53 protein-coding genes, 1 tRNA gene and 1 pseudogene (2 of these 55 running past the window's edge) are annotated in these 55,510 nt (G+C 70.6%); 19 read left to right on the forward strand and 36 right to left on the reverse strand.

What is annotated here, in order from left to right; genetic code table 11:
* Window positions 1-606: the 5' portion of an alpha/beta hydrolase-fold protein gene (locus tag ACGFIO_RS31950; protein ID WP_392831795.1), read on the reverse strand. 531 nt of this gene lie to the left of the window's left edge; 606 of the gene's 1,137 nt are visible here — the first part of the coding sequence; its start codon is at window positions 604-606; its stop codon lies off the left edge, out of view.
* Between the two features lie 202 nt (window positions 607-808).
* Between ACGFIO_RS31950 and ACGFIO_RS31955 the strand changes: the two genes are divergently transcribed.
* A complete protein-coding gene (locus tag ACGFIO_RS31955; protein ID WP_392831797.1) occupies window positions 809-1,777 on the forward strand; it encodes a phosphotransferase family protein in 969 nt (322 codons plus the stop codon).
* An 8-nt stretch (window positions 1,778-1,785) separates the two neighbouring features.
* Here ACGFIO_RS31955 and ACGFIO_RS31960 read toward each other — a convergent pair whose 3' ends face one another.
* The gene (locus ACGFIO_RS31960) at window positions 1,786-2,421 is read right to left on the reverse strand and encodes a hypothetical protein (RefSeq protein WP_392831800.1); all 636 of its coding nucleotides are present in this window, start codon (window positions 2,419-2,421) and stop codon (window positions 1,786-1,788) included.
* Complete coding sequence (locus ACGFIO_RS31965) at window positions 2,408-2,923, reverse strand: SigE family RNA polymerase sigma factor (protein WP_392831802.1); 516 nt, start codon at window positions 2,921-2,923, stop codon at window positions 2,408-2,410. Before ACGFIO_RS31965 ends, ACGFIO_RS31960 begins: the two co-directional genes overlap by 14 nt.
* A gap of 115 nt (window positions 2,924-3,038) precedes the next feature.
* Between ACGFIO_RS31965 and ACGFIO_RS31970 the strand changes: the two genes are divergently transcribed.
* Window positions 3,039-3,539 (forward strand): SRPBCC family protein, encoded by a 501-nt coding sequence (locus ACGFIO_RS31970; RefSeq protein WP_392831803.1) that lies wholly within the window; start codon window positions 3,039-3,041, stop codon window positions 3,537-3,539.
* A 49-nt stretch (window positions 3,540-3,588) separates the two neighbouring features.
* Here ACGFIO_RS31970 and ACGFIO_RS31975 read toward each other — a convergent pair whose 3' ends face one another.
* Window positions 3,589-4,395 (reverse strand): S-methyl-5'-thioadenosine phosphorylase, encoded by an 807-nt coding sequence (locus tag ACGFIO_RS31975; protein ID WP_392831806.1) that lies wholly within the window; start codon window positions 4,393-4,395, stop codon window positions 3,589-3,591.
* 149 nt (window positions 4,396-4,544) lie between these two features.
* Here ACGFIO_RS31975 and ACGFIO_RS31980 point away from each other — a divergent pair, with 149 nt between their 5' ends.
* The 3 genes from ACGFIO_RS31980 to ACGFIO_RS31990 all read left to right on the forward strand — a co-directional run bounded on the left by ACGFIO_RS31980 (window position 4,545) and on the right by ACGFIO_RS31990 (window position 6,363).
* Window positions 4,545-5,102, forward strand: coding sequence for a YqgE/AlgH family protein (locus ACGFIO_RS31980; protein WP_392831807.1), 558 nt, complete (start codon window positions 4,545-4,547; stop codon window positions 5,100-5,102).
* 71 nt (window positions 5,103-5,173) lie between these two features.
* Window positions 5,174-5,246 (forward strand) — tRNA-Ala (locus ACGFIO_RS31985).
* A 328-nt stretch (window positions 5,247-5,574) separates the two neighbouring features.
* Entirely contained in the window at window positions 5,575-6,363 is a 789-nt protein-coding gene (locus ACGFIO_RS31990; protein WP_392831809.1) for a flavodoxin, read from the forward strand.
* A gap of 167 nt (window positions 6,364-6,530) precedes the next feature.
* Here the strand turns inward: ACGFIO_RS31990 and ACGFIO_RS31995 are convergent, their stop codons facing one another.
* Complete coding sequence (locus ACGFIO_RS31995; protein WP_392831812.1) at window positions 6,531-7,409, reverse strand: helix-turn-helix transcriptional regulator; 879 nt, start codon at window positions 7,407-7,409, stop codon at window positions 6,531-6,533.
* 148 nt (window positions 7,410-7,557) lie between these two features.
* Between ACGFIO_RS31995 and ACGFIO_RS32000 the strand changes: the two genes are divergently transcribed.
* The gene (locus ACGFIO_RS32000; protein ID WP_392831814.1) at window positions 7,558-8,445 is read left to right on the forward strand and encodes an aldo/keto reductase; all 888 of its coding nucleotides are present in this window, start codon (window positions 7,558-7,560) and stop codon (window positions 8,443-8,445) included.
* A 32-nt stretch (window positions 8,446-8,477) separates the two neighbouring features.
* A complete protein-coding gene (locus ACGFIO_RS32005) occupies window positions 8,478-9,461 on the forward strand; it encodes an aldo/keto reductase (RefSeq protein ID WP_392831817.1) in 984 nt (327 codons plus the stop codon).
* A 163-nt stretch (window positions 9,462-9,624) separates the two neighbouring features.
* Here ACGFIO_RS32005 and ACGFIO_RS32010 read toward each other — a convergent pair whose 3' ends face one another.
* From ACGFIO_RS32010 to ACGFIO_RS32020, 3 genes are all read right to left on the reverse strand, one after another.
* Window positions 9,625-10,755, reverse strand: coding sequence for a hypothetical protein (locus ACGFIO_RS32010; protein WP_392831820.1), 1,131 nt, complete (start codon window positions 10,753-10,755; stop codon window positions 9,625-9,627).
* Window positions 10,691-11,284, reverse strand: a complete 594-nt coding sequence (locus ACGFIO_RS32015; RefSeq protein WP_392831822.1) for a SigE family RNA polymerase sigma factor — start codon at window positions 11,282-11,284, stop codon at window positions 10,691-10,693. Before ACGFIO_RS32015 ends, ACGFIO_RS32010 begins: the two co-directional genes overlap by 65 nt.
* Before the next feature lie 428 nt (window positions 11,285-11,712).
* Window positions 11,713-12,153 (reverse strand): MarR family winged helix-turn-helix transcriptional regulator, encoded by a 441-nt coding sequence (locus ACGFIO_RS32020; RefSeq protein WP_392831824.1) that lies wholly within the window; start codon window positions 12,151-12,153, stop codon window positions 11,713-11,715.
* Between the two features lie 367 nt (window positions 12,154-12,520).
* On the opposite strand from ACGFIO_RS32020, the gene ACGFIO_RS32025 reads away from it, so the two are divergent.
* Entirely contained in the window at window positions 12,521-14,503 is a 1,983-nt protein-coding gene (locus ACGFIO_RS32025) for an AAA family ATPase (protein ID WP_392831827.1), read from the forward strand.
* 83 nt (window positions 14,504-14,586) lie between these two features.
* On the opposite strand, the gene ACGFIO_RS32030 is transcribed toward ACGFIO_RS32025, so the two are convergent.
* Window positions 14,587-14,961 (reverse strand): hypothetical protein, encoded by a 375-nt coding sequence (locus ACGFIO_RS32030; protein ID WP_392831830.1) that lies wholly within the window; start codon window positions 14,959-14,961, stop codon window positions 14,587-14,589.
* A 398-nt stretch (window positions 14,962-15,359) separates the two neighbouring features.
* Between ACGFIO_RS32030 and ACGFIO_RS32035 the strand changes: the two genes are divergently transcribed.
* Complete coding sequence (locus tag ACGFIO_RS32035; protein WP_392831833.1) at window positions 15,360-16,643, forward strand: hypothetical protein; 1,284 nt, start codon at window positions 15,360-15,362, stop codon at window positions 16,641-16,643.
* Between the two features lie 40 nt (window positions 16,644-16,683).
* On the opposite strand, the pseudogene ACGFIO_RS32040 reads toward ACGFIO_RS32035, so the two are convergent.
* A pseudogene (locus tag ACGFIO_RS32040) lies at window positions 16,684-17,830 on the reverse strand (serine hydrolase domain-containing protein).
* A gap of 51 nt (window positions 17,831-17,881) precedes the next feature.
* Between ACGFIO_RS32040 and ACGFIO_RS32045 the strand changes: the two are divergent.
* A complete protein-coding gene (locus tag ACGFIO_RS32045; RefSeq protein WP_392831836.1) occupies window positions 17,882-18,277 on the forward strand; it encodes a MerR family transcriptional regulator in 396 nt (131 codons plus the stop codon).
* Here ACGFIO_RS32045 and ACGFIO_RS32050 read toward each other — a convergent pair.
* Together ACGFIO_RS32050 and ACGFIO_RS32055 are read right to left on the reverse strand one after the other, a co-directional pair.
* Entirely contained in the window at window positions 18,272-18,667 is a 396-nt protein-coding gene (locus tag ACGFIO_RS32050; RefSeq protein ID WP_392831838.1) for a DUF1304 family protein, read from the reverse strand. The two genes, ACGFIO_RS32045 and ACGFIO_RS32050, sit on opposite strands and share 6 nt — an antisense overlap.
* Window positions 18,664-19,116 (reverse strand): SRPBCC domain-containing protein, encoded by a 453-nt coding sequence (locus tag ACGFIO_RS32055; protein ID WP_392831841.1) that lies wholly within the window; start codon window positions 19,114-19,116, stop codon window positions 18,664-18,666. Before ACGFIO_RS32055 ends, ACGFIO_RS32050 begins: the two co-directional genes overlap by 4 nt.
* A gap of 62 nt (window positions 19,117-19,178) precedes the next feature.
* Between ACGFIO_RS32055 and ACGFIO_RS32060 the strand changes: the two genes are divergently transcribed.
* Window positions 19,179-19,814 carry a TetR/AcrR family transcriptional regulator gene (locus ACGFIO_RS32060; protein WP_392831843.1) on the forward strand — a complete coding sequence of 212 codons (636 nt, stop codon included), beginning with the start codon at window positions 19,179-19,181 and terminating at the stop codon, window positions 19,812-19,814.
* Between the two features lie 42 nt (window positions 19,815-19,856).
* On the opposite strand, the gene ACGFIO_RS32065 is transcribed toward ACGFIO_RS32060, so the two are convergent.
* The 3 genes from ACGFIO_RS32065 to ACGFIO_RS32075 all read right to left on the reverse strand — a co-directional run bounded on the left by ACGFIO_RS32065 (window position 19,857) and on the right by ACGFIO_RS32075 (window position 23,848).
* Window positions 19,857-20,810 (reverse strand): helix-turn-helix domain-containing protein, encoded by a 954-nt coding sequence (locus ACGFIO_RS32065; RefSeq protein WP_392831845.1) that lies wholly within the window; start codon window positions 20,808-20,810, stop codon window positions 19,857-19,859.
* Between the two features lie 10 nt (window positions 20,811-20,820).
* Window positions 20,821-21,783, reverse strand: a complete 963-nt coding sequence (locus tag ACGFIO_RS32070; RefSeq protein WP_392831848.1) for an alpha/beta hydrolase — start codon at window positions 21,781-21,783, stop codon at window positions 20,821-20,823.
* A gap of 115 nt (window positions 21,784-21,898) precedes the next feature.
* The gene (locus tag ACGFIO_RS32075; protein ID WP_392831850.1) at window positions 21,899-23,848 is read right to left on the reverse strand and encodes a putative bifunctional diguanylate cyclase/phosphodiesterase; all 1,950 of its coding nucleotides are present in this window, start codon (window positions 23,846-23,848) and stop codon (window positions 21,899-21,901) included.
* A 201-nt stretch (window positions 23,849-24,049) separates the two neighbouring features.
* On the opposite strand from ACGFIO_RS32075, the gene ACGFIO_RS32080 reads away from it, so the two are divergent.
* Entirely contained in the window at window positions 24,050-25,060 is a 1,011-nt protein-coding gene (locus ACGFIO_RS32080; RefSeq protein WP_392831853.1) for a sugar ABC transporter substrate-binding protein, read from the forward strand.
* Between the two features lie 6 nt (window positions 25,061-25,066).
* Here the strand turns inward: ACGFIO_RS32080 and ACGFIO_RS32085 are convergent, their stop codons facing one another.
* Window positions 25,067-26,341 carry an ABC transporter substrate-binding protein gene (locus ACGFIO_RS32085; protein WP_392831856.1) on the reverse strand — a complete coding sequence of 425 codons (1,275 nt, stop codon included), beginning with the start codon at window positions 26,339-26,341 and terminating at the stop codon, window positions 25,067-25,069.
* Between the two features lie 142 nt (window positions 26,342-26,483).
* On the opposite strand from ACGFIO_RS32085, the gene ACGFIO_RS32090 reads away from it, so the two are divergent.
* Both ACGFIO_RS32090 and ACGFIO_RS32095 read left to right on the forward strand, forming a co-directional pair.
* Window positions 26,484-27,392 carry an ABC transporter ATP-binding protein gene (locus ACGFIO_RS32090; RefSeq protein WP_392831859.1) on the forward strand — a complete coding sequence of 303 codons (909 nt, stop codon included), beginning with the start codon at window positions 26,484-26,486 and terminating at the stop codon, window positions 27,390-27,392.
* A gap of 12 nt (window positions 27,393-27,404) precedes the next feature.
* Window positions 27,405-28,145 (forward strand): ABC transporter permease, encoded by a 741-nt coding sequence (locus ACGFIO_RS32095; RefSeq protein ID WP_392831862.1) that lies wholly within the window; start codon window positions 27,405-27,407, stop codon window positions 28,143-28,145.
* A 5-nt stretch (window positions 28,146-28,150) separates the two neighbouring features.
* On the opposite strand, the gene ACGFIO_RS32100 is transcribed toward ACGFIO_RS32095, so the two are convergent.
* Together ACGFIO_RS32100 and ACGFIO_RS32105 are read right to left on the reverse strand one after the other, a co-directional pair.
* Window positions 28,151-30,004 carry a ricin-type beta-trefoil lectin domain protein gene (locus tag ACGFIO_RS32100; protein ID WP_392831864.1) on the reverse strand — a complete coding sequence of 618 codons (1,854 nt, stop codon included), beginning with the start codon at window positions 30,002-30,004 and terminating at the stop codon, window positions 28,151-28,153.
* Between the two features lie 220 nt (window positions 30,005-30,224).
* Window positions 30,225-30,779, reverse strand: a complete 555-nt coding sequence (locus ACGFIO_RS32105) for a nuclease (protein WP_392831866.1) — start codon at window positions 30,777-30,779, stop codon at window positions 30,225-30,227.
* Window positions 30,780-30,876: 97 nt separating this feature from the next.
* Here ACGFIO_RS32105 and ACGFIO_RS32110 point away from each other — a divergent pair, with 97 nt between their 5' ends.
* Together ACGFIO_RS32110 and ACGFIO_RS32115 are read left to right on the forward strand one after the other, a co-directional pair.
* Window positions 30,877-31,767 (forward strand): LLM class flavin-dependent oxidoreductase, encoded by an 891-nt coding sequence (locus tag ACGFIO_RS32110; protein ID WP_392831868.1) that lies wholly within the window; start codon window positions 30,877-30,879, stop codon window positions 31,765-31,767.
* A gap of 110 nt (window positions 31,768-31,877) precedes the next feature.
* Entirely contained in the window at window positions 31,878-32,624 is a 747-nt protein-coding gene (locus ACGFIO_RS32115; RefSeq protein ID WP_392831871.1) for an SDR family NAD(P)-dependent oxidoreductase, read from the forward strand.
* A gap of 4 nt (window positions 32,625-32,628) precedes the next feature.
* Here ACGFIO_RS32115 and ACGFIO_RS32120 read toward each other — a convergent pair whose 3' ends face one another.
* Window positions 32,629-33,501 (reverse strand): cupin domain-containing protein, encoded by an 873-nt coding sequence (locus ACGFIO_RS32120; RefSeq protein WP_392831873.1) that lies wholly within the window; start codon window positions 33,499-33,501, stop codon window positions 32,629-32,631.
* A gap of 71 nt (window positions 33,502-33,572) precedes the next feature.
* A complete protein-coding gene (locus ACGFIO_RS32125; protein ID WP_392831875.1) occupies window positions 33,573-34,226 on the reverse strand; it encodes a GntR family transcriptional regulator in 654 nt (217 codons plus the stop codon).
* 59 nt (window positions 34,227-34,285) lie between these two features.
* Here ACGFIO_RS32125 and ACGFIO_RS32130 point away from each other — a divergent pair, with 59 nt between their 5' ends.
* Complete coding sequence (locus ACGFIO_RS32130; protein ID WP_392831877.1) at window positions 34,286-35,623, forward strand: PQQ-binding-like beta-propeller repeat protein; 1,338 nt, start codon at window positions 34,286-34,288, stop codon at window positions 35,621-35,623.
* Between the two features lie 130 nt (window positions 35,624-35,753).
* On the opposite strand, the gene ACGFIO_RS32135 is transcribed toward ACGFIO_RS32130, so the two are convergent.
* From ACGFIO_RS32135 to ACGFIO_RS32195, 13 genes are all read right to left on the reverse strand, one after another.
* A complete protein-coding gene (locus ACGFIO_RS32135) occupies window positions 35,754-35,960 on the reverse strand; it encodes a hypothetical protein (protein ID WP_392831880.1) in 207 nt (68 codons plus the stop codon).
* Window positions 35,957-37,456: a ricin-type beta-trefoil lectin domain protein gene (locus ACGFIO_RS32140; RefSeq protein ID WP_392831881.1), complete on the reverse strand. Its 1,500-nt coding sequence runs from the start codon at window positions 37,454-37,456 to the stop codon at window positions 35,957-35,959. The genes ACGFIO_RS32135 and ACGFIO_RS32140 overlap by 4 nt, the downstream gene beginning before the upstream one ends.
* Entirely contained in the window at window positions 37,453-38,097 is a 645-nt protein-coding gene (locus tag ACGFIO_RS32145) for a prepilin-type N-terminal cleavage/methylation domain-containing protein (protein WP_392831883.1), read from the reverse strand. Before ACGFIO_RS32145 ends, ACGFIO_RS32140 begins: the two co-directional genes overlap by 4 nt.
* On the reverse strand, window positions 38,097-39,815 hold the full coding sequence (locus ACGFIO_RS32150; protein WP_392831886.1) for a putative Ig domain-containing protein: 1,719 nt from the start codon (window positions 39,813-39,815) through the stop codon (window positions 38,097-38,099). Before ACGFIO_RS32150 ends, ACGFIO_RS32145 begins: the two co-directional genes overlap by 1 nt.
* 106 nt (window positions 39,816-39,921) lie before the next feature.
* On the reverse strand, window positions 39,922-40,521 hold the full coding sequence (pilO, locus tag ACGFIO_RS32155; protein WP_392831889.1) for a type 4a pilus biogenesis protein PilO: 600 nt from the start codon (window positions 40,519-40,521) through the stop codon (window positions 39,922-39,924).
* The gene (locus ACGFIO_RS32160; protein WP_392831892.1) at window positions 40,521-41,237 is read right to left on the reverse strand and encodes a PilN domain-containing protein; all 717 of its coding nucleotides are present in this window, start codon (window positions 41,235-41,237) and stop codon (window positions 40,521-40,523) included. The genes pilO and ACGFIO_RS32160 overlap by 1 nt, the downstream gene beginning before the upstream one ends.
* Window positions 41,237-42,262 (reverse strand): type IV pilus assembly protein PilM, encoded by a 1,026-nt coding sequence (gene pilM, locus ACGFIO_RS32165; protein WP_392831894.1) that lies wholly within the window; start codon window positions 42,260-42,262, stop codon window positions 41,237-41,239. The genes ACGFIO_RS32160 and pilM overlap by 1 nt, the downstream gene beginning before the upstream one ends.
* Before the next feature lie 22 nt (window positions 42,263-42,284).
* On the reverse strand, window positions 42,285-43,073 hold the full coding sequence (locus ACGFIO_RS32170; protein WP_392831897.1) for a prepilin peptidase: 789 nt from the start codon (window positions 43,071-43,073) through the stop codon (window positions 42,285-42,287).
* Between the two features lie 40 nt (window positions 43,074-43,113).
* Entirely contained in the window at window positions 43,114-43,614 is a 501-nt protein-coding gene (locus ACGFIO_RS32175) for a type II secretion system protein (RefSeq protein WP_392831900.1), read from the reverse strand.
* Window positions 43,615-43,722: 108 nt separating this feature from the next.
* Window positions 43,723-44,955, reverse strand: a complete 1,233-nt coding sequence (locus ACGFIO_RS32180) for a type II secretion system F family protein (RefSeq protein ID WP_392831902.1) — start codon at window positions 44,953-44,955, stop codon at window positions 43,723-43,725.
* A gap of 5 nt (window positions 44,956-44,960) precedes the next feature.
* Entirely contained in the window at window positions 44,961-46,097 is a 1,137-nt protein-coding gene (locus ACGFIO_RS32185) for a type IV pilus twitching motility protein PilT (RefSeq protein WP_392832043.1), read from the reverse strand.
* A 119-nt stretch (window positions 46,098-46,216) separates the two neighbouring features.
* Window positions 46,217-47,884, reverse strand: coding sequence for a GspE/PulE family protein (locus ACGFIO_RS32190; protein ID WP_392831905.1), 1,668 nt, complete (start codon window positions 47,882-47,884; stop codon window positions 46,217-46,219).
* Window positions 47,885-48,000: 116 nt separating this feature from the next.
* Window positions 48,001-48,966, reverse strand: coding sequence for a GlxA family transcriptional regulator (locus ACGFIO_RS32195; RefSeq protein ID WP_392831908.1), 966 nt, complete (start codon window positions 48,964-48,966; stop codon window positions 48,001-48,003).
* Between the two features lie 19 nt (window positions 48,967-48,985).
* Between ACGFIO_RS32195 and ACGFIO_RS32200 the strand changes: the two genes are divergently transcribed.
* Window positions 48,986-50,326: an MFS transporter gene (locus ACGFIO_RS32200; RefSeq protein ID WP_392832045.1), complete on the forward strand. Its 1,341-nt coding sequence runs from the start codon at window positions 48,986-48,988 to the stop codon at window positions 50,324-50,326.
* A gap of 254 nt (window positions 50,327-50,580) precedes the next feature.
* On the opposite strand, the gene ACGFIO_RS32205 is transcribed toward ACGFIO_RS32200, so the two are convergent.
* Both ACGFIO_RS32205 and ACGFIO_RS32210 read right to left on the reverse strand, forming a co-directional pair.
* Window positions 50,581-51,150: a GNAT family N-acetyltransferase gene (locus tag ACGFIO_RS32205; protein WP_392831911.1), complete on the reverse strand. Its 570-nt coding sequence runs from the start codon at window positions 51,148-51,150 to the stop codon at window positions 50,581-50,583.
* A 1-nt stretch (window position 51,151) separates the two neighbouring features.
* Window positions 51,152-51,469 carry an STAS domain-containing protein gene (locus ACGFIO_RS32210; RefSeq protein WP_392831914.1) on the reverse strand — a complete coding sequence of 106 codons (318 nt, stop codon included), beginning with the start codon at window positions 51,467-51,469 and terminating at the stop codon, window positions 51,152-51,154.
* Window positions 51,470-51,523: 54 nt separating this feature from the next.
* Here ACGFIO_RS32210 and fxsT point away from each other — a divergent pair, with 54 nt between their 5' ends.
* Complete coding sequence (fxsT, locus tag ACGFIO_RS32215) at window positions 51,524-53,941, forward strand: FxSxx-COOH system tetratricopeptide repeat protein (RefSeq protein WP_392831917.1); 2,418 nt, start codon at window positions 51,524-51,526, stop codon at window positions 53,939-53,941.
* Here the strand turns inward: fxsT and ACGFIO_RS32220 are convergent.
* On the reverse strand, window positions 53,927-55,510 hold the 3' portion of the coding sequence (locus ACGFIO_RS32220; RefSeq protein WP_392831919.1) for a putative bifunctional diguanylate cyclase/phosphodiesterase. 84 nt of this gene lie beyond the right edge of the window; the window shows 1,584 of its 1,668 coding nt (coding positions 85-1,668); the start codon falls outside the window, past its right edge; it ends in the stop codon at window positions 53,927-53,929. The two genes, fxsT and ACGFIO_RS32220, sit on opposite strands and share 15 nt — an antisense overlap.

The raw sequence follows: 55,510 nt of genomic DNA on the forward strand, positions 1-55,510 counted from the left end.
GATCAGATTGTCCAGGACGGTCGGCATGTCCATCACCGTCTGCGCCAGCCAGCCGTCGAACGCGACCAGGGTGGGCAGGCCGGCCGACGTGACGCCGTGCGGGCGGTAGACGGTCACCGGGAGCCCGGTGCTGGGCAGCACCTCGGTCGCGATCGTCCCGGCGGTCACGTCGTTCCGGGGCGTCGTCCACGGCGACCGCGGGGCGTCCGGCAGCTCCAGGACCGACAGGTAGCTGTCCACGTCGGTGGGATCGTACGGATCGGCGGCGAACTGCAGCACCCGCGGATTGCCGGGGTCGAGGTGCGAAGGACCCCGATAGCTGAGTACGGACGGCGCCTGGAGGTGGCCGTCGTGCGTGAGGCAGTAGATCGTCCGCAGGTCGCGGGCGAGAACCTGGGAGCCGTGCCACAGGTTGGTGCCGGGGACGCGCTCGAGGTCGACGTCGATGTTCCACCACGCCCGGGTGCTCGCCGCCTCGCCCCGCCACAGGAACGTCACCAGGACGTTCTCGTCGTCCCAGGGCTCGACGAGCGGACTTTCGGCCGGAAACCGGCCCGGGTCCTCGAGCAGGCGGGCGAGCAGCGGGCTGCGTAGCGCATCGGACAAGAGTTCCCTCGCAAACGAAAGGTGATCAAGCCGCAACGGAGGGTTCCACAAGGGACCACTCTCGGTCAACCCATCGTTACCGTCGAAACTTAATGGCCCTCTAAGCAACGTTCGGGCCCGGCTACGATCACGTACGTCTGAGACTCGGGCGGGCCGCGGTTCGGTGGGATGGGCGCGGCCCGCCCGTTACGATCTCGCTTCCATGGAGAGCATCACGAAGAACCGGCAGCCGGCCGGGACGCTGCGGGCCATGGCGGCCAAGGCGTTCGGGGCGGCCCAGGTGCCCGACGGCGACGACTGGGTGTCGGAGCTGGGACACGGCTGGTTCAACGTGGCATACCGGATGCGGCTGCGGGACGGGCGCGAGGCGGTTCTCAAGGTCGCGCCGCCGCCCGGCGTCGAGGTCATGACCTATGAGCGCGGCGCGATGGCCACCGAACTGGCCGCCCTCGACCTGATCCGGGCGCAGACCTCGGTGCCGGTGCCCGAGGTGTACTTCGCCGACCGGAGCCGCGAGCTGTGCGACGCCGACTGGTTCATGATGGAGTTCGTCGACGCCGACAACTACGGCATGATCCGCGACACCCTGCCGGCCCCGGCGCAGACCGGCTACGACGAGGCGCTGGGGGCGGTCACCCGGCAACTCAACGAGATCCGCGGTCCGTGGTTCGGCCGGCTCGACGGCCCCGGCGTACCCACCTGGCGGTTGTTCTTCCTCGAGATGATCGAGAACCTGCTGGGTGACGGGCAGCGGCGCGAGGTCGATCTCGGATTTTCGTACGCCGAGATCCGCGCCGTGACAACGGCCGAGGCGGACTGTCTCGACGAGGTGACCGAGCCGCGCTTCGTCGAGTGGGACCTCTTCCCCAACAACGTGATGATCCGCGACGGCCGGATCGCGAGCATCATCGACCACGAACGGGCCTACTACGGCGACCCGCTGATCGAGGCCGTGTTCATCGGCACGTCCCAGCCCGCCTTCGGCGATCCGGCGGCCTACCTGCGCGGCTACGACAAGGCGACGCTGACCGCGGGCGAGCAGCGCCGGCGGCGGCTCTACAACGTGCACCTCGGCCTGGTCCTGGTCATCGAGTGCGCGTACCGAGGCTTCACCGGCGACCACGTCGACTGGGCCCGCGCCCGCCTCGCCGAAGCGATGCGGGCGCGCTGACCGACGGCTCAGTGCTCGTTGATCCACTCCAGCAGGGCGAACAACTCGTTGTCGCTCGGCCCGTGCGGCAGGGCGGTGGGGGTGTCGCTCTTGCGGTCGTACGGGTCGCAGGTCATGAAGTACTGGCTGGTCCGGTACGTCCATTTGAAGAAGCGCGCCGTGCCTTCGCCGGACGGCTCCTCGGACGCCGTCACCCTGACACCGCCGCGCAGCACCCAGCTCGTCGGCTTCCCCGACGTCGGGTAGGTGCCCGGCAGCCTCTTGCTGTCCGGCGTGTGCCGGCTCAGCTCGCACCGGGCCTGGAAACGGGTCTCGGCCGGGAACCCGAGATAGGTGAAGCCGCGGGTGAACACGCCCGGCTCCGCCTCCCGCTCGGCGGTGATCTCGAAGAGCTGGTCGATGGCCACGACGTCGGTGGTCACGGCCGTGGACGGGCGCGGTCCGGCCGGTACGGCCCGCGGGCCGCCGCCGAACTGGAACAGCACGGCCGCGACGCCGGCCAGCGCGAGCACCCCGCCGGTGGCGAACAGGCGGCGCCGGGTACGCAGGCGCTTGCCCTGCCGGAGCATCAGCTCCGACGACAGGCCCGGGGTGTCCGTGGCCAGGTCGTTCAGGGCGGTACGGAGATCGTCAACGGTCGGCATGTGCACCCTCCTTCTCCGGTTCGGCCGCGACACGCAGCTTGCGCAGCGCCTTGTGGCAGGTCGACTTGACCGCGCCCACGCTGATCCCGAGCAGGTCGGCGACCTCGCGTTCGGGGCGGTCGTCCAGGTAGCGGAGAACCACGACGGTCCGCTCCCGGGTGGTCAGCCGGCTGAGCAGGTCACGCAAGACCTGCCGGTTCTCGAACGCGCCGATCGGGTCGGGCGCGCCGCGTTCGGGCAGCGTCGGCGACGAGGGCTCCTCGTGCCGGCGGTGGGCCCGTCGCCACCAGTCGGTGACGGCGTTGGTGACGGCCCGGAGCAGATAGCCGTACGGATCATCGTGCTCGATCCGGTGCCACCGCGGATAGGCCCGGGTGAGCACCGTCTGCACGATGTCCCGGGCCTGCTCCGGATGCCCGCACAACAACTCGGCGTGCGCGACCAGCCGCCCCGACCGAGCCGCCACGAACGCGGCGAAGGACTCGTCAGTTCCGGTCATCATGCCCCTCCAGACGTGACGACCCCGGCAAAGGTTGCCGTTGCCTCGCGCCCGCCGCGCCAGGGTACGTACTCGCAGGGAACTGTCTGACCTGCGGCGGCTGCTCGAAGCTCGACCCATGCTGATCAACCGGAACGACGTCACAGTCCCGATCACCGTCTTCGCCCGCACCTCGGCCGCGCCCGATCACGCCTTCCGGGTCGTGGCGCCGATCGATCTGACGACCGTGTTCAAGGCCGACCGGTTCTTCCCGGGCATCACGAGTGTGTCCGGGAAGAACGGCACCTGGGACCACCCCGGTGTGTCGCGGCACCCGCGCTTCGACGACGGGAGCACCGTGAACGAGCAGCTCACCGAGTATGTGGCGGGGCACGGGTTCGCGTACGAGCTCACGGGTTTCACCAACGCGCTGAAAAACCTCGCGGCGGGGGTACGCGGTGAGTTCTCTTTCCTCCCCGACGGCGGCGGCACGCTGATCCGATGGACCTACGAGTTCAAGCCGCTGCCCGGGCGGCGGCTGGTCATCGCTGGTCCGTTCACGCCGCTGTGGCGGCGGTACATGCGGGCCGGGTTGGACCGGATGGTCGCCGCGACCGAGGCCGCTAACCCAAAGGAGTGATCCAAAACACGTGGCCGGTCAGCCGGAACGCGAGGGGAGTTTTGTCCGGTTACGGGAGGTCGAACGGGAGTTTGATGCCTTCCAGGGCTCGTCCGCACGGGCACGAACGCTCGGCCGGCAGCCCGGTCACCGCGTCCAGCAGCACGTCACGCAGCCGGGCGGTGTTGTCGGCGAACACCTTGAACACCTCGTCCTGAGTCACCCCGTGATCGCCCTCGACCCCCGCGTCCAAGTCGGTGACCAGGGCGATCGCCGTGTAACAGAGGGCCAGCTCGCGGGCCAGCACCGCCTCCGGATGCCCGGTCATGTTGACGATCGTGCCGCCGATCGACGAAAACCAGCGCGACTCGGCCCGCGTCGAGAACCGCGGCCCCTCCACCACCACCATCGTCCCGCCGTCGACCGCGTGCACCGGCGCCGCGGCGGCCAGCACCGCCGCCCGCCCGTCCGGGCAGTACGGGTCCGCGAACGACACGTGCACAGCACCGGAATCGAAGTAGGTCTGCGCACGTCCGCTCGTACGGTCGATCAGTTGATCAGGAACCACGAACGTGCCGGGGCCCAGCTCCGGCCGCAACCCACCGACCGCGCAGGGAGCCACCACCTGGCGCACGCCGAGCGACCGCAGCGCCCACAGATTGGCGCGGTAAGGAATCTGATGCGGCGGAAACCGGTGATCACGCCCGTGCCGGGGCAGGAACGCGACACTCCGGCCGCCCACCTCGGCCACCGTGATCCGGTCGGACGGCGCACCGTAGGGCGTGGACACCTCCACCTCGTGAGCGTCGTCGAGCAGTGCGTAAAGGCCGGATCCGCCGATCACGCCGATCTCTGCCGCTGCGGGTGGATGGTTCATGCGCAGACCTTATCGGTGGCCGACGGCAGCGGCTATCGTGCGTTGCATGGCGTTGCTCTCAGACACTCCGCCTCCGGCCGCGCGTGACGTGGCGGGTGCGCCATGGAGGCATCGTGTATAGCGAGGGACAGCGGATCGGAGGTCGGTCGATGGAGTCGATGACCGGTCAGTTACTGGTTGCGACTCCGACGCTCAAAGATCCCAACTTCGACCGTACGGTCGTGTTGCTCGTCGCCCACGAAACCGGCGGCGCCCTCGGCGTGGTCCTCAACCGGGCCACCGAGGTCCCCGTCTCCGACGTGCTCGGCGGCTGGGGCGAGCTGGCCGGCGACCCCGCGGTCCTCTTTGAGGGCGGCCCCGTCCAGCCCGAGTCGGCCATCTGTCTGGCCCGCACCCGCCCCGAAGTGAAGAAACGGGTGTCCGGCTTCCACCAGGTCGCGGGCGCGCTGGGCACCGTCGACCTGTCCGCCGACCCCGACCGGCTACGCGACAGCGTCGCCGGCATCCGCGTCTTCGCCGGCTACTCCGGCTGGTCGCCCGGCCAGCTGGAAGACGAGATCAGCTCCGGCTCCTGGTTCGTCTTCGACGCCCTGCCCGGCGACCCCTTCGTCACCCGCCCCGACGACCTCTGGGCCATGGTCCTCCGCCGCCAAGGCGACATCCTCGCCGCCGTGGCCCACTTCCCACCCGACCCGAGCCTCAACTGAGCCCCCTGTGCCATGCCGCCCGGCGAGGTGTGTACTATTTCGGAGTGCCCAGGGAGACCCGGGCGCGGTGAGGGGCTGTGGCGCAGCTGGTAGCGCACCACACTGGCAGTGTGGGGGTCAGGGGTTCGAGTCCCCTCAGCTCCACGACATGGCATTCACGGAGAATGTCCATTTCGTGCTGCTCGCGATGCGTCGTTTGAGCTGCGGAAACGTCTGATTCGGCCGAGGTCGAGTCCTGGCAGTCTGAGGCTGCCGTGGTTGTCGGCTTGGCAACCCCTTACGCCTGGGGCCACGATCATTCGGCGGTCGGCTCTAAGGGCGGAATCTCCGCCGACGCGGCCGGTCCAGTTCTTTTCCTTCGGCTTCGACTTTGTGCTTGCGCGGTCCATCCCGTCGCGGGCTGCCTGAGCTGTGGAGTCCTGGGTAAAGGGGTAAAGACAGTGACTCCCTCTCGCCCTCGACGGTTCCTAGCGTGGGCGTCGTGGAAAACCGAATTGAGTTTCCCGACCTCGAGATGACGCCGGGGCGCGTATCGGACAGGGCCGGGCGATCCGGTTCCCGCGTGGGGGTTGTGACCATGCGCCGGCGCCGGGCGGTCCTGCGGGGCATCCTGCTCGGTTCGGCCGGCGCGGTGCTCAGCGCGTGCACCGGTTCGCCGGACGCTGAGCCGGCGGCGGATACCGCAGCATCGGAGAGCGCCCCGCGCAGTGCCCCGGTTTCCGCGGGGCCAGCCGGCCGCAAGGTGCTGCTGGCCTACTTCTCCCGGGCCGGCGAGAACTACTTCAATGGCGGTCGTCGCCGTCTGACAGTGGGTAACACCGAGGTCGTGGCCGGAATGATCAGCATGCTCATAGGCTGCGACGTGCACCGTATCGAGGCCGCCGACCCCTATCCGGACGATTACGAGCCGACGGTCGCCCGCAACGTGCGGGAACAGAACGAGAACGCGCGACCGAACATCGCGAATCCGCTGACCTCGATCGAGCGCCACGACACCATTTTGCTGGGCAGTCCGATCTGGAACGTGCGTGCACCGATGATCATGACGACGCTAGCCGAGGGCCTTGACTGGGCCGGCAAGACGATCCACCCGCTCACCACGTACGCGATGAGCGGTTTGGGAACCACCGAGCGCGACTACGCCGCGTCCTGCACTGGGGCGAAGCTTGGCGAGGGCCTCGCCGTGCGCGGCGAGGAGGTTGCCGGCGCCCAGCCCGACGTTGAGGCGTGGCTGCGCCGCATCGGCCTGTTGACCCGCTGACGCCCTCGCATCACCGGAGGACACCATGAGCACTACACCGCAACCCTCGACCGCGCAGCGGCTCGTGGGTCACATCGCGCCGAAGCTCGCTGAGCTGACCGACGAGGTCCTATTCGGCGATGTCTGGGCTCGATCCGAATGGCGCGCCTCCTGAGTCGCCCGTTCGGTCAGTCCCGCGCCGGCGCGGTGACGGCTTCCTGGGTCGCGGCCCAGCTGGCGAGCAGCTCGAGGCCGTCGCCGGAGGGGGTGCCAGGCTGGGCGGAGTAGGTCACTACGGTCAGGGTGTCGTCGCCGGTCAGTTCGAGCCCTTCGAAGTCCAGGTCGAGTTCGCCGATGGCGGGGTGGCGGAAGCGTTTGGTGCCGTGGCGGTGTACGTAGACGTCCTGGGCGGCCCACCAGCCCCGGAACGGCTCGCTGCGCATCGACAGTTCGCCGATGAGGTTCATCAGCTGCTGATCATCGGGGTTACGAGCCGCGGCGATGCGCAGCGCGGCGACCGCTGAGCGGGCCACTCGCGCCCATTCGGGGTAGAACGCCTGCGCGTGCGGGTTGAGGAAGGTGAACCGCATCGAGTTCACCGGCAGGTTGGTCGCGCCGGCGAACATGGGCGCGTACAGGGCCATGCCGAGCGGGTTCGCGGCGAGGATGTCGAAGCGGTGGTTGCGCAGGAACGCGGGCACCGTGGTCATCGAGTCCAGCACACGGCGGATCGCGGGCCGGATCTCGGGTGCCTTGTCCCGGCGGGCGCGGGCACGCGCCGGGGTGGGCCCGGCGGCGCGGGCGAGGTGGTGCAGGTGGGCGGTCTCGGTGTCGTCGAGCCGCAGCGCGCGGGCGATGGCTTCCAGGACGCTGTCGGACGCGCCGGACAGGTTGCCGCGTTCCAAGCGGGTGTAGTACTCGACGCTGACCCCGGCAAGGGCGGCGACCTCACCGCGGCGCAGCCCGGCGACGCGGCGGCTGCCGTACGCGGGGATACCGGCCTGCTCGGGGCTGACCTTCGCCCGGCGTGAGGTGAGGAACGCTCGCACCTCGTCACGGTTGTCCATAGGCCCAGGTTAGGTGCCTTGCCCGGCTGGAGGGGGTCCCTGCCGGTACCCCTTTCAGAAGGAGCTCCCGAAAGCCCGAGCACCGAGGTTTGCTGGTCTCGGGCCGGGCATCCGCCTGCTTCCCCGCAACTGAAAGGAAACGCTTCCCATGTCCGCACCTTCGCAGCTGACACTCGACAACGGCGTCACGCTCCCCGCGATCGGTTTCGGTGTTTTCCAGACCCCGCCGGACGAGACCCGCGACGCCGTCACCGCGGCCCTGTCGGCGGGCTACCGGCATATCGACACCGCCGCCGCCTACGGCAACGAACGAGAGGTCGGCGAGGCCATCGCCAAATCCGGCGTCGAGCGCTCTCAGGTGTTCATCGAGACCAAGATCTGGATCAGCGATTACGGGTATGACCAGACCCTGCACGGCTTCGACAAGAGTGCGGCCAAGCTGGGCGTCGACCAGATCGACCTGCTCATCCTGCACCAGGCCCTGCCGTCGGAGTTCGACAAGACCCTGAACGCCTACCGCGCGCTCGAGAAGCTGCTGGCCGACGGTAAGGTCCGCGCGATCGGCGTCAGCAACTTCATGGTCGACCACCTTTCCCGGCTGCTGGACGCGGCGACGGTCGTGCCGGTGGTCAACCAAATCGAGATCCACCCCTATTTCCAGCAGCGTGAGGTGCAGGCGTTCGGCGCGCAGCACGACATCCTGTCGCAGGCGTGGTCGCCGATCGGCGGGATCACGTTCTACCGCGATGGCGAACACACCAGCACCCTGCAAGACCCGACCATCGGGGAGATCGCTAAGGCGCACGGCAGGTCCCCGGCCCAGGTGATGCTGCGCTGGCACGTGCAGCAAGGCCGCTCGGCCATTCCGAAGTCGACCAAGCCGGCCCGGATCGCCGAGAACTTCGACGTGTTCGACTTCGAGCTCACCGGCGAACAGCTCGCCGCGATCGACGCCCTGGACACCGGCAAGCGCGGCGGGCCCGAGCCGGAAGCCATCACCCTCGAGAACTTCGGCCGCGAGATCCCCGAAGCCTGACCCATCTTTTCTGCGGAGGGAGAGCAAACACCATGCGAACCGCGAAACTCGGCCAACTCGAAGTCGGCCGGATCGGCCTGGGCGCGATGGGCATGTCGCACGGCTACAGCGGTGCCGGCAGCGACGAGGCCGAATCGATCCGCACCATCCACCGGGCCATCGACCTCGGAGTCACCCTGCTCGACACCGCCGAGGTCTACGGCCCGTACATCAACGAAGAACTCGTCGGCAAAGCGCTACAAGGCCGCCGGGACCGGGTCGTCCTGGCGACCAAGTTCGGGCTGATTTCGCACGCCGGCCGAGGCGCCGGCAAGCCCGACAGCAGCCCCGACAGCATCCGCAGTGCGGTCGACGGCTCCCTCAAACGGCTCGGCACCGACCGCATCGACCTGTACTACCAGCACCGGGTCGACCCGAACACCCCGATCGAGGACACCATGGGCGCCCTCGCCGGCCTCGTCCGGCAAGGCAAGATCCGCTACGTCGGTCTGTCCGAAGCCTGGGTCGACACGATTCGCCGCGCCCACGCCGTACACCCGATCACCGCCCTGCAGTCGGAATACTCGCTGTGGACCCGCGACCAGGAGCAGATCCGGCCGGTGCTGCGCGAGTTGGGTATCGGCCTGGTCGCATACTCCCCGCTCGGCCGGGGATTCCTCACCGGCGCCCTGCGCACCCCCGCCGACGTCGAGAAGCTCGACGACAGCGACTTCCGCAAACACCACCCGCGCTTCACCGGCGAGAACTTCCGGCGCAACGTCCGCCTCGCCGACCAGGTCCAGGCCGTCGCCGACCAGGTCGGCGCAACGTCCGGACAAGTCGCCCTGGCATGGCTACTGGCCAAAGGCAACGACATCGTGCCCATCCCCGGTACCAAACGGGTCACCCGGGTCGAGGAAAACGCGGCCGCGGACACCGTCACCCTTACGCCCGAACAGGTCGCCACCCTCGACGCGCTGCCCGTGGCCGAGGGCGGCCATCACACCGAGGAACAGATGCGGATGATCGAGCGGTGAACTGGACCGGCTGTTCTTTCGTCGGCCCGAACCGCCCGGCCGAAGGATTGTCGCCGCGAGCACGGCAACGTGGCCCGCATTCCGACCTGAAGGCGAGAACACCCCGCGGGCTCGCCGGGAAGGCGGGACCGCGGGGTGCTCGTACATCACCGGGTGTTGAACGTTAGAAGTCGACCTTGGCCCAGGTGGTCTGGTTGGTCAGGTCGCGCAGCTGCAAGCCCTCTGCGAGCTGCCTGAGTTCACCGTCCGACAGGCCGGCGCCGTTGGCGTGCAGGTCGATCCGGTAGTCGCCGTGGATGATCGTGCAACTGCCCCGGCCGGCCGTGCAGTGGAGCCCCTCCTTGTCGGTGAAGTCGGCCTTGCCCGGCTCCAGGCCCTTCATCACCGTGATCTGGACGTGGCCGGGAAGGACCTCGTCGACGCGGGTGGCGGGATCGGGCACCGGGCCCTTGTGCAGGAAGACCTCCGAGATGGTCTCCCTGGTGTCGGGCGCCACCTGTCGCACCGCCACGGCCTGCCAGCCCTCGGGGAGGAACTTCGGGCTGTAGGGAACCTTCAGGTCGTGCCGGGCCGCCGTGGCCAGACCGGCAGCGATCCGGACCGCCTGATCGCGGGGCAGGTCGGGTCCGCCGTAGTTGGGGACGAGCGTGGCCCAGGCGCCGTCGGCGTACTGCCATGCCAGGGCGGCCTTGGTGGTCTTCTTCGACGCGTCGACCGGTGACGTGTAGGTCCAGTCGCGGCCCATGGCCGGCCGGCCGTCCACGGTCGCCGGGTACTGGTCGCCGATGGTCAGGGTCGCATTGCCGGCGCCGCCGAACATGGCCGTGTCGTACACGTCCTTGTCGTAGACGGTGACCGTCGCGACCTCCAGCGGGAACTTCGACCCGCCACCCAGCGTCGTGCCGTCGTGATAGACCGGCAGTTCCACGTACCCGTCGGTGACTTCGGTCGCGGGGCCGACGCGGAAGGCTCCGGCCCGGTACGGGCTGAGACCGGTGCTGAAGTCGACCTTCTTCACCGGCAGCGCCGCCACGGTCGGCTCGGCCGGCGGAGGGGTGAACGACTGCCCGGGTGTGGGCTCCGCCGTCCCTACGCCGCTCGACCCGGTCAGCTCGGACCCACCGGGGCTGGGCAGGGAAACGGCGACGGCCACGGCGAGGCAGGCGGCCACGCCCGATCCCAGCGCGACATTCCGCCAGGCCTGAGTGCGGCGGGCCCGGCCGATGATGTCATCGGCGTTGGTGCGGGCCGGAGGTGGCGGCGTGGCCTCCAGCGACTTCAAGACGTCCCGCATGTGATACCCCACGTTCGTTCCCTTCGTCTTCGTCCTGCAGTTCGATGTCCTGAGCGGCCAGCAGGGCCCGCGCCGCGGCCAGGCCTCGCGAGCTCTGGCTCTTGACCGTGCCCGGCCGGCACTTGAGAACCTCGGCGGTCTCCTCGACGCTGAGGCCCTCGAGGAACCTCAGGACGAGCACCGCGCGTTGCCGGGTCGGCAGCCGGCTCAACGCGGCGTTGAGACGTAGCCGTTCGTCGACGACGCCGGCGTGGTCGGGCAGCGCCGCGTCCAGCAGTTGGGTGCCGGAGGATCGTTCCCGGCGCCACGGTTTCCGCTTCTCGTTGATGGCTGCGCGGACCACCATCGTGCGGGCGTACGCATCGGGGGTAGTGACCTGGTGCCAGCGGCGGTACAGCTTCGCCAGGGTCGCGGCGGTGGCGTCCTCGGCCGTCTGCCAGTCGCCACACGTCACAAAGGCGAGCGCTCGCAACTGCTCGAATCGGTTCCGGACGAACTCGCGAAAATTGTCCGCGTCCTCGGTGTCCACTCCGTCGTGCTCCCTTCGTCGGACTAAGAGGGGTCGCGCACACGAAACGGTTGCATCGTGGCACCGGATATTTCCCGGTGGTGGCCGCCGCGGGGTGCCGGCGGACTGTTCGAGCCGGCCCCGCCGGAAGACGTGGCCGAGTCCGTCCGGGCGCCGATGCCGGCTACCGCCGGGCCGAGGCGATACAGGGCGATGCGGAACATGGTGTGTCGTGGCACGGCCCGTTGACCGGATCGTGCCCATCCGCGGAGGTTGTCGCGAGCTGTTCGCGGCGGCTCTCCCACCGGGTACTTCGCGGCCACGCGAGGTTGAGCGGACCTGCGCCGGCGAGAATGTCGAGGGCAGATCAATGTCCGGTCCGGTGGGTCCAGGAAGGTACGGATGAACTACGACCTGACCGCCGCCGGCACCAGCGCAGGTGGATGTGGCTACACCGTCGACGCGGCGCGACGCGCGATGGCACGCCCTGAGGGCAGATCCGCGACGAAAGTACGCAGAAAGCCCGTGATCTGGTCGACGTCATGGCCTTGAGCCGCCTCGTCGACGGTGGCCAGGAAGGACTGTTCGAGATGGACGATCTCGCCGGCCACCTGCTCGCCGTGGTCAGTGAGCGACAGCTCGGTCTGGCGACGGTCGTGCTCGGGCACACGGCGGTCCACCAGCCCGAGGCCGATGAGTCGATCGACCAGCCTGCTGGGGTTGGAGTTGCTCTCACACACCAACAGCCGGCCGAGGCCGGTGAGGGTCAACGGCTGGCGTTCGCGCAGTAGCGAAAGCACCTCGGCCTGCGAGGGCGTCACTCCCAGCGGCCGTAGAGCCTGACCGTACAACCGGTTGCCCTCCCGCTGCGCGGCCAGGATGAGAAGCATGAGTTCCTCGGTGGGACTCACCGGCGACCCCGCCCGCCGACGTGCACGTGCGGGAACTGGGAGGCCGTCTGAGTGGGAAACGTTGCGTATCCGCCAGCGGCATGGAGCCGGGCCATCGGGGTCCCCTTTCGCGAGCGAGGAATATGTTACACGACATGTATGTCGTGTAACATATCGCCGTACCTCGTAGCCGCGGTCCGTGGGAACCCGCGCTGATCGCCGCTTCTGCGGAGATGAGCCGCAAGGGGTCCCGTTGGATGGCATGGCCGGGTGAGCGCCCGTCGAGCGAACGGCCGGGCCCTGGAACCCCGGCGACGCGGGGTGGTCGCGCTCCGGGGCCAACATCTCGCCGAAATTAGGAGTGGCAGTGCTCAAAGAACGGCTGAGGGCCGGGCGGCGGCGCTCCTTCGTGGGGCGTACCGGCGAGATCGAGCTGTTCCGCCGCTTGCTGGCCGCTCCAAGCGGGGTGCTCTTCGTGCACGGGCCCGGAGGCGTCGGCAAGAGTGCCCTGCTGGATGTCCTCGCCGAGGTCGCGGCCGCGGAAGGCGTCAGTGTCGTCCGCGTCGACGGGAGGCACCTGCCGCCCGTCGCCGGGGCGCTGACCGTGCCACCGGATACCGCCCGGTTGGTGCTGCTGATCGACACCTACGAGGTGCTCGCGCCGATCGACGATTGGGTATGGGAGGAGTTTCTGCCGCTCATGCCCAGTGATGCCGTGGTGGTGATAGCCGGGCGGCATGCGCCCGGATCGCGCCGGCTGGCCGACCCCGCCTGGCGCGGCTTGCTCCGGGTCGTCGCCCTGCGAAATCTGCCGAGTCGGGACGCGCGGGCCTTCCTGACCAATCTGGACGTGTCGAGTCGACTGCACGATCGTCTGCTTACGGTCAGCCGCGGGCATCCGCTGGCACTGGCGCTCCTGGCCGAGGTGGTGCGGCGCGGGACGGTCCCGAGCACTCTCGGTGATTTTCCCGATGTCCTACGTGCACTGCTCGCGCACGCGATCGACGAAGTGCCCGGGCCCCGCCATCGGCAGGCCTTGGAGGTCTGCGCGCACGCCAACGTCACCACCGAGCACCTACTGCGGTCGGTGCTCGGCAACGAGGATGTCGGGGACTTGTTCGCCTGGCTGCGGACATTGTCGTTCGTGGAGGAGGGGCCGTACGGGCTGTTTCCGCACGATCTCGTCCGCGATGCTCTGGACGCCGACCTGCGCTGGCGTGACCCGGACCGGTACACCGCCCTGCACAGCCGGGTGCGTGACAATCTGCTCGCGCGAATCCGATCCGCGCCCGACGAGCGGGCGCAGCAACGGCTGCTGGCGGACATGATCGTGGTGACATGTCCGCGCAACCGGCTCGCCGCATACGTATCCCCCATGCAGGCCGCCGACCGTCACATCGACGAGCTGCGCGCCGGTGACCGGGCGGCCGTCGCCGCGATGACCGTCGCGGCACAGGGCGCCGAGCAAGCTCGGCTCGTCGCGTACTGGATGGACCGTCGGCCGGAGGCGTTCCGGGTGTTCCGTGACGCGTCGGGTGAGCCGCGCGGGTACGGCGCATGCCTCGACTTGACCGAGGCCGACCTCGGCGTGGACCCGGGCGCCGACGCCATGTGGTTCTACGCGCAGCGGCACGGACCGCCCCGGCCCGGCGAGCAGACGCGGGCGTGGCGCTTCTTCCTTGACCGCGACGAAGGGCAGGGGTCGTCACCGTCGCTGACGTTGTTCGCGACCTGGCAGGTGCTGGACGTTCTCAACGGTGGCCGGACGGCGTGGTCGCTGGTCGGTGCGTACGCCGACGCCGACATGTGGGGTCCGACCCTGGGCTACCTGGACTTCTGGCGGGCGACCGACGCGGACTACACGATCGGCGAGACGCGGTACCCGGTGTTCGCGCACGACTGGCGCCGCACAGGGCCCGCGGAGTGGCTGGAGCTCACCGCCGCCCGCGAGGTGGGTGCGCCGGCCCGGCCGGCCCGGGAACGTACGCCCTATCTGGCCCTTTCCGAGCCGGAGTTCAGCGATGCGGTCCGGGCGGCCTTGCGCGACCTGCACGTTCCCGCCCGGCTGCGCGCGAACCCGCTGCTGCGATCCCGGGTCGCCCGGGACCACGACGGCCTGCGCGAACTGGTGGATTCGGCCGCCGCGACCCTGCCGGAGACGCTGCGTGAGATCGTCGACCGTACGTTCTTGCGCCCGGTCACCCCCCAGGAGCGGGTCGCCGAGTCACTGCACCTGTCGTTCAGCACCTACCGGCGGCACCGGGACCGGGCGGTGGCTCACATCGTCGACTGGATGTGGGAGCGGGAGGTCTACGCTGCCGAGCCTGACCACCAGGCCGGCACCCTCTGACGCCCGTCCGCTCGCGCGCATGCGCGGATCGAGGACGGGCGGGGCCACGCTCCTCCGGCAAACTCCCGAACCAGCCGGTCAGGTCAGGGCGCTCTGTCCGGCAGCGGCAGGTAACCCCGTTTGCCCGGCCAACCGGCCATGATGTCGGCCTCGGTGGCGTCGTGAACCATACCCATCCACGACCGCCGGGCATTGGTGTCTGCTGTTCCCGGCGGGGTCCATTCCGGGTCGCGCTGGTGGATGAGCGCGTGGAGCTCGTCCTCGCTCTCCAGGCCGGCCAGCGGATCACCCTCACCGCAGTCGTCGATGGACTGGTGCTCCGTGGCCGACGGCTCGTCCAAGTCCACCACCGGCAGGTCGTCGAATGCTTCGCCCATCGCCGTGAGGACCGTCCTGGTGGCCTCGGCCGGAGTGTAGTCACCCCAGACCAGCCAACGTCCCGTCTCCAGCTTGTTCACTTATCCTCCTCGGTCAGCTCGATCATGCCGCTCCGCCGGGTCGAACGGAGTCATGACCGATCCGTGGTTCACGTCGGCGGCCGGCGTTCTGCCGCGTGTTTCCGTGCTTGGACGTTCCTGCGGCTCGCCACTCGTACCCCTCGAAGGTGGTTCGGTGACAGTGTGACGGCCGCGGCGCGGCCGAGGTTCATCGCGGGGGCAGACCGCCGAATCGGCTGAATCGCCTCACCCACAACATGGACACCGGGTGAGCAGTGGATGACCTGGCGGCGGACCATCGTCGGCGTTGATCATTCGGCGGCATGAAATCACATAGTCGCCGTAGAGGTTGGCCGCCGGTCCGGTCCGGGCACGCTGTGGTCCTGGGCGCCGGCGTCGCTGGGTTGCTCACAGCCGGCGTGCTGACAGCATTCTATGAGCGGGTCACGATCATTGACCGAGACGTGCCGGAACCAGGCAAGAATCGGCGCGGCGCGCCGCAGGGCCGGCACGCCCACAATCTGTTGCCGGCCGGCGCGAAGCTGATGGACCAGATCTTTCCGGGCATCGTGACCGAGATGGGAGCCGACGGCGCGGTTGTGGCCGACATGCTCGTCGGATACCGGTTCTACCTCGGTGGCAAGCAGTTGCCCCAGGTTCCGGTCGGCGCGAAGTCGGTGCACGCCACGCTGCCGTTCTACGAGGACCATCTGCGCCGGAGGTTGCGCGAGCGTGGGGGCGTGCGGTTCATGCCTGGCACCGACGTCATGGGCATAACCGCCGACGATGCGGGTGCGAAAGTGACCGGCGTACTCGTCAGTGGGAAAGAGCCCGGCGGCGGCCAAGGGGTCATGGCCGCCGAACTGGTGGTCGACGCGATGGGCCGCAGCCGGAGAACTCCTGCCTGGTTGAAGGAGCTGGGGTACGAGCGGCCGCCGGAGGAACAAGTGGCCGTCGACATTGCCTACGTCAGCCGCCTGCTGCGGCTCTCCCCGACTGCCGCCGACCGCGTCGGACTGTTGGTCGGCGGCGACATCAACGGCACCCCGCGCGGGATCCTGCTGCTCGCCGTGGAGGGCAACCGGTACCTCCTGACCGCTACTGGAGCCGGCCCCGAGCATCGGCCGCCCACGGACGAGGCCGGCTACGCCGAGTTTCTGACCACAGCGGCGCCACCGGACGTACTCGAAGCGATCCGCGACGCAGAACCGCTTGGGGAGATCGCAGCGCACCGGTTCCCGGCCGCGGTGTGGCGACGGTACGACCGGCTTGACCGTTTTCCGGCCGGTCTGCTGGTGATCGGTGAGGCGCTGTGTAGCCTCAGCCCGCTGAACGCCCAAGGGCTGACCGCGGCGGCCATGGAAGCGGTCGAATTGCAGCGCTGCCTGGCCGCCGGACGGGAGGACCTGTCCATGCGCTTCTTCCGGGCGGCGGCTCGGAAGCTGGCCCCGGCGTGGGAGATGACTGTGAATGTCGCAGCGCCGGATACGCCCAGCAGCACGGTCGCACGGCTTCGAGGCCGGTTCATGGACCGGGTCGTTTCGGCCGCTACACGTGACAACACAGTTGCGGCACAGTTCGCGCGCGTGTTCGCGCTTCTTGACCCGCCGACAGCATTGCTGCGTCCCCGAGTCCTGTGGCGCGTCGCCGTCTCAGGGATGACGCGTGACCGGGAGACCCGGCGAACCGTAGCCGAACGCTGACGCGCGCGCGGCTGAGCCACTTCCGACGGTCGTCCCGAACTCATCGCAGGGCGTCGTAGATCGCGGCGACGTAGGCGGCGGCGCGGTCCGAGCCGAGGATGTCGCCGCCCATCTTGTTCATCACGTACGCGATCGTCATCCGGCGTTCGAAGTCGACGATCGCCATCGACCCGCCCCAGCCGCCCCAGTAGGCGATCCGGCCCTCCGGCACCCACGGCAGGGTCCGGAGGTCGGCCACCGCGAAGCCCAGACCCCAGCGCAGGTGCAGGCCGTTGACCAGGTCGACGCCGTCGGTCTGCGGTTCCAGCACCAGCGCGCCGGTTCCGGGTTCGAGCAGGCGTACGCCCCCGGCCCGGCCGTCGCGGGCCAGCGCGGACAGCATGCGGGCGACCGAACGGGCGTTGCCGTGCCCGTTGGCGCCGCCGATCCGCGCCGCCCGCCAGGCGTCCGAGTTCGCCGCCCGCGCCTCGACCGTGGGGCCGGTGAACGTCCGGTAGGCCACTGTCCGATGGTCGAGGTCCTCGATGTCGAACGGCAGCGGCGGCGGGGGGAACGACGTCCGCGATCCGGCCGGCCATGGCTGATGTCGCGCCGATCCCGAAGTCGGCGCCCAGGGGGCCGGCGATTTCCTGGGCCACGAACGGGCCGAGGTCGCGGCCGTCCACGCGGCGGATCAGCTCGCCGAGCAGGTGGCCGTAGACCCACAGGTGGTAGCCGGAGGCGGTGCCCGGTTCCCACCACGGCTCCTGCGCGGCGAGCCGGCCGGCCACCGCGTCGTGGTCGTAGAGATCGGTGACGTCCGCGGGGGCGGCCAGACCGGGGACGCCGGAGGCGTGCGCCAGCACCTGCCGTACCGTGACGCGGTCTTTGCCCTGGGCCGCGAACTCGGGCCAGTAACGGGCGAGCGGCGCGCCGAGGTCGATCACGCCGCTTCCGGCCAGCTTGAGCACGGCGAGGGCGGTGACCAGCTTGGTGATCGACCAGACGTTGACGACGGTGTCGCGCTCCCATGCGCGGGTACGGGCTTCGTCGGCGAACCCGCCCCAGAGGTCGGCGACTGTCGCACCGTCGACGTCGACGACTATCGAGGCGCCCAGCTCGGCCCCGGTCGCGAGATGGTCTTCCAGCAGCGTGCGAAGCTTGGCCAGCGATGCGGTGGTGGTTCCGTGAACCAGCGACGATGTCATGAACCGAGCGTCCGGGCCTCACACCGGTGTGAAGGTCAAGAGGTGATTACCGTGAACCTTGTGACGATGACCATCGGGCAGATGTCGGCCCGGACCGGTGTGCCGCCACGGTTGTTGCGCTACTACGAGGAACAGCACCTGATCACGCCGGGGCGCGACGGCAACGGGTACCGCGTGTACTGCGAGATGGGCGTGCAGCGGATCGGTCAGATCCGGTCGTTGCTGGACGCCGGGTTGCAGACCAGGGCGATCGCCGACCTGTTGCCGCGGTTGTCCGGTCCGGGCATCGTCGCGCCGGCCGGTGACGGGTTCGAGGTGCTCGCCCTGCTGTGCCGCGAGGCGACCGCTCTGCAGGAGCGCATCGACGAGCTCACCGCCCGCCGCGCGGCGATCATCGGGTATGCCGCCGACGTGCTGCGCGTCATGACGAGCGATCGGTCCTCATGAGCCGAGGACGATGGCCAGCAGCGCTGTCGCCGCCGGCACGGCCTGGGTCAGGAAGCCGGGAAGCCGGGCGCGGCGCCGGTCGGCCGCGAGCAGTGCCGCCGCGGCGACGATCATGGACAGCGCGGACGCGGTGATCAGGGTGGCGCCGGTCGTCGTCGCTCCGATCACTGTCGCGGCCGCGCCGGCCAGGGCCGTCGTACCCAGAAGCAGGTTGTAGACGCCCTGGTGGAACGCCCAGAGGCGGACGGCCGGCACGTCCGCGGCGGCGACCTCGAACATTCGCTGGGTGCTCGGCCGGGAGAACAGCAGGCTCTCCCGGGCGAAGATGTACCCGTGCAGGGCCGCGGCCACCAGCGACGCGCCGGCGGCGATGGCGCCGGGCAGGTTCATGCCGTGCGCGCGGCGTGGTAGGCGGCCAGCACTTTCGGTACGCCCGCGTCCATCATCTTGCGGCGGACGTTGCCCAGCAGCTTGGCCATGGCGAATCCGCCGGCGCCGGTGAAGCCGGTGTGCCGCCAGGTGAAGCGGGTGCCGCCGGGGATCGGCTCGAGCAGGTAGGTGACATCGGTGACGTCGTCACTCTCCTCGTCGCCCTTCCACGTGTAGTGCATCGACCGGGGAGCGTCGACCGCCTTGATCTCGCAGTAGACGATGCCGGCCCAGCCGATGGTCGGCTTGCCGACGAACCGGAACCGGGTGCCGGGCGTCGGGGCGAAGCCGTCGGGGCGGCCGCCCTGCCCGGTGGTGGTCCACTGGCCGACGTACTCAGGGTCGGTCATCACATGCCAGACCTCCTCGATCGCATACGGGTATTCGCGGACGACGGTGTATTCACTCATGGCGTCGACGGTAGCCTACCTTCCGGTAGGTAGGCAAGCCTACCGTGCGGTAGGCTGCGGTGATGAGCACGACATCGGACACGAGCGTCGGCCGGCGGTCCGGCCCCGAGACCCGCGCGGCCATCCGTCAGGTCGCGCTGCGACTGTTCACCACCCAGGGGTACGAAGCGACGTCGATGCGCCAGATCGCCGAGATCCTCGGCATCAAGAAGGCGTCGCTGTACTACCACTTCGCCGGCAAGGAAGACATCGTCCGGTCGCTGTTCGACCAGCGAAGCTCCGAGGCCGAGCAGCTGCTCACCTGGGTCTCGGCTCAACCCCGGACGGCCGAACTCGTCCGCACGGCGGTGCTGCGGTGGGTGGAGTCGTTCTCGGCCGACAAACTCCACGGCATCCGGTTCCTGTCGGCCAACCCGCTGCTGCTCCGGACGTTCGCCGCCCAGGGTGGCGAGCAGATCGGCTCGGCGCTCAATACGCTGGCCGGCACCCTCGTCGGCCTGCTGCCCGATGCCACCGCCGTCGACGCTCTGCAGCTCCGGATGGCGCTGCTCAGCATCAACGCCGCGATCGAGGCCGCTGCCGCCGGCGACTTCACCGACGAGCAGATCCTGGCCGCCGCCCGGAACCACGCGGACGTCCTGGTCAGCGCCCTCCTGGCCGGCCCGCGCGGCGTCAGCCGGCCCCGTACGCCCAGCTGATCGGCCCGGGCCGTCGGCGGTGTGCGCCGATGCTGACCCGCCTCAGGCGGGGTGGCGGGCCAGCCGGCGCAGGGCCAGGGCCAGCTGCAGGCGCAGACGGCCGTGCGGGTCGCGGATCGACCAGCCGAGCAGGTGTTCGGCCTGATTGATGCGGTCCTGCAAAGTCGAGTGGTGTACGCGCGACGTCGCCGCCGCCGCGCGCAAGCTGATCGCGTCGGCCGTGGCGTGCAGCGTGCTCAGCATCCACGGGGCCGCCGCCGCGGCGTGGGCCAGCGCCCGGACGTCGGGCAGGCCGGACTGGTCACCGGCCGCGGCCAGCAGGGCCAGGGCGCCGAGCTCGTCGTGGTGGACGACCGCCGGGCCGGGATCTTCCTCCGTACCCTCGGCCGCGAAGCGGAGCGCGACCCTCGCCGCCTGCCATGACCACGGCAGGTCGAGCACCGCGACCGCGGGGCCGACCCCGGCGCGGCCGGGAAACTCGGGCCGAGCGCCCACAAAGATCACCGGAACACCGGACTCGACCGCGGCCGCGGCGGCGGGCCGGGCCGGCGACAGACCCAGGCGGCGAGCGGCCTGGGTGCGGGCCTCCTCGGTGGCCGTCTCGTCGACCAGCACCTCGGCCGCGGCCCGGCCCCGGGTGCGGTCGAGGACGGCCTTGGCGGCGGCCGCGGCCCGTTCCAGGATCATCGCCTCGACCGGGCCCGCCGGGCCGGCCCGCTCCAGCCAGAGCGTGGCCGACCCGGCGGCGGTGGACATCCACGCCGGATCGGGTGCGGTGTCGGCCGGCGCGGTGCGACCGTCGGCGGTGATGCGTACGCGGACCCGGCGCTCGTCGTCGACCAGGCGGGCCGGGCACTCGGCCAGCACCACCGCGCCCCGGACGACGGCGTGCAGCCCCGCCCGCGCCTCGGCCAGCCGGTCGAAATACTCGATCACCCGCAGCGCCGCGCCCGCGTCGGCGTCCAACGCGGCGAGCCTGACCGCCAGGTCCTTCATGTGACCCAGGCTAGGCGTCGAGGATGCGCCGCAGCCATTGAACGCGGGCCGCCTTGGCGTCCTGGGAGATCTGCGCCTGCGGCACCATCATGTCGAAGCCGTGGAAGCCGCCCGGCCACACGTGCAGCTCCGCGGCCCCTCCGGCCTGCCAGATCCCTGTCGCGTAGGCGACGTCCTCGTCGCGGAACGTCTCGGCCGAGCCGACGTCGATGAACGCCGGCGGCAGGCCGGACAGGTCGGTGGCGCGGGCCGGCGCGGCGTACGGCGAAACGTCGGGACCGCCGCGGGCGTCGCCGAGCAGGGCCGTCCAGCCGGTCTCGTTGGCGGTCCGGTCCCACACGCCCAGCCCATCCATCTGATCGGCCGACGGGGTGTCGTTGCGGTCGTCGAGCATCGGGCACATCAGCATCTGCCCGGCCAGCGCCGGCCCGCCCTCGTCCCGCGCCTTCAGGGCCACCGCCGCGGCCAGCCCGCCGCCCGCGCTGCCCCCGGCGATCAGCAGCCGGTCGGAGTCGAAGCCGAGCTCGGCGGCGTGGGCGGCGGTCCAGACCAGGCCGGCGTAACAGTCGTCGACCGGGCCCGGGTGCGGGGTCTCGGGGGCCAGCCGGTAGTCGACCGAGACCACGACCAGGCCGAACTGGTCGGCCCAGTCGAGCAGATCGGGTACGCCGGTCCGGTTGTCGCCCATGATCATGCCGCCGCCGTGGGTGTGGTAGAGGCAGCCGAGCACCCGATCGGTGGCCGTGGGCCGGCAGATCAGCAGCGACACCTCCGGATCCTGGCCGAGGCCGGGAACCTGCCGCTCCTCGACCGTGAAGGTCCCGTCCCGGGTGAGCATCTCGTCGGGCACCGGCGGCAGCGCTTCCCCGCCGCGCATGGCCGGGATCATGTCGAGGGTCAACTTGCCGGGCATCATCTCGGTGATCGCCGGGAGGGCGGCGCCGAGTTCGGTGTCGAACGGCGGTGGTTTCATGCGTCCAGCTTCCGTCGCCTGGCCCGCGCGACGCGAGCGCCATGCGGCGGGCATTACCCGCCAGTTGGCGGGTCCCGGCACGCGTGCGGTGGTCACGTGGGTGCCGTCGCGCGCCTCAGGAAACCAGTGTCTGGTCAGGACGGTCGGCGGTGAGCGCCCAGGCGGTGATCTCGTCGGCCGGCCGGGGGCGGCAGAAGAGGTAGCCCTGGGCGGCCTCGCAGCCGATCTCGTCCAGGATCGCGACCGTCTCCTCATGCTCGACGCCCTCGACCACCACGTGCAGGCCGCAGGCGTGGGCCAGGTCGGCGATCGCGGCCACGATGGCGCGGCCGCTGCCCTCGGTCTCGATGCGGGTGGTGAACCGGCGGTCGATCTTCAGCTCGTCCAGGGGCATCTCCTGGAGGTAGCTCATCGACGAGTAGCCGGTGCCGAAGTCGTCGATCGACACGCGTACGCCCAGCTCACGCAGCTCGCCCAGGATTGTCGCGGCGCGGCACGGGTCGGCGATGACCATGCTCTCGGTGATCTCGACGGTCAGCTCGCCGGGCTGGGTGTCGTAAAGGTCCATGATGGACCGCACGTGGGCCGGGAAGCCGAGATCGTGCAGGCAGTCGGCGCCGGCGTTGACCGCGACCGGCAGTGACAGGCCGGCCTCGCGCCAGGCCCGTGACTGGGCCAGCGCGGCCGACAGCACCACGTCGGTGAGCGGCCGGATCAGCCCGTTCTGCTCGGCCACGGGGATGAACCGGTCGGGGCCGAGCAGGCCGCGGGCCGGATGCCGCCAGCGGACCAGCGCCTCGACCCCGGTCGGCGTCCGGTCGCCGACCCGGACCTTGGGCTGGTAGTGAACCTCCAGCTCGCCGTTCTCGATGGCGTTGCGCAGCTCGGCGCCGGCGGTCAGCTTCTCGGTGCTGTTCTCGTCCTGGGCCGCGTCGTAGAGGGCGACGCCGAGACGGTTGCGCTTGGCCGTGTACATCGCGACATCGGCGTGCCGCAGCAGCTCGGTGGCACTGCCGCTGGGCAGCGGGTGCAGCGCGGCGCCGATGCTGGCGTTCACGTCGACGACGTAACCGTCCAGCTCGGCCGGGCGGCACAACGTCTCCAGGATCCGCTCGCCGACGGCCATCAGATCCTCGGCCGAGCGGATGTCCGGCAGCACCACCGCGAACTCGTCGCCGCCGAGCCGGGCCACCGTGTCCTGGTGCCGGGCCGCCTCGGTCAGCCGGTCGGCCACCTCCTGGATCAGCCGGTCACCGACCAGGTGGCCGAGCGTGTCGTTGACCTCCTTGAAGTGGTCGAGGTCGAGCAGCAGGAGCCCGGCGCCGCCGGCCGCCGCGACCGCTTCGTCGAGGCGCTCGATGAGCAGGTTGCGGTTGGCCACGCCGGTGAGGCTGTCGTGCATGGCCTGGTGCCGGCTGTCCCGGGCCTGCCGTTCGGTGCCGCGCTGGTAGGCGACCAGCACCAGGGCGCAGAGCACCACCAGCAGCAGGTCGATGACCGAGATCACCTCGACCGCCAGCAGCACCCGGTGGTTGTTGCGCTGGGTCTGCTCGAGCAGTACGCCCATCTCGAGGTTGTTCCGCGCGATGTTCACCGACGCCTGTTTGCGCAGCGCCGACGCGCTCAGGGCGGCCTGTTTGGCGTCGGAGTCCATCCGCTCGCGGTCGCCACGCTTCTGCGCGTCGATCAGGTCTCGCAGCGTGTAGCTGTAGCCGCCGTAGGTGTTCTGCAGCGTCTGGGCCTGGAACGACTCGGCCGGGCCGCCGTGGGCGTTGAGCCAGCGCAGGTTCTCCTCGGCCGATCCGATCGAGGACAGCAGCGGGCCCCGGCCGACGTCGCTGTCGGCCCGGACGAAGTCGACCAGCTGCTCGTACTCGATGCCGATGAGCAGATAGACCTGGCCCCACTGCCGGGTGACCTGTTCGGCGGCGGCGATCCGGGCGGTGGCCTGGGCGGTGCTGCGGGTGCTGAACAGGCCGAGTCCGGCGAGCAGGGCGAGACCGGCCGCGAGCGCGGCGATGGCGGTACGCGCCACCGCCCGGCGCTGCATCCCGATCGCCCGCATCCGCTCGCCTCTCATTAGTTCGCTGTCCTCGCCTCAGATTCGGCCGACGGGATCCGACCTTGAGGTTGCCTGGTCCTAGATTCGTTCGCGAGGCGATGATCGCGAGGCGAATCCGGGGACTGAGCACAGCGTCACGTGACTTAGGTCGGACGATGGGGAGGGACGATGCGGGTACGCATGTTTGTGGCTGCTGTGGCCGCTGTGTCTCTCGTGCTCGGCCTCGGCGGCTGCACGTTGCGGCGGGTGGCTTCGCATCCGGCCGTCGGCTTTCTCACCGCCGACGAGGGGATGGGCTACGTGCGCGAGATGACCATGGGGTACGCCACCACGGTCGCCGACGCCGGTGGAGTCGAGCACACCGAGGCCGGCCCGCCCATCGGTGACACCGCTCAGCAGGCCGGCATGCTCGCCGACCTGCACCGCGAGAGCCGCGACGGCATCGCGGTCTTCACCTGGAACCCCGAACTGCTGGCCGCGCCCATGGCCGCGACCGGGGCCGCCGGCACGCCGGTCATCTCGGTGTACTCGCCGCCCGCCCCGGGCTCGGACGTCGGCCTCTACATCGGCAACGACAACTACACGATGGGCGAGATGCTGGCCGACCAGATCGGCGCGCTGCTGCCCCCGGACACCATCGGCACGGTCGTGCTCGGCACGTCGGTCCCGGGCGCCCAGGCCCTCGACGAGCGCATCGCCGGCCTGCGCTCCCGGCTGCCGGTGGTCCGGCCGGGAGTCCGGCTGCTCGGGCCGTTCGACACCAAGCAGGACCCGGCCGGCAACATGAAGTCGTGGGAGCTGCTGGTCGGCGCGAACTCGACCGCGGTGGCCTTCGTCGGCACCGGCGACAGCGACGCCCGCAACCTGGCCCGGCTGCGCGGCCAGGCCACCCGGAGCTGGGTCGGCGCCGGCTTCGGGCTGGACGACATCGCGCTGCGGGCGGTCGGGCACGGCGACTACGCCCTGGTCTCGCCGGAACCGTTCGTGCAGGGTGCGATCGCCGGGTGGCTGCAGGCCGAGCAGGTCAAGGGAAACCTGACGCTGCCCACCGGCTGGATCCCGACGCCAGCGATCGCGGTCACGCCGCAGAACGCGCCGGCGCTGCTGGCCCGGCAGTCATCGACCAAGCAGCGCGCGGAATCGGCCCGGGTGGTCGTACAGGAGATCGTCACTCACCTCGGTGACCACCTGCGGCCTCTCGCCGACGCACGCTAGCGCGCCCTATTCGGTCAGGACGCCTTTGCTCGCGGCCAGTTTGCGGCCGCCGTCCACCGCGTCCCGGTAGGCCGCCGCCGGGGTTTTCGCGCCCGACTCGAGTTGCTGCAACTGGGTGATGAAGACCTGCTCGATGGCGGCGTCGGACGGTGCCTCGTAGGAGAGCCGGGCCTTGGCCGCCGACGCGGCGAACACCGGCGTGGTGCGCTGACCACCGAAGAACGGGTCGGGCGCCAGCAGTTCGGGCATCTGGAACGCGGCCGGCGCGGACGGGAACAGCTTGGCGCCGGCGAACATCTTGGCCTGGTTGGCCGGCGAGAGCAGCCAGCGGATCACCTCGAACGCGGTGTCGTGCCCGCTGCCCGCGGCCGGGACGGACAGGAACGAGCCGCCCTGGTTGGCGCCGTCGGCGCAGCCGTTGGCCACCCGCCACGTCCCGGCCGACTTCGCCGCCGAACTCTGCAGGTCCTGCGCCAGCCAGGCCGGGCCGGTGTCGCTGGCGACCGCGCCCGCCTCGTACGCCGGAAATCTCTTCTCGTCGTCGTTGAAGATCCCGGCGCTGATGCCCATCCCGAGCGACTCGACAGCGATGTCCCAGGCCGCGCGGACTTCGTCGCTGTCACCGATGTAGTGGTTCGACTCGTTCACGTACCGGCGCGAGCCCTGCCCGACGCAGCTGGAGAAGAGGTCGGCGGCGTTGCAGAACAGGCGTACCGACGGCAACTTGTGCACCAGCCGCCGCCCGAAGGCGAGGTACGCGGCCCAGTCCTTGCACGCGACGGCCACGTCGTCCGGTTCAGCGGCCAGCCCCGCCTTCCGGAAAAGGTCGTACCGGTAGAAGATCGCCGTCGGTCCGGTGTCGATCGGAAAACCGACCAGCCGGTTGTCCAGCGTGCTGCCCTGCCGCCACTTCCAGTCCAGGTACTGATCCTGCAGGTCGCGGGCGCCGAGCGTGTTGAGGTCGACGAAGAGATCGGCGCGGGGGAGCACCGAGCTGATGTCCTCGCCCTTGATCCCGGCGACGGCCGGGGCCCCCGGACCGCCCAGCGCCTTGGTCAGCTGGTCCTGGTAGTTGCCCTCGACCGTGGTGACGCTCAGCTTGGTCCGGCCCGCGAACTGCCGCACGGCCTGCTTGACCATGGCGTCGTCGAGCCCGCTGGGCCAGATCCACAGCGTGGTGGTGCCGTCGTCGGCGGCCGGCTTGTCCTGGTCACCGCAGGCGGCGGTCAGACCGGCGGCCGCGACGACGGCGCCGAGCAGCGTCCGGCGACGAACTGGCACGGCTGAAGCTAACCAGGAAGACGGGCCCGGCGCCGGGGGTTCCGGGAAAACCAGGTGGTCCATACCCATCCACCGATCGGTGGACCGCGGGCGTCTGCGGCCGGTTGATGGAACGGGCCCGCCGCGCCACGACGCTGAACTCATGCCAATCATCGATGTCAGAAACTTCCGCAAGGAGTACGGGCCGACCGTCGCCGCCGCCGACGTGACGTTCTCGGTCGAGCGCGGCGAGATCTTCGGCATCCTCGGCCCGAACGGGGCCGGCAAGAGCACCACGGTCGAGGCGATCGCCGGGCTCCGCCGAGCCGACAGCGGGTCGATCGAGGTGCTCGGCCGCGACCCGGCCGACCCGGAGCTGCGCCGGCTGGTCGGCGTGCAGCTGCAGGAGTCGGCGCTGCCCGACCGGATGACCGTCCGCGAGGCGCTGGAGCTGTTCAGCGCGTTCTACCCCGACCCGGTGGACTGGCCCGAACTGGTCCGCGAACTCGGCCTCGGCGACAAGCTGAAGACCCGGTACGCCAAGCTCTCCGGCGGTCAGAAACAGCGGCTGTCGATCGCCCTGGCCCTGATCGGCCGGCCCGAGGTGGCAATCCTCGACGAGCTCACCACCGGCCTGGACCCGCAGTCGCGCCGCGACACCTGGGACCTGATCGCCGGCATCCGCGACCGCGGTGTCACGGTGCTGCTGGTCACCCACTTCATGGAGGAGGCCGAGCGGCTCTGCGACCGGATCGCGGTGATCGACCACGGGGCCGTGATCGCCCTGGACACGCCGGCCGGGCTGGTCGAGCGGGTCGCCGTCGAGCAGCGCATCCGCTTCCGGCCGTCCGCCCCGCTGGACGAGAAGCTGCTCACCGCCCTGCCCGAGGTGCGCGAGGTTCGCCGGCACGGCCCGGCGGTCGAGGTCGTCGGCACCGGCGCCCTGCTGCAGGCCGTGACCAGCGTGCTCGCCTCGCACCAGATCGTCGCCGCCGGCCTCCGCCTCGAACAGGCCACCCTGGACGACGCGTTCGTGCAGCTCACCGGCCGCCCCGCCCGCACCGAAGACTGAAGAGGAACCGTCATGCGTGCCTTTTTCCAGCTCACCGCCTCCGAGTTCCGCCTGTTCATCCGCGAGCCCATGCTCGCCTTCTTCGGCCTGCTCTTCCCGGCCGTGCTGATCGGCATCCTGGGCTGCATCCCGGACTTCCGCGAGGCCAATCCCGACCTGGGCGGCCAGCGGGTGATCGACTTCTACGTGCCGATCGCGCTCGCCCTGGCCATCGCCATGCTCGGCCTGCAGAGCATCCCGCAGCTGCTCGCCACCTACCGCGAACGCGGTGTGCTGCGCCGGCTGGCCACCACGCCGGCGTCGCCCATCATGCTGCTCGGCGCGCAGCTGACCATGGCCTTCGGCACCGCACTGGGCGCCGGCGTGCTGGCCACTCTGGTCGGCCGGATCGCGTTCGGCGTGCCCCTGCCCGGCAACGTGCTGCTCTACCTGCTCGCGTTCCTGCTCTGCGGCGCGGCGGTGTTCGCGGTCGGCATCTTCGTGGCCGCCGTCGCGCCCAGCGGCAAGGCCGCCAACGGCATCGGCACCGGACTGTTCTTCCTGCTGATGTTCTTCGCCGGGCTGTGGACGCCGCGCGAGCTGATGCCGGACTGGCTGCAGCGGATCGGCGAGCTCACCCCGCTCGGCGCCGGCCAGGCGGCGATGCAGGCGGCGTCGGTCGGGCATGGGCCGACGCTGCTCTCGGTGGTCGTGCTGCTGGCGTACGCCGGAATCTTCACGGCCGGCGCGGCTCGCTTCTTCCGGTGGAGTTGACGCGGTCAGCCGGGCAGGAACCATTGCTGGTCGAGGCCACCGGAGCAGCCGTCGACCCCGGTGGCCTCCAGGCACAGCCCGGACCGCGGGTTGTACAGGCTGGCGTCCGTACGCGGCACCCAGACCTGCGCGCGGGACCCGTCGCAGGTGCGGAGCCCCCCACGGGCGTCGAGGCACTTGCCGAGGGCCCGGACCGTACGAGTGGCCCGGTCCACCGTCCATCGTTGAGCGTTGGTCCCGTCGCATTCCGCGAGGCCGACCACCGACCGGCGCCCGTCGAGGCACCGGCCGGAGTATCCGATGACCGCGCCCGCCGCATCGGGGGAGGTCAGCGTCACGTCGACGGTGTGGTTGCCGGTGAGGGTGGCCGGCACCAAGGCCGGCGCCGGCCGGCCGTCGATCTTGACGCGGGCGACGGTGCTCCCGGCGCCGCGCAGGTTCACGGTCAGCGTGGCGTCGCGGTAGCGGAGACCGGACAGCGACACGGCGCCCCAGCCGGCGGGCAGGGTGGGCTGGATCGCCAGCCCGTCGACGGCCGGCCGCAGCCCGAAGACGTCGGTGTACATCATCCGCAGGAACGCGGTGGCCGACCAGGTCTGGTCGGGTTGCGACGTCCAGTGTGAGCGGGTCTGCCAGCCGCCGTCGACGGCGCCGGTCGACGCGTTGTAGATCTCGGCGAAGTCTCCGCTGCCCGTGACCAGCCGGGTCAGGGCGGCCAGCTCGAACTGGAAGCGGGCCGGCTGACCGGAGCGGGCGGCGGCGTCAGCCCACATGCCCTGGACCATCGGCCAGACGATGGTGTTGTGGCGGCCGGGCCGGGCCTCGCTGTAGCGCGGGAAGTCGGGGTAGACGTCGGTGATGCCGTACGGCCGGAGGTGGGTCTCGCGCATGATCGAGCGCGCCTGGGCCCGGTCGGCCACGCCGAACAGGATGGCGAAGGCGAGGCCGGTGCCTTCCTCGGACGGGTCGAGCGTGGCCGGGGCGCCGTCGCCGTTGTGGATGAAGTATCCGTACGTGCCGCGGCCCGGATCCCAGAAGTGTTCGTTGATCCGTCCGCGCAGCGTGTCGGCCGCGGCGTTCAGCGCGCCGGCCTCGCTCCGGGGGCGGTGCAGTGCGGTCGCCATCCGGGCGGCGCTGCGGTACGCCGAGTAGTACAGCGTGTTGGTGCTCAGCGACATCATGGTCGACGTGCCGGGGTAGGAGCCGACGAAACTGCCGCGGCTCTCGGTCGGGTCGGCCGGCGGCACCGGGTATCCGGCGATGCCGTCGTTGAAGAAGGCAGGGCCTTGGAACAGCCCGTACGCGGCGTTGTAGTTGGCGCTCCGGCGCAGGTCGAGGGTGTTGACGGCGGTCCGGTAGGCGTCGCCGAGGAAGCCGGTGTCCCCGGTCAGCAGGTAGTGGTTCCAGGCGGCGGTCAGCCAGACGACCTGGTCCCACCATTGGTCGTCCTGGACCAGGAGCAGCCGCCCGTCGTCCTGCCGGTGGACCACCGACCACAGGGTGTTCCGGGCGACGTCCGGTTCGAGCAGGCTGGCCGCGTTCCACGAGTTGACCGACGCGTCCCGGGTCCACGGTTGCGGGTAGCCGCCGCCGGCGCGGATGAACGTGCCGGGTGGATCCTGCATCAGGCCGCTCTGGTTGTAGACGGCCGGGTCGTACGGGACGGTGTTGATGTCCAGCAGGTTGGTGAGCGCTTTGGCATACGCGTCGCCCACTGTGGACCGGATCGTCGGGTCGGCGATGGTCAGCACCGGGCGGGCGGCCGGCGCCGCCGCCGACGCGGGTGCGGCCGGAGCGGATAGGGATCCGCCGACCAGCAACAGTGCTGCGAACAGAGCCTGACCAGGGCGAGACGACATGACGGCACCTACTTTCCTCGGCCCGAGGCCCTCAGTCGACATCGATTTGTGTCGATAAGTCAAGGGGTCGAGGTCGTCCGGCCCCGCTCGGGCGGGCCCATCGGGCGCTCGGCGACGCGGCCGCGGCCCGGGACATGTCGGCGGCCGCCCTGCCGTGCGCGGAAGAGCAGGATCTGCCCGACCGCGCCGTCTCGAAGCCCCGCTGCGGGCCCGACTGTTGCTACAGGAAACGCTCGGGGTCGAAGTCGTCGAGGTCGATGATCCGGACCCGGGGCAGGACGTTGGTGAAGCAGCCCGCGTCCTCCTCGATGTCGAACACCTGCAGCCCGGCCAGGTCGGCGAAGCCCGCGTTGAGGAATTCCTTGAACCCGACCACCCCGACCTGGCGATCACCGTGCAGCAGCTGGTCGATCTGCGGCAGGAAGTCGCCGTCGTGGCTGGCCAGCAGCACGTTGCCGGGGCGGTGGGCGATGGCCTCCAGGGTGCGCTGGATGCCCAGGTCGACGACCTTCTGATCGGGGGTGCCGGCCAGCGGGATCGGCCGGTAATCCATGCTCAGCAGCGCCCGGACGAACGGCATCGGGAGGGCGCCGGTCGAGGCGTTCAGGAAGAACAGGCCCTTGACCGGCTGCTGCCACGTCTGGTGGGCGAACTCGCGCAGACGTTCCCACCGGGGCCGCTCGGCCGGGGCCGGGCGGCGCTCGAGAACGCTGTTGCCGAGGGTGGCATCGATATTCTCCCCATCGACGATGAGGTACGTGACGGTTTCCGGCATGGGCCTGCCTCTCACACGACGATGCCGGCTCAAGGATACGTACGCCCGCCGCGAACAGGGGTTACCGCCCCCGGCCGCGGCGGGCAGGGTGCTGGGTATGACCGCTTTCGCCTTCCAGGCCGTCCCGCAGAACGCCGCCGAGTGGATCCAGACCGCGCGTACGGCCGAGGCCAACGGCTTCGACACCCTGCTCACCCCCGACCACCCCGGCCTGGGCCCGGCGCCGCACGTCGCCCTGGCCGCGGCGGCCGCGGTGACCAGCACGATCAAACTCGGGGCGTACGTGGTGAACGCCGGCGTCCGCGAGCCGATGTTGCTCGCCGCCGACGTGGCGACGCTGGACGTGGTGTCCGGCGGCCGGGCGCTGCTCGGCATCGGCGCCGGGCACAACCCGGCCGAGTGGGAGTGGGTCGGGCAGACCCGCCCCGACGTGCGCGGCCGGGTCGACCGCTGCATCGCGGTGGCCGAGGCGACCCGCCGCCTGCTGGCCGGCGACGAGGTCACAGTAGACAGTGCGGTGCTGCGGATGACCGGGGCCAGGCTGACCGCGCCGCGGCCGGTGCAAGAGAAGGTGCCGCTGCTGTTCGGCGGGGGCAACTCCCGGCTGCTGCGCTGGGCCGCCGAGGAGGCGGACATCGTCGGGCTCTCCGGGCTGGGCAAGACCAAGGCCGACGGGCGCGACCACGAGGTGCGCTGGCGTCTCGACCAGATCGACGAGCACGTGGCGCCGTTGCGCGGCAAGGTGTTGGAGGCGCTGGTGCAACAGTTCGAGGTCACCGACGACGCGCCGGCCGCGCTGGCCGAGTTCGCCGCCGACACCGGGCTGACCGTCGACGAGCTCCGGCAGGTGCCGTTCATCCTGGTCGGCACGATCGAGGAGATCGCCGGGCAGATCCGCGAACATGAGCGGCGCTGGGGCATCACCCGCTACGCCCTGCGCCCTCCCGCCCTCGACCATCTGCCCGCCCTGCTCAAGGCGCTGGCCTGAGCGGCCGGGCCCGGCGGCCATACGGCGTCCCGGCCGTCGGGCCCGAATTCATATCGCTGTGCGCAGATCCGACATGGTGCGCCCCGGCCCCGCCTTGATGTCCTGTTCAGGTGAATACTGCGAAGACGGCACTGATCACCGGCGGCACCAACGGCATGGGGCGCGCTGTCGCCCAGCGGTTCCTCGACCGTGGCATGCGGGTGATGGTTACCGGGCAGACGCCGGCCTCCCTGGCGGAAGCGCGCGCGATACTCGGTGACGACGCCCGCGTCGTCCGGAGCGACGCCGGAGACCTGACCGAAATCGACGCGCTGTCCCGGCTCGTCACCGACGAGTTCGGCACCCTGGACGTGCTGGTGCTCAACGCCGGACTCGCGGAGCCGTCGCCGTTCTCCGAGATGACCGGGCGTGGTTTCGACGCGGCATTCGCGGTCAACGTCAAGGGACCGTTCTTCACCGCCAAGGCGCTGGCGCCGGCCCTGCCGGACGGTGGTGCGATAGTGCTCACCACCTCGATCGGCAATATCATGGCGCGGCCGACGATGCTGGCGTACGACGCCAGTAAGGCGGCGCTGCGGGCGCTGACCCGCGGTCTCGCGGCGGAATTCCTGCCGCGTGGCGTGCGCGTCAACGCGGTCAGCCCCGGCCCCATCCGCACCTCGATGATCGCGCGGTCCCCGTTGCCCGACGACGTCAAGGCGCGCATGGAGCAGCAGATGGTCGAAGCCACCCCGATGCGACGGTTCGGCCGTGCGGAGGAGATCGCGGCAGCGGTGGAGTTCCTCGCGTTCGGCGCGACCTTCACCACCGGCGCCGAGTTGCCCGTGGACGGTGGATGGTCGCAGCTGCTGTCGTGACGGATCAACCGTGGCGTTGCCGGTACCGGCCGGGAGCGATCGAGAATCGCTTGCTGAACGCGGCCGAGAACGCGAACTCGCTGGAGTATCCGGTCCGCCGCGCGACCGCCGCCAGCGGTTCCCGGGTGGACCGCAGCAGCCAGGCCCCGTGCGCGAGCCGCCGGCCGATGACATAGGTCATCGGCGGCTCGCCCACCGCGGCTGTGAACCGCCGCGAGAACGTGGCCGGCCGCATACCGGCCACGTCGCTCAGGCGGCGCAGGGTCCACGGCGCCCGCAGATCGGCGTGGACCGCCTGGAGCGCGGCCGCGATCTCTGGATCGGTCACGGCCGACCAGTCGTCCTGCTCCGTCCACCAGCGCAACGTGTGGATCAGCAGGAGGTCGAGCAGCGCGGGGATCATCAGCCCCGCCTCGGCCCGGCCGTCCCGCATCTCCTCGGCGACGAGGCCGACGAGCCTGCGCAGGGACGGATGACGGTCGTAGTCCGGCGTCATCACGACGGTCTCCGGCATGCTGCGGAGAAACGGATGCAGCGGGCCCGGGACGTGCTGGTAGCCGCCGCAGACGAACTCGGCATCGACCGAGACCGGGTCGGGCCGCCGAGCGGGCGGCGCGGACAACCGGCTCAGCGGAAGCGGACCGTGGCAGAGACCGTGGTCCCGGCCCGTCGGCGAGAAGACCACATCGCCGGGCCGCAGGGCGACCGGCGACCGGTTCGCCGTGATCAGCCAGGCGGCGCCGCGCCGGATGAGGTGGAACCCGGCACCGTTGGTCACCGGGAACCGCACGCCCCACGAGCCGGAGAGGCGGAAGACGTGGCCGCCCGCCTGGCCACCCATGCGCAGGCTCCCAGCGATCTGACTGATCACGTCCACCGCGCTATGGTACGGACTTTCCGCGGCGCCCCGGCCGATCGATGTTGTCGGCAACGGGAATTGACACCGCACTAGTCGTCGGTGAAGAGCTCCTGCTCGACCTTGGCGCGGTAGTCGACGTAGATCTGCTTGTAGCGGGCCACCGCCCCCTGACGGTCGCCCGCCTCGAGCAGCTCCAGGATCGCGTCGTGACCCTCGATCCAGGTGCTCCACAGGTTGCTCTCGGCCGACATGGCGAGGATGCGCATCGTCCGGGCGACGACCAGGTCGACCATCGACTGCAGCTCGCGGTTGCCGCTGGCCAGGATCACCGTGGTGCTGAAGTCGGCGCCGGCCGCACCGGCGGCGAGCACGTTGCCGCCGGCCAGGGCCTCGACGAACTCCTTCTGCCGCTGGCGCAGCGTGTCGAGGTGGGTCTCGGTCAGGTTCTCGACGCCCCACTCGAAGCCGGCGCAGGCGAGCACGCCCATCACGTCGATCAGCTCGAGCGCGTTCTTCTGCGTCACCTTCGTGACGTGCCTGGTCCGGTTCGGCGCGATGTCGATCAGGCCCTCGACGGATAGCTGGGCGATGGCCTCGCGCACCGGCGTGATGGAGACGCCCAGGCGTGCGGCCAGCTCGGCGTCCTTGATCAGCGTGCCGGGCGGCAGCTCGCCGGAGACTATCTCGTTGCGCAGCTGCCGGACGACGGCCGCCGTTCTCGTCGGCGGTACCGCATAAGACATGCGGTAAGCCTACTCACCGTGACCTACCCGCAGCGCTCGGGGCAGAGCAGAATGTGGCAATGGTGGGTGTTCCCGTGATCGACCTGGACGTGGACCCGCCGCCGGCGTCCCCCGGTCCGGGCCGCGGTGGCCCGCGCCGGATGCTGCCGCGTCCGCTGATCGCCCTGGTCCTCGTGGCCGTGGTGCTGGCCGGCGCGACCGGTGACCGGCCGCCCGGGCCGGTGCTGCGTCAGGTGCTCACCGCCGGAGGCACCGCGGCGGCGGCGTTCGAGCTCGGCCGGGACACCCTCTACACGGCCACCTACGGGGTCGACAACCCCAACACCTCGTCCGCGGTACGCCGTTACGACCTGATTCGCGGCCGTGAGGTGTGGGCCGTGTCCCTGCCCCAGGGCGTGCAGAACCTGGTGATCAGCGACGCGGCCGGGGTGCTGATGGCCCGGTCCGGCACCGACCCGCGGATCACCTTCCTCGACGCCGCCACCGGCGCCGTGCTGTGGACCAGCGCCGAGGCCAACACTGTGGCGGTCACCATCGCCCGGGCGGGCGTGCTGTTCACCACCGACACCCCCGACGGGACGCTGCTGCGGCTGCTCGATGCGCGTACCGGTCACCCGGTCTGGGAGCGGCGGCTGGTCGCCCGCGTCTTCTTCGGGCCGGACGTCCTCTACGACGGCGCGCCGTCCCGGGTCGCGGTGGCCGAGTTCGACGGCCGGGTCACCGTGCTCGACTACGCCACCGGGCGCGAACTGTCGCACGGCGACGTGGGCGGTCCGCTGCGCCCGGCGCAGTTCCCCGACCTCGAGGGCGTGCTGATCGGCACGGTCGGCGCCAACCGGATGGTGGTCCGGCGCAAGGTCGCCGGGCGGGCCTCGATGACGGCGTACTCGCTGGTGCCCTTCGGCCGGTTGTGGCAGCGCACGGCCGGTCCGACCGGGCTCGCCTCCGACTGCGGCCCGGTGTGGTGCGTGGCCAGCGCGGTGCCCGGGATCAGCGCCCTCGGCGACCCGTCGGCGGTCGGGGTCAGCGCGGTCGATCCGGACACCGGCCAACCGCTCTGGACGAACCGGGAGCTGTCGTTCGCCTTCCGGTTCGACGAGCACACCGTGCTGGCCGGGGACGATCAGGAGACGCCCGAGGTGACGTTGCGCGACCCGCGGACCGGGCGGCTTCTGCAGCGGCTCGGCACCGTGGTCCGGACCCGCGATCTGCTGCTGCACCCGGACACCGCGGCGCCCGGCTGGACCTGGGTGGAGATCCGCGACCGGGCCGGCCGGGTGCGTCCGCTCGGCGTGGTGGCGGTCGGTGCCGCGTTCGGCTGCGAACAGCACGACAACTACCTGGCCTGCCCCACCCTGAACGGCCCGACCGTGGTCTGGCGCTTCCCGGAGAGCTAGGGCGGGTCGGCTGCCGGGCGTGGTCGCGCTTTTCGAAAGCGCAACCACGCACGCACGTGGAGCGAAGCGACCCTCGGCGGGAGCGACGGTCCGCACCACCCACCCAGCTACGACATCCAGCTCTTGATCTTCATTGACCGCCCCCCTCGATCAGCTGGTCGCGGTCGACGCCGGCCTCGTGCAGGATCCGTTCCACCGAGGTGATCGAGAGCCAGTCGATCACCTCGTCGCCGTGCACGACCCGGTACCAGCGGGTGCGACCGCGCCGGACGATCTCCACCCGCCACGCCCCGTCGGGGGTCCGCATCGCCCCTTCGACCTGTCCGTCGGCCGTCACTTCTCTTTGGTGTTGGTGAGCGCGGTCGGCTTGTTCAGGTCGGGCGGGGCGTTCCACTTCTGCAGCTCGGAGCTGCTGCAGACGGCCAGCTTGACCTTGGCCGTGCCGTCGGTGTGGGTGTCGGCGGGGCTGGCGGTCAGGTCGGTCGGGGTCAGGCAGTAGCCGTTGCTGTCGACGATGCGGTAGCTGCTCGCGTAGACACCGGTGTCGCCGTACACCGTCCAGACCTGGTTGCTGTTGAGTGTGCCGGTCGCGCTGCACGAGGTGAGGGTCGCGTAGGTCGACGCGGCTACCGAGCCGGGCGTGGTCAGGCACCAGCCGTTGCCGCTGCCGTCGATGGTCCGGATCCGCTTCTGCAGGATGTTCGTGCCGCCTGAGGACAGGTACCAGGCCTGGTTCCAGGGCGGGACACCGTTCGGGGCCTGCTTGCAGAACCAGACGATCATGTACGGCCAGTCCGGCCGGAAGTTGGTGACGTCCAGGCAGCGGCTGAACTGCTTGAAGTTGACCAGTTGGTTGGTCGCCGCCGAGGACATCCCGGCACCGACGCCGGCCTGCGGACGCCACACGTTCTTGTTCGACACGGCGGCGCACGAGCCCAGGACGATGTCGCTGCCCGCGACGCCGGGGTTGAGCAGGCTCAGGCAGAAGTCGTTCAGTACCGGTGCGTTCTCCCGGGTGCTGGAGAACTCGGAGGAGTCGTTGATGCTCCACTGCTGGCGGGCGCTGAGCCCGAGGCAGGGCTGGAACTTCACGGTGTCGTTGAGCGCCCGCGGGTAGGGCACGTCGAGGCACATTCCGCTGGGTGCGCTGGTCGTCTCCGAGCCGACCAGTTTGATGTTCAGGTCGGCGGTGTACGCGAACCGCTGGACCGCCGTGCCGCCGTTCTTGCACAGTTGCGCCTTGACGACGTTGCCGGCGGCCGGAAACGTGTCCAGCCCGGCGTCCATGCACAGCGCGCCGACGGTGGGCGAGGAGAGCTGGACGGCGCCGCCGCTGATGTTCTCGTTGCTGGTCTTGAAGGTGTACGTCGACTCGAGGGTGCGGGTGCCGCGGGCCCCTTGGGCCAGGGTCAGGCCGGCCGCGCCGCCGATCGACGTCAGTTTGGCCGACACCGGTACGTCGGTCGGCGGGCAGTCCTGCGGTGTGGGCGCGCCGTCGTCGGCCAGGCGGTAGTAGACGATCGCGACCTGGTACTGCGAGCCGGTCATGGACGGGCCGGTCATCGTGCACGGCGGCAGTGACTCGAGGTCGCCCGATCCGGCGGTGGCGGCCGCGCGCAGTTGCCCGAGCGCGACGTCGATGCCGGCCTGCGCGGCCTGCAGCGCGTCGGTACGCGCGGAGATCGTGCGGGTGCTGACGATCTGGTTGGCCACGAACGGGGCGATCGCCGCGCTCAGGGTCATCGCGACCAGGGTGACCATCATCGCGGCCGGCATCGAGCCCTCGTCCCGGCGCCGGGCGGCCCGCCGGGCCCGCCAGAATCTGCCGATCATGACGGCCTCCCCTTGCTGCAGTCGTTGGTCGGGGGCGTGTCGCGCGACGTGTTCAGGGCGGTGAAGGTCGTGTCGACGGACGCGGTGCTGTCGCCGCGCTGGGCCGAGACCCGGATCCGCAGCCGCTGGAAGTCGGGCGTGAAGTCGGTGCCGCTCGATCCGGTCGCGACCCCGGCCGCCTGCCGCTCGAAGGGTCCGGCGCTGTCCGGGGTGACCAGGTTGGAGGCGATCGTCTGGCCGGGCGTACCGGCCGCCGGCGGGCTCGCCTTGGGCCAGGTGAGCCACTGCATCACGCCGTGGGCCTCGTCGGTGCTGTCGTTGGCGGTCGACGCCGGCGCGGTCTCGAGCCGGAGCTGGCCGCAGGTGCTGCCGTCGTAGCCGGCGTACTCGACGTACCAGGCGGTGCCGAACTGGCCCGGCGGGCTGATCCAGGACGCGTACCGGAGCTCCCGGTCGACGCGCTGGAAGGCGTTCTGCAACTGGGCCTGGATGATCGAGATCGATTCGGCTTTGGCGCTGGTCTTGTAGGCCTGCAGGATCGCCGAGGTGAAGACGACCAGCACCACGCTCATCACGCTGAGCGAGACCATGATCTCGACCATCGAGAAGCCGGCGTCGTCCCGGCGGTCGCGGCGCGTCATCAGATCACCGTCCAGGTGAACATCAGGTAGGCCGACTGCCCGCCACCGGTGACGGTGAACGTGGTCGTGTACGTGCCGGCCGTGGTCGGCTTGCCGGTGACCACGCCCCCGGTGCTCATGGCCAGGCCCGGTGGCAGCCCGGAGGCGGTCCACGACAACCCGGACTGGCCGCCCGCGGTCGCGGTCAGCGAGACCGTGGCGCCCACGGCGCTCGTCTGGTTCGGGGTCGCCGGGGCAGGTGTGATCACCCTCAGGTCGGTGCCGACCCGGGGGGCCACGTTGACCAGGACGACGATCGAGGAGGTCCCGCCGAGGCTGTCGGTGACCGTGGCGGTCACCAGGTACCGGCTCGCCGCGGTGATGATGCCGCTGGTCTGGCCGGTGGTCGCGTTGATCGTGACGCCGGCCGGGAGCCCGGTCGCCGAGAACGTGTACGGAGCCAGGCCGCCGGAGGCCGCCGCCCCCAGGTTGTAGGCGCCGTTGTCGCCCTTGGTGGCGTTCTGCGTGACGATCGACAGCAGCTTCACCGGGGTGTACACGCGCCAGGTGAAGGTGGTGGTGGCCGACTTCTTGCCGAGGCTGTCGGCCGCCTTGACGGTGGCCGTCTGTGGCGTGGCCTGGGTGGTCAGCGGAGTGCCGGTGATGACGCCGGTGCTGGCGTTGATGACCAGGCCGGCGGGCAGGCCGGTGGCGGTCCAGACCATCGGGGCGAGGCCGCCGGTCAGGGTGACCGGCAGGGAGACGGCGGTCAGGGTGCGGAAGACCTGGGCCCCCGGCGACGTCAGCGCCGGCAGGTCGGCCACCACCCAGGTGAAGGTGGCGTCGTCGCTGTTCTTGTCGCGGTCCTCCACGTGGGCCGAGACGGTGTACGTGCCCGCCGTCGTCGGATTGCCGGTGATCACCCCGCCGCTGGAGGCGGTCAGGCCGGGCGGCAGGCTGGTCAGCGTCCAGGTGCGGGGGAGGGTGCCGCCGGCCGCGACGAGCTGGATCGACACCGCTTCGCCGACGTAGGTGGACTGCTTACCCGGGCTGACGATGGCCGGCGGCGGCCGCTTGAGGTCGAAGACCGGGTCGGCGCTCGGGCTGACCAGGGTCGAGGTGACGTAGACGCACTGGCCGCCCGGGCAGGCGCTGTGCGACCAGGTCACGGCGACCACGACCCGGAAGTACGGCACGGCGATGCCCACGATCGGCTTGGTGCCGACGCAGTCGCCCAGGCCGACCAGGGTGTTGACCACCGACAGGGGAGTGACGGCCTTGGTCTGGAAGCAGCTTCCGACGTACCAGTTCTGCTGGTAGGTGACTCCGCCGATGGTGACCGGGAGCGGGGTCAGCGGCAGCGGCGCGGTCACGTCGGGGGAGCTGCCGAGCAGGGTGGTCAGGATCGAGTTGGCGCTGATCTGTGTGCTGTCCAGCACCGACTGCACCTGCGCGGGCGCGGTGGCCAGCTGGGTGGTCGCGCTGGCCAGGGTCCGGCCGGCCAGCAGCGAGGTGGGCGACAGGGCGCGGGCCCGTTCGACGGCGTCGTTGGCCACCTCGACCGCGACCTGCTGGGTGCGCTGCTGCGCGACCACGGTCACCGACTTGATCAGGAACGGCGCGGTGCCGGCCATCACGGTGCCGATCACCGCGAGGGAGACCAGCACCTCGAGCAGGGAGAAACCGTCGTCACCGGTGGCGCGCCACCGGAACCGGCGGTGTGCCGGTGGTTTCGGCACAGAGCCTCGATCGGTCAACATGGCCGTTCCATTCGTCGAGAGTCGGCTGCGCGTCGCGGAGCCGTCGGCGGCCCCCATCGGCCGGGTGACAGCGGACTTGAGACCTTTACTTGGCCGGCGTGGTGGTGATCGACGGGACGCCCTGGCCGGCCGGCACGGCGACGAACGCCTTGAGTGACAACGAGATCGAGGTGGCCGCCGCGTCGCCGTTGCCGGTCGCGGCCAGTGTCACGGCGTCGATCAGGACGGCCCGCGGCTGCGTCTGCTGGAGCTGGGTGAGGAACTTGCCCAGGTCGCCGGCGGTGCCGTCGAGGGTGAGGGCGATCGGCAGCGTGTATACGTCGGCCATGCCGTCGACCGGCGTCGGGGTGTTCACATTGACGCCGCCCACTGTCACGTGCAGCGCGTCGCCGGACTTCTGCAGCTGCCGCAGGAAGTCGGGCACGCCGGAGCCCGAGGGCAGCGCGTTCTGGCTGGTCTTGAGCGCGGCCCGGTACTGCGGCAGCTTCGCCTTCTCGGTTTCCAGGTCGGCGATCCGCTTGTTCAGCACCGCGATCTGGACCTGGGTGTCCTCTGTGGTGTTCCGTAGGTCGGCGGCCTCGGCGTACTTCGGGTTGATGAGGAAGAACCAGCTCATCAGCCCGAGCGCGATGATGACGGCGGCGCCGCCGATCATCCACAGCCGGTCGGCGTGGCGGGCACCCATCAGTTGCCTCCGGTCGTCTTGCACGGGGTGGTGAACCGGCCGCAGAGCGCCCGGGTGGTGACGTCGACGGTCAGGCCGAAGGTCACGCCTTTGCCCTTCTCCTTCTCCTGGGTCACGCTTGTCACGTACGGGTTGGCCAGCGTGCTGACCTGGTTGAGGGTCTCGGCGTAACGGGCCACCGACGGCTTGTCCGGTGCCGTACCGGTGATGGTGATCGTCCCGACCGTGGCCGCGCCGCTGGTGCTGGGCAGGGCCGGGGCGGGTGCGCCGGTCTTGTCGGTCACGAGGGTGGCGCTGATGCCCGTCACCGTCGCCTTCGAGGCCTGGCCGGTGTCGCGGAGGGTGTCGATCAGGACGGCCCACTGCATGTCGTTGGCCATCAGGGTCTTGAGCTGCTTGGTGATGGCGATGTTCTCGCTCTGGGTGTTCACCACCTCGCCGTAGCCGGTCTGCTTGCGTTGCAGGCGGGACTGTTCGGCGGTGACCGACTCGAGGTCGGCCGCGGCGTCACCGGTGCCGCGGTCGGCGACCACGTACCAGCCGGCCAGGGCGAGCACGACCATGCCGACCACGGCCAGCACCCAGCCTCGGGTCCGGCGGGCACGGCGGGCCGCGACCACCTCCTCGGGGAGCAGGTCGGCGGTGATCGAGAGCACCCGGGTGACCTGCTGCGGGGACAGGGCCGGGTCGAGGGGCATCAGGGTGGTCTGGGCCATCAGGCTGCCGCTCCCAGGGTCAGGCCGATTGATACGGCGGCCGATGGGACGAAACTGTCGAAGCCACGCTCGCGGGCCTTGCGGGTGTCGCGGAGCCGGCCGGCGCTGTCGGCGTACATCACGGCGACGTTGAGCGATTGCTGCAGGTGCTCGGCCAGTCCGGGCATCAGCGCGCTGCCGCCGCACAGCGAGATTCGGGTGACCTGTTTCTGCCGCTCGCCCGAGGCCAGGTAGGTGAACGAGCTGCGCAGTTCGTTGACCAGCGGGCGGATCGCGTCGCTGGCCGCGGTGGCGGCATCCGGGGTGCCGTCGCCGTGCAGGCCGAAGCGGCACTTGAGCACTTCGGCGTCGGGCACCGGGATGCCCAGCCGGGTGGCGATGCTCTCGGTCACCTCGGCGCCGCCGCGCGGGACGGTACGCACGATCAGCGGCTCGCCGTCGGCGTGCACGATCACGCTGGTCACGTCGGCGCCGATGTCCACAATGGCCTCGACCTGAGCGTCGAGCCGGGAGGCGGCGCGCAGCAGGGCGAACGAGGCCAGGTCGACGCCGACCACGTGCAGGCCGGCCTTCTCGACCGCCTGCACCGCACCGAGTACGGCATCCTTGGGCATGGCGATGAGCAGGCCGCGTACGGTCGGGTTGGTTCCCGGGTCCTCCAGCGGGTGGAAGTCGAGGATCGAGCGTTCCACCGCCAGCGGCAGCGCGTCGCGCACCTGGAACGGCAGCGACCTCTGCATCTCCTTGGGCGGAAGGTTGGACACCGACATCTCGCGGACCACGAGCTGCGGGTTGGTCACGCCGAGCATGACCTTCTTGGTGTCGAAGCGGCAGGCCGCCCAGAGTTGCCGGAGCGCGGTGGTGACGACCACCGGGTCCTCGATGATGCCGCCCTGCACGGTGCCCGGCGGGAGCGGCACCTGCCCGAAGTTGGTCAGGGTGTGCTCGTCCTTGACGCGGCGGACCTCGACCGCGCGGATGGACGACGAGCCGATGTCCAGCCCGATCGGAGTGATGCCAGCCATCGGTTCCCTTTCTCAGGCTTCTTCAGGCGATGGGAGTGTTGAGCAGGTTCAGGTACCAGTCGGCGATCGGCGCCGCGGCGAACACGGCCAGGAACGCGCCGGCCAGCATGTAGGGGCCGAAGGGGATGCGGGTCTTGCGTTTGGCCAGCCGGGCCGCCATCAGGCCGGCCCCGACCAGGCCGCCGAGGACGAACGCGGCGAACGCGCCGATGGCCACCGCGCCCCAGCCGAGCCAGCCCAGGTAGAAGCCGAGCAGCGGGGCGAGCTTGACGTCGCCGCCGCCCATCGCGCCGAAGAAGGCGACGATCTCGAAGAAGATCCACATGGCGGCCGCCGCGATCAGCCCGCGGATGATCGCGCGCCAGTCGTGCCCGAGCGCGGCGGCCGGCAGCAGCAGGGCCAGCGCGACCGCGTACGAGGGCTTGACGATGGCGTCCGGCAGCCGCAGTTTGTCCAGGTCGATCGCGGCGAGCGCGATCGCGATGGCGGCGAGATAGAGGTACGCCGGGAGCTCCCAGGAGAGCCCGAAGCGAGCCGCCACGGCCACGAACAGTGCCGCGGTGCCCGCCTCGACCAGGGGGTAACGGATGCTGATCGGCGCCCGGCAGTCCGCGCACCGGCCGCGCAGCAGGAACCAGCCGAGCACTGGGACGTTGTGCCGGTTGCGGATCTCGTGACCGCAGTGCGGGCAGTGCGAGCCGGGCTTGACCAGGGACAGGCCCTCGGGCACCCGGTGGATGACGACGTTCAGGAACGAGCCGATGGCGAGACCGAGGAGGCCGGCGATGCAGAGCAGCATGGGCTGCGGCATGTCGACCTCCTCGGCCTCGGCGTGATGGGAAGGAGTGCGATCAGCAAGCGGTGAGCGAGGGGCTGGTCGCGGTGGAGGCCTTGACCGAGCCGCCGGCCGTGCTGTCGTACTTGTACCACTTGCCCGATCCGCCGGTGTTGGTGGCGCAGATGGTGTACGAGGTCACCACCGGGGTGCCGGACGAGACGAAGTTGTAGCCGATCACGGTCTTGTCCGAGACGGTGATCGTGGAGGTCGCCGTCGTGGTGGCGCCGCCGGCCAGCGTGTCCAGCAGGAGGTTGGTGCCGGCGGTGGCGGTCGTGTTGGCCTTGGTCGCCGGGTACGTGTTGCCGTTGTTGGTGTAGAACTGCTCGACCGCGCTGATGGCGCCGCGCACGTCGGACTGGGCCGACTTGTCGGCCGCGCCCTGGCGGTAGTTCAGGTAGACCGGCACGGCGATCGCGACCAGCACGCCGATGATGACCACAACGACCAGGAGCTCGATGAGGGTGAAGCCCTCGTCGTCCTTCTTGGCCCGCAGCCGCTTGATGGTGTCCTGCATTGGGGGTGCCTCCAGTGTGGCGTCAGGGGTAGGGCGGGGACGGAACTGTTTTCCGGGCTCGGGCGCCCGACGTCGACCGGAGGGACCGGTCGTTGCTGCTCCAGGGCGTCAGTTGCTCTGGATGTTCTGGTAGATGGTGAACATCGGAAGGTAGAGACAGATCACCATCCCGCCGACCACGGCACCCATGACGAGGACCATGATCGGTTCGATCGAAGCGGTCAGGGACTCGGCGGCACTGTCGACTTCCCTGTCATAGAAATCGGCAACCTTGTCCAGCATCTGACTGATTTGGCCGCTTTCTTCCCCGACTTCGATCATCTGCGTGACCATCTCTGGGAAGACCTTGTGGTGGCGCAGCGCCGACGACATCGGCTGGCCCTCGCGGACCGCCGACTGCACGTCACGCATGGCCGCGCCGATCACCTCGTTGCCGGTCGTCTCGCCGACCACCGACAGTGCCTGCATGACCGGCACGCCGACGTTGAGCAGCAGCCCCAGGTTCCGGCTGAACCGGCTCATCGCGAGCTTGCGGAACAACGACCCGAAAACCGGAAGCTTGAGCTTCAACCGGTCGATAGCCAGCCGGAACTCCGCGTTGGTCCGGAGCCGGCGCTTCACGAAGGTCGTGGTGCCGAAGACGATGCCCAGGAACAGCGGGCCGATCCACCACATGTTGTGGCTGGCGTCGACCAGGAACTGGGTGATGCCGGGCAGCTCGCCGCCCAGATTCTTGAACATGTCCTCGAAGATCGGGACGATGAAGATCAAGACACCGGCGATGAGTACGAACGTGAAGGACAGCACGATCGCCGGATAGGTCAGCGCGCTCTTGATCTTGCCGCGGAGCGCCGCGTCCTTCTCCAGGCTGTTCGCGATCTGCTCCAGCGCCCGGTCGATCATGCCGCCCGCCTCGCCGGCTCGCACCATGGCGACCATCAGGCGGGGGAACTGCTTCTCGTGCTTGCCCATCGCCGCCGACAGCGAGACACCGCCGGCCACGTCCGTGCGTACCTCGGTGACCGCCTTCTTCAGCGCCGGCGCCGAGGTCTGCTCCTCGAGGATCGACAGCGAGCGCAGCAGCGACATGCCGGACGAGGTCATCGTCGCGAACTGCCGGGCGAACACCGCCAGGTCCTTGAGCTTGGTGCGGTTGCCCAGGCCCGGGATCTTCAGATCGCGGTTCAGGCCCTGGCCGGCCACGGTCAGTTCGAGCGGGACCTCGCCCCGCGTCTTGAGCATGTGCATCGCCGCGGCTTCATTGGCCGCCTCGACCGTGCCCTTGGTCTTGCGGCCGGTCGAGTCGATGCTGTTGTAGTGGAACGTCTTGGTGGCGGGCACACCGATCACATCCGTCCGATGAGGCGTTTGAGCTCTTCCGCCGAGTGACAGATCTCCAGCGCGTGCGGCATCGAGACCAGGCCCTCGCGGACCCGCTCGGCCAGATGCTGATCGAAGGACAACATCCCGTCGTTGCCGCCGGCCTGCATGAACGACGGGATCTGGTGGGACTTGCCCTCGCGGATCAGGCTCCGGATGGCCGGCGTCGCGGTGAGGATCTCGCTCACCACCACGCGGCCCTTGCCGTCCGACTTCGGCGCCAGCGCCTGGGTGACCACGCCCTGCAGCGAGGCCGCGAGCTGGGCGCGGATCTGCAACTGCTGGTGCGGCGGGAAGATGTCGATGACCCGGTCGATGGTCTGGGTGGCGCTCTGCGTGTGTAGGGTGGCCAGCACCAGGTGACCGGTCTCGGCGGCGGTCAGCGCCGTCGCGGTGGTCTCCAGGTCACGCAGCTCACCGACCAGGATGATGTCCGGGTCCTGGCGCAGCGCGTGCTTCAGGGCCTGGGCGAAGGTCTCGGTATCGGTGCCGACCTCACGTTGGTTGACCACGCTGCGCTTGTGCGGGTGGAGGAACTCGATCGGGTCCTCGATGGTGACGATGTGCGCGGCGCGGCTGCGGTTGGCCAGGTCGAGAACCGAGGCCAGGGTGGTGGTCTTGCCCGAACCGGTCGGTCCGGTGACCAGCACCAGGCCACGCGGCAGGTGCGCGAACCGGGCGACCGACTCGGGCATGCCGAGCTCGTCCAGCGGCTTGATCTTGTGCGGGATGGCCCGGAAGACCGCGCCGCACGAGTTGCGCTGGATGTAGAGGTTGCCCCGGAACCGGGAGACGCCGACGATGCTGTGCGCGAAGTCCATCTCGTGCTGGCGCTGGAACGTCTCCCACTGGTCGGCGTCCACCGCCGCCCGGGCCAGCAGGGCCGTGTCGGCCGAGTTGAGCCGGCCGTAACCGGGCAGCGGGCGCAGGCTGCCGTCGACCCGGATCATCGGCGGTGAGCCGACGGTCAGGTGCAGGTCGGAGCCGCCGGAATCGACGAGGGAGACGAGCATCCGGTCCAGCACGGCCAGGTCGTCCGAGGGCGCGGCGAACGCGTCCACCGGCGCCGTCTGCTGCGGCACGTCGTGGTCGACCTCGTACATCTGCGGCACCGACAATCTCTCGCGGGTACTGATGCCCCCCTCATTCGGCACGGCCGGACCGAGGTTTAGCAGCTATTCCGCCGTTTCTGGGCGGGCCCGCGATCAATCCGGTAACGTCGCTAGATCGCCACCCGGGAGACCTCGCGCACGCTGGTCAGACCGCCCGCCGCCTTGGCCAGGCCATCCGCACGCAGGTCGTACATGCCCTGTTCGACGGCGACCTCGCGGATCTCGTTGGAGGAGGACCGCCGGATGGTCAGCGACTCGATCTCCGGCGACACCGGCATCACCTCGTGCAGCGCGATCCGGCCCCGGTAGCCGGTGTTGGCGCAGTTGCGGCAGCCGATCGGTCGGTAGAGGGTGTCCGGCACCTTCAGGTCCTGGAACGGCCAGCGCGCGCCGACCAGCTCCTCCTCGGTCGGGTAGTACGCCTCCTTGCACCAGTCGCACAGCCGGCGGGCCAGCCGCTGGGCCAGCACGCAGTCCAGCGACGACCCGACCAGGAACGGCTCGATGCCCATTTCGGTGAGCCGGGTGACCGCGCCCGGCGCGTCGTTGGTGTGCAGCGTGGAGAGCACCAGGTGGCCGGTGAGCGACGCCTCGACCGCGATCTGGGCGGTGTTGCCGTCCCGGATCTCACCGATCAGCACCACATCCGGGTCGGAGCGCAGGATGGCCGGCAGCACCGCGGCGAAGGTCAGCCCGGCCTTGGCGTTGACCTGCACCTGATTGATGCCCCGGAGGCGGTACTCGACCGGGTCCTCGACCGTGATCACATTGATCTCGGGCCGGCTGATCTTGCCCAGGGTGGCGTACAGCGTGGTCGACTTGCCCGACCCGGTCGGCCCGGTGACCAGCACCATGCCGTGCGGCTTGCCGAACGACTCGGCGAACCGGCTCAGGTTGTGCTCGGTGAAGCCCAGCTTGGCCAGGTCGAGGTCGATGCCGCCGGTGTCCAGGACCCGGAGCACGATCTTCTCGCCCCACACCGTCGGCAAGGTCGCGGTACGCAGGTCGACCGTGCGGTCCCGGATCAGCGCGGTGATCCGGCCGTTCTGCGGGATCCGCTTCTCGGTGATGTCGACGCCCGACATGATCTTGAGCCGGGAGATCAGGGCGGCCATGCCGTTGCGCGGGACGGTGTCCACCTCGTGCAGCACGCCGTCGATCCGGTACCGCACCCGCATGTCGTCCTCGGTCGGCTCCAGATGCAGGTCGGACGCGCGGTTCTGGACGGCCTGCTCGATCAGGCTGTTCACGTACCGCACGATCGGGGCGTCGTCGGCCCCCGCCGCCTGCGCGGCCATCCCCGACTGGTCGTCCAGCGAACTGTCGCCGAGATCGCCGAGGTCGCTGTCCTCACGTTGCAGCCGCTCGATGATCCGCCGGACCTCGCTGCGGGCCACCACCACCGGCCGCACGGTCAGGCCGGTGGCCGCCCGCACGTCGTCCAGCGCGACCACGTCGCCCGGGTCGGTCACGCCGACCACGATCTCGCCGTCGCTCATCGACAGGCCGAGCACCCGGTGCCGCAGCACCACCGGCAGCGGGATGCGCTTGAGGGCGGTCGGATCCGGGTTGTAGCCGACCAGGTCCAGCGTGTTGATGCCGAACGCCTTGGCCGCGGCCTCGGTCAGCTGCTCCTCGGTGACCACCGAGTCGTTGATCAGGACCGCGCGCACCGACCGGCCGCTCCGCTGCGCCTCCTCCGCGGCGGAGTCCACCGCGGCCGCGTCGACGCCGATCTGCTTCAGGGCGTCGAGCAGCGGGCGAAAGGTCTGATCCACGACATCCACTTCCAGTGGTAGCCCTGGGCGGTATCCAGGCCCCGGATACCGCCCAGGGCTACCACTCTTGGGCGAGGAACACGGCTTACTCACCCAGTTTGCCGCTAATCGGACGATTACGTGGTGGATAGCCGGAAGGTGCGCCGGTACGCCGAGGGCGACACCCCGATCGTGCTGTGCAGATGTTGGCGCAGGGCGGACGCGCTGCCCAGGCCGGCCCGCCGGGCCACCACGTCCACCGCCAGGTCGGTCGACTCCAGCAGCAGACGGGCGTGCGCCACCCGCTGTTGCAGCAGCCAGCGGGCCGGGCTGAGGCCGGTCTCGGAGCGGAAGCGCCGGGTGAACGTGCGTACGCTCATCCGCGCGTGTGCCGCCAGTTCCTCCAGCGTGACCGGCTCGCCCAGCCGGTCCAGCGTCCACTCCCGGGTGGCCGCCGTGCCGGCGCCGGCCGTGACCGGCACCGGGCGCTCGATGAACTGGGCCTGCCCGCCGTCCCGGACCGACGGCACCACGCAACTGCGGGCGGCCCGGTTGGCCACCCGGCTGCCGTGGTCACCGCGAACGATGTGCAGGCAGAGGTCGATGCCGGCGGCCACCCCGGCCGAGGTGAGCACGTCGCCGTCGTCCCGGAAGAGCGCGTCGAAGTCCCACTTGACCTGCGGATAGTGGGTCCGCAGCTGGTCCGCGTAGGCCCAGTGGCTCGCCGCCGGCCGGTCGTCGAGCAGGCCCGCCGCCGCCAGCACGCTCGCGCCGGTGCAGACCGAAACAATGCGGGCATTGCGGGTGTACGCTGCCCGCAGCGCCCGGACGACCTCGGGCTGAACGAAACCGTTTCGTACCGGGTCGGAGTCGCGGCCCACGCCCGGGACGAGCACCGTGTCGGCGGTCTCCAGCGCCTCCAGCCCGTAATCGGTCGTCACGGTGAAGCCCGCCGTCGTCCGGATCGGGTGCGGGCTGCACACGCGTACCGCGTAGAGATTTTGACCGTCTTCGTCCCGGGCCGAGCTGAACACCTGCCCGGGCACCCCCAGGTCGAAGGTGACGGCGTTGTCGAGGGCGAGAACGGTGACGCGATGTCTCATGGCCCGATTCTTGCGCATGATGGCCTCCCGGCCACTCGTCCGTCCGTGCCCCGATGCGGAGACTCGTCACGTGACCACACTTCGTCGGGTCCATCCCGCCTGGCTCGTCGCCGTCGCCGCGTTCATCGCGCTGATCGGCGCGGCCGGCTTCCGGGCCACCCCGTCCGTCCTGCTCACCCCGCTGCACGAGGAATTCGGCTGGTCGCTCGGGACGATCTCCGCCGCCGTCTCGATCAACCTGCTGCTGTACGGGCTGACCGCGCCGTTCGCCGCCGCGCTGATGGACCAGTTCGGCATCCGCCGGGTCGTCACCGTGGCGCTGCTGCTGGTCTCGGCCGGATCCGGGCTCACGGTGTTCATGACCGCCAGCTGGCAGCTGATCCTCTGCTGGGGCGTGCTGGTCGGGCTGGGCACCGGCTCGATGGCGCTGGCCTTCGTGGCCACGGTCACCGGCCGCTGGTTCGTCAAACACCGCGGCCTGGTCACCGGTGTGCTCACCGCCGGGGGAGCGGCCGGCCAGCTGATCTTCCTGCCGGTCCTGGCCAACCTGTCCGAACACTCCGGCTGGCGGACGGCCGCCCTGACCGTCGCGTTCGCGGCGCTGGCCGTCGTACCCCTGATCCTGTGGCGCCTGCGCGACCACCCGTCCGACCTGAACGTCTTCGCCTACGGCGCCGACGCTCCCACACCCGTGGTTCCCTCCGGGAACGCCGCCCGCAACGCGCTGAGCGCCCTGCGCGAAGCATCCCGAACCGGCCCGTTCTGGCTCCTCGTGGGCGGTTTCGCGATCTGCGGCGCCACCACCAACGGCCTGGTCGGCACCCACTTCATCCCCGCCGCCCACGACCACGGCATGGCCGAGACCACCGCCGCCGGCCTGCTCGCCCTGGTCGGCCTGTTCGACATCGTCGGCACGATCGCCTCCGGCTGGCTCACCGACCGGGTCGACAGCCGCCTGCTGCTCGGCGGCTACTACGCCCTGCGCGGCCTGTCCCTGCTGGTCCTGCCGTCCCTGTTCGCGGCGACCGCACACCCCAGCATGGTGCTCTTCATCCTGTTCTACGGCCTCGACTGGGTGGCCACGGTCCCGCCGACGGTCGCCCTCTGCCGCGAGTACTTCGGCGACCGCGGCGCCGTGGTCTTCGGCTGGGTCTTCGCCTCCCACCAGTTCGGCGCGGCCGCGGCCGCCCTCGTGGCCGGCACCCTGCGCGACCGCCTCGGCGACTACGACCTGGCCTGGTACGGCGCCGGCGCCCTGGCCATCCTGGCCGCCCTGCTCAGCCTGGCCCTCCTGGCCGGCCGCCACCTCAAGCCGGTCGCCCCCGGCATCGGCCTGGCCGTCCCCGCCGAATCAGCCTGACCCTCGGCGGCGGCCTGGTTCGACGACAGCTCGGGGCGCCGCAGACCGCTCGGAGCTCCCGCATATGTAGCGTTCGCCCTCGTCGGGGTCGTGGCCCGGGAAAGCGTGGCCGAACGGCGCGACTCGACCGGCCCCAGGACCGTGCCGCGGCCCTGGCCGACCCGGTCGGCTTCGTCGACTCCCCGGACCTGGAGCCCGCGGGAGCATACGGTCTGTACCCCGACGGACGCGGGAAACTCGATCCTTTGAAGTTCTCAATCGGTGGCGAGGCGGGCGTGCAGGTGCATGTCGTGCCAGCCGTCGGTGTGGCGCATCTCGGAGCGCTTGGTGCCCTCGTGCCGGAAGCCGGCGTGCGACGCGACCCGGCAGGACGGCTCGTTGGCGGCCGAGTGCATGACCTCGATGCGGTGCAGGCCGATCCGGGCGAACGCCCACTCCGACAGCGTGGTCAGCGCGCGCGGGGCGACGCGGCGGCCGCGGGCCGTGGGGAGCACCCAGTACGACACCTCGCCCAGGCCGAGCGGCAGGTCGAGGCGGCGCAGGCTGATCTGGCCGGCCACCCTGCCCTCGTCGAGCACGGCCCAGCCGGCCCCGGACTCGGCCCGCCAGCGGCCGGGCCAGTGTGCGATCCAGTCGGTGGCCTCCTCGTTGGTCATCGAGCGGCAGTGCCACTGGCGGATGCCGGGGTCGGCGTAGGCGGCGACCACGGTGGCGCGGTCGGACGGCAGCCACGGGCGCAGGGTCAGGCCGGCGCCGTGGATGTCCGGCTGGACCAGGGAGTTCAGCGTTCCGGGGCGGACCACCGGTTCGAGCAGGGACGGCATCTCAGTCCTCCAGCTCGACGACCTCGAGCACGCCGCTGACCACCAGGATCTGGCGTACGCCGGACGTGGGCCGGGCCAGCCGGAACGGAACACCCGCGTCCCGGGCCCGCTGAAAGCCGAAGATCAGCGCCCCCAGCCCGGTCGAGTCGATGAACGACAGCGCGAACAGGTCCACGACCACCGACCGCGGGCCGGCCGCGATCGCCTCGGCCAGAGCCGACCGCACCTGACCGACCGTGGCCACGTCGACCTCGCCGGTCAGGGTCACCGTGGCGACATCGTCAACGCGGTCCAGTCTGGCCACTACTTCCTCGGACACCGGTGAGGCCTTACCTTTCGTAGTGGACATATTCCTGTGCGAGAGGGGCCCGCCGTGCCTATCCGTGGTGGACTGCCACCGCGCAACCCGCGCTTCGCCGGCCGGGAGGACCTGCTCAGCGACATTCGCACGCTGCTCGGCAACGGTCCCGTGGCACTGTTGCCGGCGGCCGACCACCAACTCGGTGGCACGGGACGAACCCAGCTCGCGGTTGAGTATGCCTATCGGTACGCCGACACGTACGACCTTGTCTGGTGGATTCCCGCGGAACAGACGGCGGGCATGCGCGCCTCGCTGGCCGGACTGGCCCAGCGACTCGGTCTGCCCGAGGCCCGCGACATCAACCGCACGCTGGGCGCGGTCCGGGACGCGCTGAGCCGCGGCGAGCCGTACCGGAACTGGCTGGTCGTCTTCGAGAACGCCAACCGGCCCGAGGACATCAAGCCGTACCTGCCCAGCGGCGCGGGGCACGTGCTGGTCACCTCGCGCAACCCGCGCTGGACGTCGGAGCTGGCCCAGGCCATGCCGGTGCCGGTGTTCGACCGGGCGGACAGTGTGGACTTCCTGCGCCGGCGGCTGCCGGAGATGTCCGCCGCGGACGCCGAACGCCTGGCCGACCGGCTCCAGGACGTGCCGATGGCGTTGCACCAGGCGGCCGCGGTGCGGCTGGCGGCCGGCTGGTCCACGGCGGAATACCTGCGGCGGTACGACGAGCGGGCGGCCGAGCTGGCCTTCCCCACCCCGATCCGGGTGGCCTGGGGGCTGGCCGCGGACGCCCTGAGCGCCGCCTCGATGCCGGCCGCGCAACTGCTGGAGATGTGCGCGTTCCTGGCCAGCACCCCGGTGTCGTGGCAGCTGCTGTGGGCTGCCCGCGGCCGTGACCTGCCCGAGGAGCTGCAGCCGACGATCCGGCTGGAGCGCCGGCTGCGCGCCGCGATGCGCCTGATCGGCCGGTACGGGCTGGCCGACCTCGACCCGTCGGGCGAGCGCCTGCACGTGCACCCGCTGGTCCGCGGCATGCTCGCCCAGGAGCTCAGCTCGGAACGGCACGCCGCGCAGATGCGCGCCGTGCGCGGGATGCTGGCCTCGGCCGACCCCGGCGACCCGGACGCGCCCACCGCCTGGCCCCGGTACGCCGAGATCGTCCCCCACCTGGTGCACTCGGACGCGCTCGGCGGCGCCGGCGAGGAGTCCCGCCAGCTGGTCGTGCACTGCGTCCGCTACCTCTACGCCAGCGGCGACTACGACTCCAGCCGCGACCTGGCCAGCCAGGCGGTGGCCCGCTGGCAGGACACCGTGGGCGAGACCGACGAGCAGACCCTGCTGGCCTCCTTCCACCTGGCCAACGCGCTGCGGGCGGTGGGCCGGATCCCGGAGGCCCGCGGCCTCAACGCGCAGACGTTGCGGCTGCAGCGCGAGGTGCTCGGCGGGGACGACGAGACGACCCTGGCCACCGCCAACAGCGTCGGCGCCGACCTGCGCATGCAGGGCCACTTCGAGCAGGCCCGGCTGCTGGACTCGGACAACCTGGTGCGCTACCGGCGGCTCTACGGCGACAGCTATCCGACCGCCCTGCGCTGCGCCAACAACCTGGCCGCCGACCTGCGGCTGCTCGGTGACTTCCGGGGCGCCAAGGCGCTCGACGAGCAGACCCTCAAGCACCGGTCGTCGGTGCTGGTGGAGAACCACCCGGAGATCATCTCGTCGCGTGGCGCGCTGGCCTTCGACCTGGTCGGGATGGGCGACTTCGCCCACGCCGCCGAGGTGCTGTCGGTGCCGCACAGCCTGGACTCGGACCACCCGATGGTGTTGCTGCTGCGCCGGTTCGTGGCGCTGGCGGCCCGCCGCCGCGGCCAGGCTCACGCCCGCAAGCTGGCCCAGGCCAACGTGGACCGGTTCCGGCAGCGTTTCGGTGACCTGAACGCGGAGACCCTCGGCGCGATCGTCGGGCTGGCCAACTGCGCCCGGGCCGACGGCGACCTGGAGGGCGCGCACCGGCTGCTGGAACGGGTGGTCGCCCGCTATCACGCGGTGCTCGGCGACGATCACCCGTTCACGCTGGCCGCGTCGGCCAACCTGGCCGGGGTGGTGCGGGCGACCGGGCGGTTCGCCGAGGCGCGGACCATCGACACCGAGGCGCTGGTCGGGTTGCGGCGCAGTGTCGGCCCCGACCACCCGTTCACGTTGTCCTGTGCCAACGGGATGGCCGCCGACCTGCGGCACACCGGCGAGGGGCAGCAGGCGCGGGAGATCGCGGCGGACACGCTGGTGCGCTCGCGGACGGTACGCGGTTCCGACCATCCGGAGACCGCCGCCTGCGCCTGGAACGTGGCCTTGGACGCGGGCGACGACACCGCTCAGGAGCAGGAGATGACCGCGCTCACGAAGGCGTACGGGGAAAACCACCCCATCCTGGCCCGCGCGGCCCGCGGCGAACGTCTGGAGACCGAGATCGATCTACCGCCCCTGTAGGGCGTCCTGGCGGGCGAGCAGGTCGGTGAGGTCGGTGGCCGGCATCGGCCGGGCGAAGTGGTAGCCCTGGGCCTGAGCGCAGTCCAGCTCGCGGAGCCGGGCCGCCTGCAGCGCGTCCTCGACGCCCTCGGCGACCGGCGACAGGTCGAAGGTGCGGGCGATCTGCAGCACCGCCTCGGCCACCGACGCGCCCGTCGTCTCCTGCATCGCGGCCACGAACGAGCGGTCGATCTTCACCACGTCGACCGGCAGCGTGCCCAGGTGGCTGAGCGACGAGAAGCCGGTGCCGAAGTCGTCCAGCGCGATGCGTACGCCCAGGGTCTTGAGCGAGCTCAGCACCCGCGCCGACTCGGCCAGATCGGTCAGCGCGACCGACTCGGTCAGCTCCAGCACCAGCAGGTGCGGCGGCAGCCCGGTGCGCTCCAGCACGCCGCGCACCTCGTCGACCAGGTCGGGCCGGCTCAGCTGGGAGGCGGACAGGTTGACGTTCAGCTCGAAGCCCGGGTGCGACCGCTGCCAGCCGGCCGCCTGCCGGCACGCCTCCTCGAGCACCCAGCCGCCGATCCGGGGCAGCAGCCCGATCTGCTCGGCCAGGTCGAGGAAGGCGGCCGGGGCGAGCAGGCCACGGGTCGGGTGCCGCCAGCGGATCAGCGCCTCGACGCCGACCGTGTGCTCCCCGTCCAGGTCGACGATCGGCTGGTAGTGCACCTCGAACTCGTTCTCGTCGGCGGCCCGGCGCAGGTCGGCCTCGTCCCGGCGCTGCTGCTCGGCCAGTGCGAACTGGGCCGGGTCGAACCGCCGGGCCACGCCCTTGCCGTCGGCCTTGGCCTGGTAGAGGGCCACGTCGGCGTCGCGCATGACCGCGTCCACCGGCATCCCGCCGCCCCGGGCGAAGGCGATGCCGGCGCTGGCCTGGATGCTGAGCACGGTGTCGCCGACGGTCAGCGGCGCGGCCAGGTCCCGCAGGATCCGGTTGGCGACGGTGTCGGCGACGGTGTCGTCGGTCAGCCGGGGGAGCAGCACCACGAACTCGTCGCCGCCCAGCCGGGACACGGTGTCGTTGCCGCGTACGTTGGCGTTCAGCCGCTCCGCCGTCTTGATCAGCAACTCGTCCCCGGCGGCGTGGCCGTACGTGTCGTTGACCTCCTTGAAGCCGTCCAGGTCGACCAGGATCACCGCGGTGATCGTGTCGTCGGCGTCGGAGAGCGCGTCGGTGGCGTGGTTCATGAAGAGCTTGCGGTTGCCGAGCTCGGTCAGCGGGTCGAAGAACGCCTGCCGGGTGAGGATGGCGCGCTGCTTGGTCAGGTCGCGCATCAGCCGGTCGTTGGTGCGGGCGCCGAGGAACTGCCGGATCAGGATGACGCTGGACACGGCGATCAGCAGCCCGGTGAGCTCGGGGGAGACCTCGCCGTCCCGGTGGTACCACCAGCCGGCCATGAGCACGGCCGACGCGATCGGCGCGTACTGCAGCAGCGGCCAGCGTTCGGCCAGCAGGATGACGCCGACGCCGAGGACGGCCACCACGCCGATCGGCAGCAGCAGGGAGGTCCGGTCCTGGAACAGGGCCGG

This window comes from Actinoplanes sp. NPDC049265 (genome assembly GCF_043197135.1).
Lineage (GTDB): Bacteria > Actinomycetota > Actinomycetes > Mycobacteriales > Micromonosporaceae > Actinoplanes.

Coding starts and splice junctions, on each gene's coding strand:
- ACGFIO_RS31965 (WP_392831802.1), bottom strand. CDS start 2,923: ATGATGACCGGAACTGACGAGTCCTTCGCCGCGTTCGTGGCGGCTCGG.
- ACGFIO_RS31970 (WP_392831803.1), top strand. CDS start 3,039: ATGCTGATCAACCGGAACGACGTCACAGTCCCGATCACCGTCTTCGCC.
- ACGFIO_RS32100 (WP_392831864.1), bottom strand. CDS start 30,004: ATGTCGTCTCGCCCTGGTCAGGCTCTGTTCGCAGCACTGTTGCTGGTC.
- ACGFIO_RS31955 (WP_392831797.1), top strand. CDS start 809: ATGGAGAGCATCACGAAGAACCGGCAGCCGGCCGGGACGCTGCGGGCC.
- ACGFIO_RS32065 (WP_392831845.1), bottom strand. CDS start 20,810: ATGAAGGACCTGGCGGTCAGGCTCGCCGCGTTGGACGCCGACGCGGGC.
- ACGFIO_RS32170 (WP_392831897.1), bottom strand. CDS start 43,073: ATGCCGCAGCCCATGCTGCTCTGCATCGCCGGCCTCCTCGGTCTCGCC.
- ACGFIO_RS32125 (WP_392831875.1), bottom strand. CDS start 34,226: ATGTCTTATGCGGTACCGCCGACGAGAACGGCGGCCGTCGTCCGGCAG.
- ACGFIO_RS31975 (WP_392831806.1), bottom strand. CDS start 4,395: ATGAACCATCCACCCGCAGCGGCAGAGATCGGCGTGATCGGCGGATCC.
- ACGFIO_RS32195 (WP_392831908.1), bottom strand. CDS start 48,966: ATGAGACATCGCGTCACCGTTCTCGCCCTCGACAACGCCGTCACCTTC.
- ACGFIO_RS32020 (WP_392831824.1), bottom strand. CDS start 12,153: ATGCTTCTCATCCTGGCCGCGCAGCGGGAGGGCAACCGGTTGTACGGT.
- ACGFIO_RS32070 (WP_392831848.1), bottom strand. CDS start 21,783: ATGAAACCACCGCCGTTCGACACCGAACTCGGCGCCGCCCTCCCGGCG.
- ACGFIO_RS32010 (WP_392831820.1), bottom strand. CDS start 10,755: ATGCGGGACGTCTTGAAGTCGCTGGAGGCCACGCCGCCACCTCCGGCC.
- ACGFIO_RS32110 (WP_392831868.1), top strand. CDS start 30,877: ATGACCGCTTTCGCCTTCCAGGCCGTCCCGCAGAACGCCGCCGAGTGG.
- ACGFIO_RS32005 (WP_392831817.1), top strand. CDS start 8,478: ATGCGAACCGCGAAACTCGGCCAACTCGAAGTCGGCCGGATCGGCCTG.
- pilM (WP_392831894.1), bottom strand. CDS start 42,262: ATGGCTGGCATCACTCCGATCGGGCTGGACATCGGCTCGTCGTCCATC.
- ACGFIO_RS32160 (WP_392831892.1), bottom strand. CDS start 41,237: ATGGCCCAGACCACCCTGATGCCCCTCGACCCGGCCCTGTCCCCGCAG.
- ACGFIO_RS32090 (WP_392831859.1), top strand. CDS start 26,484: ATGCCAATCATCGATGTCAGAAACTTCCGCAAGGAGTACGGGCCGACC.
- ACGFIO_RS31980 (WP_392831807.1), top strand. CDS start 4,545: ATGGAGTCGATGACCGGTCAGTTACTGGTTGCGACTCCGACGCTCAAA.
- ACGFIO_RS32145 (WP_392831883.1), bottom strand. CDS start 38,097: ATGACGCGCCGCGACCGCCGGGACGACGCCGGCTTCTCGATGGTCGAG.
- ACGFIO_RS32205 (WP_392831911.1), bottom strand. CDS start 51,150: ATGCCGTCCCTGCTCGAACCGGTGGTCCGCCCCGGAACGCTGAACTCC.
- ACGFIO_RS32060 (WP_392831843.1), top strand. CDS start 19,179: ATGAGCACGACATCGGACACGAGCGTCGGCCGGCGGTCCGGCCCCGAG.
- ACGFIO_RS32105 (WP_392831866.1), bottom strand. CDS start 30,779: ATGCCGGAAACCGTCACGTACCTCATCGTCGATGGGGAGAATATCGAT.
- ACGFIO_RS32185 (WP_392832043.1), bottom strand. CDS start 46,097: ATGTACGAGGTCGACCACGACGTGCCGCAGCAGACGGCGCCGGTGGAC.
- ACGFIO_RS32050 (WP_392831838.1), bottom strand. CDS start 18,667: ATGAACCTGCCCGGCGCCATCGCCGCCGGCGCGTCGCTGGTGGCCGCG.
- ACGFIO_RS32175 (WP_392831900.1), bottom strand. CDS start 43,614: ATGCAGGACACCATCAAGCGGCTGCGGGCCAAGAAGGACGACGAGGGC.
- ACGFIO_RS32095 (WP_392831862.1), top strand. CDS start 27,405: ATGCGTGCCTTTTTCCAGCTCACCGCCTCCGAGTTCCGCCTGTTCATC.
- ACGFIO_RS32140 (WP_392831881.1), bottom strand. CDS start 37,456: ATGATCGGCAGATTCTGGCGGGCCCGGCGGGCCGCCCGGCGCCGGGAC.
- pilO (WP_392831889.1), bottom strand. CDS start 40,521: ATGGGTGCCCGCCACGCCGACCGGCTGTGGATGATCGGCGGCGCCGCC.
- ACGFIO_RS32055 (WP_392831841.1), bottom strand. CDS start 19,116: ATGAGTGAATACACCGTCGTCCGCGAATACCCGTATGCGATCGAGGAG.
- ACGFIO_RS32000 (WP_392831814.1), top strand. CDS start 7,558: ATGTCCGCACCTTCGCAGCTGACACTCGACAACGGCGTCACGCTCCCC.
- ACGFIO_RS32200 (WP_392832045.1), top strand. CDS start 48,986: ATGGCCTCCCGGCCACTCGTCCGTCCGTGCCCCGATGCGGAGACTCGT.
- ACGFIO_RS32075 (WP_392831850.1), bottom strand. CDS start 23,848: ATGCGGGCGATCGGGATGCAGCGCCGGGCGGTGGCGCGTACCGCCATC.
- ACGFIO_RS31995 (WP_392831812.1), bottom strand. CDS start 7,409: ATGGACAACCGTGACGAGGTGCGAGCGTTCCTCACCTCACGCCGGGCG.
- ACGFIO_RS31960 (WP_392831800.1), bottom strand. CDS start 2,421: ATGCCGACCGTTGACGATCTCCGTACCGCCCTGAACGACCTGGCCACG.
- ACGFIO_RS32130 (WP_392831877.1), top strand. CDS start 34,286: ATGGTGGGTGTTCCCGTGATCGACCTGGACGTGGACCCGCCGCCGGCG.